The organism is Erwinia sp. BNK-24-b (assembly GCF_047456155.1).
GTDB lineage: Bacteria > Pseudomonadota > Gammaproteobacteria > Enterobacterales > Enterobacteriaceae > Erwinia > Erwinia phyllosphaerae.
In genome coordinates, this window is the sequence record NZ_CP179901.1 from 3324271 (window position 1) to 3379537 (window position 55267).

Sequence of the window (55267 nt, forward strand, 5' to 3'; positions counted from 1 at the left end):
CACTACCTTCGCCCATGCCGAAGATGTAAACATCAAAACCATGATCCCCGGCGTACCGGACATTGATGCCGAAGCCTATGTCCTGATCGACTACAACTCAGGCAAAGTGCTGGCTGAAAAAAACGCTGACGCGCGCCGCGATCCGGCCAGCCTGACTAAAATGATGACCAGCTATGTAATTGGTCAGGCGGTAAAAGCAGGCAAAATTCACCAGGACGACGTGGTCACCGTAGGTAAAGATGCCTGGGCTACCGGTAACCCGGTGTTTAAAGGTTCTTCGCTGATGTTTCTGAAACCGGGCGATCGCGTACCGGTTTCCCAGCTGACTCGCGGCATCGTGTTGCAGTCAGGTAACGACGCTTGCGTAGCGATGGCAGATTACGTCGCGGGCAGCCAGGACGCTTTTGTCGGCCTGATGAACAACTATGTTAAGGCGATTGGCCTGCAAAACACCCACTTCCAGACCGTACACGGCCTTGACGCGGACGGCCAGTATAGCTCGGCGCGCGATATGGCGCTGATTGGCCAGGCGCTGATCCGTGACGTGCCGGATGAATACGCCGTTTATAAAGAAAAAGATTTTACCTTTAACAACATTCGCCAGACCAACCGTAACGGTCTGCTGTGGGACACCAGCCTGCACGTTGACGGCATCAAAACCGGCCACACCGAATCGGCGGGCTATAACCTGGTCGCCTCGGCAACCGAAGGCCAGATGCGTTTGATCTCGGCAGTGATGGGCGGCCACACCTATAAAGGCCGTGAAACCGAAAGCAAAAAGCTGCTGACCTGGGGCTTCCGCTTCTTTGAAACCGTTGCGCCGTTGAAAGCAGGTAAAGAGTTTGCTTCTGAGCCGGTCTGGTTCGGCAACAGCGATCGCGTTCAGCTTGGCGTTCAGAAGGATGTTTACCTGACCATCCCTCGCGGCCGCATGAAAGATCTGAAAGCCAGCTATACGCTGAGCAATACCGAACTGCATGCACCGCTGGCGAAAAACCAGGTTGTCGGCACTATTAACTTCCAGCTGGATGGCAAAACCATCGAGCAGCATCCGCTGGTGGTGCTGAACGATATGCCGGAAGGCGGTTTCTTTGGCCGCATCGTTGACTACATCAAGCTGATGTTCCATCACTGGTTCGGCTAAGCCGCCAACGGGCGCTTGATTTCGGTCTTAATGCGCCCCATATTGAATTTATATCCAGGCTCCCGCTGCGGCGGGAGTCTTTGTTTTAGCTTTACCGGAGCCATTATGAAAACCAACCTTAAAGAACTGCTCGAATTTCCTACGCCTTTCACCTATAAAGTGATGGGTCTGGCACAGCCAGAGCTGGTTGATCAAGTAGTTGAAGTGGTTCAGCGTCATGCGCCGGGCGACTACTCTCCGGATGTCAAACCCAGCAGCAAAGGTAACTACCACTCGGTTTCTATCACCATTACGGCTACCCACATTGAGCAGGTGGAAACGCTGTATGAAGAGCTGGGCAAAATAGAAATCGTCCGTATGGTGCTGTAAAACTGACCGGAACAGCTATGCATCAGGATACCTTACTTATTCGCCAGCTGGGGCTACAGCCCTGGGGGCCCGTTTCTCAGGCCATGCACGACTTTACCAATCAGCGCGGTGAAGAGACGCCTGACGAAATCTGGCTGGTTGAACATCCGCCCGTCTTCACCCAGGGCCAGGCGGGTAAGGCGGAGCACTTGCTGATGCCTGGTGATATTCCGGTTATGCAGAGCGATCGCGGCGGCCAGGTTACCTACCACGGGCCTGGCCAGCAGGTAATGTATGTCCTGATTAATCTGAAGCGCCGCAAAATCGGCGTGCGCCAGCTGGTCACCGCGATTGAACAAACGGTTATCGATACGCTGGCCCATTTTAACGTTACCGCCGCAGCCAGAGCCGATGCGCCCGGCGTTTACGTGGACGGCAAAAAAATCTGCTCGCTTGGTTTGCGGATCCGCAACGGCAGCTCTTTTCACGGTCTGGCCCTCAATGTAAATATGGACCTCGCGCCTTTTTTACGTATCAATCCCTGTGGCTATGCCGGTCTTGAAATGACCCAGCTCAGCGCTTTTCATCCCGGCGTAACGCTGGCCGATGTGCAGCCGCTGCTGATAAAACACTTTACGCACCTGCTGGATATCACCTCGCTACACTGGCTTACGCCGCAGGCTCAACCTTAACTTTACAATTTCGTCACATTTTCTCCGTCGGCCCGGCTGAAACTCGCGGTGCAAGGTGATATAATTTTTTCGCTTTTATCAAAAAAAATTGATCACGCGGCTCTTTTGCGGCTGACTAGCGCACGCCAACCTGGAAATTGCAAGATTATGAGTAAACCGATTCAGATGGAACGCGGCGTAAAATACCGCGACGCAGATAAGATGGCGCTGATCCCGGTAAAAACCGTGGTCACCGAGCGTACCGAGATTTTACGTAAGCCGGAGTGGATGAAGATCAAGCTCCCTGCCGACTCCAGCCGCATTCAGGGTATCAAAGCCGCAATGCGTAAAAACGGTCTGCACTCCGTCTGTGAAGAGGCTTCCTGCCCTAACCTTGCAGAATGCTTTAACCACGGCACCGCCACTTTTATGATCCTCGGCGCTATCTGTACCCGCCGCTGCCCGTTCTGTGACGTGGCGCATGGCCGTCCCGTACAGCCTGACGCTAACGAGCCGGAAAAGCTGGCACAGACCATTGCCGATATGGGCCTGCGTTATGTGGTTATCACTTCTGTGGATCGCGATGATTTGCGTGACGGTGGCGCTCAGCATTTTGCGGACTGTATTACCGCCATCCGTGCAAAAAGCCCGACGATAAAAATCGAAACGCTGGTGCCGGACTTCCGTGGTCGTATGGATCGCGCGCTGGAAATCCTTAACGCCACGCCGCCGGACGTGTTTAACCACAACCTGGAAAACGTGCCGCGCGTCTATCGCCAGGTCCGTCCCGGCGCTAACTACGAGTGGTCGCTGAAGCTGCTGGAGCGTTTTAAAGAAGCGCATCCGGAAATCCCGACCAAATCTGGCCTGATGGTGGGCTTGGGCGAAACCAACGCTGAAATCGTTGAAGTCATGCGCGATCTGCGTCGTCACGGCGTGACCATGCTGACGCTGGGTCAGTATCTCCAGCCAAGCCGTCACCATTTACCGGTGCAGCGCTACGTAAGTCCGGCCGAATTTGACGAAATGAAAGAGGCGGCGATGGAAATGGGCTTTACCCACGCGGCCTGCGGCCCGTTCGTACGCTCTTCCTATCATGCGGATATGCAGGCAAAAGGCCTGGAAGTGAAATAAAAAATTACATTTCTGCAACAGATACAAAAAACGGATGACCAGGTCATCCGTTTTTTTATCGCTTCTCGCGGGAAATTACTCTTTGTGAGCAACCTGTTCAGCCGGTTTCTCTTCAGCGACAGGCGCTTTTTTCGCGGAGGTGTCGTCATCGCTCATCGCTTTTTTAAAGCCTTTGATAGCCGACCCTAAATCACCGCCCAGAGAGCGTAACTTGTTGGTTCCGAACAGCAATACAATCAGAGCACCAATGATCAGCAGTTTGGCAATACTGATACCTTCCATACACACCTTCTTTTTTAACCGGACCGTTAAAGGTCAATAACCATAAAGTGTATTAACGCGCAGATCGTTGGTCAATACAACCGCAACCTGTAACAGAGTAAGATCTGCACAGCGCTTCGCAGAATGATATCAGATAAACCGGCGCAGAAAAGCCTGAAATCGCGGATGCTGCGGATTAACCAGTACCTCTTCCGGTGGCCCCTGCTCTACCACCACGCCTCCGTCCATAAAAACGACCCGATCGGCCGCTTCGCGGGCAAAGCCAATTTCGTGAGTCACCACTATCATCGTCAAACCTTGTTCGGCAAGAGTTCGCATAGTTGCCAGTACTTCGCCAACCAATTCCGGATCGAGCGCGGAGGTGGGTTCGTCAAACAGCATCAGCTTTGGCCGGATAGCTAACGCCCTGGCGATAGCCACGCGCTGCTGCTGGCCGCCGGAAAGATGACGAGGCCAGGCATGCGCTTTATCACTCAAGCCCACCGTTGCCAGCAGCTCGGTGGCATACTCTACCGCGGCCGAACGCGACTGTTTGTGCACGCCCGTTGGCGCTTCAATAATATTTTGCAGTACGGTCAGATGGGGGTAGAGATTGAACTGTTGAAAAACCATGCCAATCTCCTGGCGCTGCCGGGCTATTTTCCGCGCCGAAAGGCGTTGTAGCCGTCCTTTTTTTAATTCGTAGCCAATTTGCCGATCGTTAACCATAATCGACCCGGCACTCATCTCTTCCAGGTGGTTGATACAGCGTAAAAAAGTTGATTTTCCCGAGCCGGAAGGCCCCAAAATTACCACAACCTCACCGGGCATGACGTCGAGATCGATGCCTTTTAAAACGCTGTTATCACCATAGCTTTTCTGCACGTTACGCGCCTGTACCAGCGGCTGGATCATAGCTCCTCCTTATGCAGCAAAAGGCGATTAACCAGCGGAACAGACGGCCAGCGGCGCCTGGCGGCGGAGGCGCTGCGACGAACGCCTCGTGAATAGTAACGCTCAATCGCAGACTGTCCGACGTTGAGCACGGAAGTGATTAACAGATACCAGATGACCGCAACCATCAGCATGGGGATCACTTCAAACGTACGGTTATAGATTGACTGGACAGAATAAAGTAAATCGCCCATTGCAATAACGCTCACCAGCGACGTCGCCTTGATCATGCTGATAAGCTGATTGCCGGTTGGCGGAATAATTGCGCGCATCGCCTGTGGAATAATAATGCGGCGCAACGCGCGGGCGCGGCTCATGCCAAAGGCCTGGGTTGTTTCAAACTGCCCACTGTCCACCGACTGTAAACCAGCCCGGATAATTTCCGCCATATAGGCGGCTTCGTTAAGCGCCAGGCCAGCAATCGCGGCGGTTAGCGGCGTAATCAGATCGTTAGTGTTCCAGCTGGCAACGATCGGCCCGCCAAAAGGGATGCTCAGCGTCACGTGGGGAAACAGGGTCGACATGTTGTACCAGAAGATAAGCTGTACCAGCAACGGCGTGCCGCGAAAGAACCAGATATACAGACGTGATAGACCGCTTAACAGCACGTTATCAGAGAGCCGGGCTACCGCTAACAGCAAACCCAGCAGCGTACCCAGGATCATGGAGACCACGGTCAGCCCAAGCGTGACCTGCAACCCCTTTAGCACCGATGCTTCGGTAAACCATTTGCCAACCACGCTCCACTCAAAGTTTGGGTTTTCCGCTATCAGCCAGCCGGCGTCGGCCGCTACGCACAACACGATTATCCAGCAAGCTATGCGGCCATAGCGCGGTTTCGGCCGGGCAAAAGCCACGTCGCGCTGCTCTGCTTCTCTGGCGGCAGCCGGTTTCATTTTGCTGCTCCTTGTGCCAGATTGACGCCCGGCACCTTAATCATATTGCCGTCCAGCTTCCACTTTTTCATGATGGCGGCATAGGTGCCGTTGTTAAACAATACTTTGTAGCCGTCCAGCACCACTTTTCCCAGCGCGGAATCTTTTGGCACGACCGTCCCCTGGAAAATATCGCCAAAGCCGTTTTTGTTGCCTTGTCCGGTTAGCTCCAGCTGGCCATGCGACTGCTCCACAAAATAGACCAGCGGTGCCTGAGAAGAGAAAAAAGCGTCCGAACGTTTTGAACGCACCGCCAGAATGGAAGAAGGCTGATCGGTAAACGACTGCACCGTTACCGCAGGCTTACCCGCCGTCACGCAGGCCCTGGACTGCTTGCGGATAACCTGCTCCGCCGATCCGGCCGCCATCACCGCAATGCGCTTGCCGCAGGTATCTTCCAGGCCGTTGATTTTTGCCGGATTGCCTTTCTGTACGGCGAATACCACAAACTCCTGCACGTAGTCGATAAAATCATTTTTTTGCTGGCGATCCGGATAGTCGCCAATCGGGCCGATTGCCAGCTGATAACGCCCGGATTTAATACCGGCCAGCACGCCGGAAAGCCCGCTGACGGTAGCATGCTCGATTTTTATGCCCAGCAGCTGCGCCAGCGCCTCGCCTAAATCGGCCGAGGCGCCGCTCATGGAGGCTGGCCCTTCCACGATTTCATAGGGCGGAAAAGAACCGTTATTAACAGAGATCATTTTGCCCGCCTGCTTAATATCGGCAGGCAAACGGTCGTGCAGCGCCGGATCCATTTTGACCGTGGGGATCGCGTCGGCAGCCTGCGCCAGCGCGGTGGTTAATCCCAACGCCAGAGCGATAGCGGTTACTGTTTTCATTAACTTTCTCGCTTAATTAAGTTCAGGACGGGCAAAACGGCGATTTTCAAGCACGGGCAACACGTGGCGCGCATGGTCGATCCGGGCAGGATCTAACTCCGCAAAAAGCAACATCGGCGCTTCGGCGGCTTTCGCTATGGCTACGCCCAGCGGGTCGACCGTCAGGCTACAGCCGATATTGCGCGGCCCGCACTCGCCAACGGCCACCACATAGCAGGTGTTTTCCAGCGCGCGAGCCGTGACCAGTACTTCCCAGTGCATCTCTTTCAGCGGCCCCTTGACCCATGCGGCTGGCAGAATCAGCACCTCGGCACCGTCCAGCGCCAGCCGGCGAGCCTGTTCAGGGAAACGCACGTCGTAACAGGTCATCAGTCCAACCTTCATGCCCGCCACTTCCACCAGCGGCGGTATTTCATTGCCGGCGTTGACGTTGCGGGATTCCTGCATAGCAAAGGCGTCGTAGAGATGCAGCTTGTCGTAGCGGGCGATGATTTCACCGTTGCGAATGGCGAGCAGCACATTCAGCGCTTTGCCGCTGTCGGTCGGCACGTGAATGGTCATCATGGTTGTCAGTGAGTTACCGCGGCTGGCGGCATAAATTAACGATAAAAAGGGGCCATCCAGCGGCTGTGCGGCTTTTAAGACCAGGTCCGGATCGGCAATATCGCGGGCCAGCACGCCTTCCGGCAGCACCAGAAGATCGGCCCCGCCAGCCTGTGCCTGCTTCATTAAGCGGATACAGGTCTGCGCGTTCTCTTGCCATTCGCGGCTGACCGCAAATTGTCCCGAAGCGACTTTCATCATAAACCTCCGTTGGCCGCGGCCGGAAATAACGCTTCCGGCGTAAGGCATTGAGCGGTAATTTTCTGTGCGAAAAGCTCGCTGGCAAAATCGCTAATCATTTTATGGTTAGCGCTCAGCCCGTTGCTGTTCCAGTCGGCAGGTAAATCTTGCGCGGTTCGTCGCAGCTCATCGAGCAGCCAGGGCGTGGTATCAGCATACTTTTCGCGTTTTTCGTGCCAGAGGCGAGCGGACTCGTCGATAACTCTGCTCAACTCGGCGGGAAGATGGGGATGCTGTCGGGCAACGTCAGGCTTAACGGCCAGGATATGATGGCCAGGGATATAGCCAACCCGGTTAAAATACGCCAGCTCCGCCTCGCGGAAATCGCTTTGCAGCTGGCGCAGGCCGGAGCCGTTGAAAAATCCCTGCGGCATAAAAGGCGTGAAGACCGCATCCAGCTCGCCAGCTTTGAGCAGGTCAATAAGCGGGTGTTCGCCTGGCGCAGCTTCAATACGGCCTGCACGGCCAAAACCGCCCAGCCGGTCAACGACAGGATGCGCGGCGGTTAACCGTCCGGCAAACCAGAAGGCATCCTCAACCTCTACTCCCGCTTCACGTAGCAGTGCCCGCGTCCAGGTATTGCCGGAATCCTGCCAGCCGGTTACGCCAATCCTTTTGCCTTTTAACCGATCGAGCGAAATCAATGGACTGTATTCTGTCGTGATGATGCAGCGCTGACGAAACCCCCGCATTAAAAAGTGCGGTAGCGCCAGCAGCGAGCAATCCCCTTTCGCCCTGAGCTGAGCATAGCGGCTAAAAGAAACTTCCGCAGCATCATAGCCGCTGTCGGCAAGATCGTTGACCAGGGTTTCCACACGGTGCACCTCCAGCGCAAACCCTTCCGGCCTGATGTCGCCAAGCGCCAGCGGCGTAAAATAGTCCCAGTCCCGTACCGCTAAGCGGATCGTCACCATTTCTCTTTTCCCGTCTTGGTAAAGCGGCCACGAAGGGCGCGCAAATAAACAACAGTTTTTGTCTGTTTTCGATACTAAGACGATAATATTAACTGTACAATAATTACTTTGTTACTGAACAAATGGATTTCTTATGGTCGACCTGACATGGTTTACCGCGCGTCTTACCGATGTGTCGGTAAAAGGTATTGCGGCGAAGATGGCAACACTGATTCATACCGGGGAAATTCCGGTGGGGACGCATTTACCCTCGGTCAGAGAGCTGGCCGAAGCGCTGGGCGTCAGTCCGGCCACCATTTCGGCTGCCTGGGGGCAGTTAAAACGACAGAAAGTAGTGACGGGAAAAGGCCGAAGCGGTATCCGCGTCTGCGGTAATTATCTGACGCCGCGCCCGGTACGTTTTGAGCAGATTGGCAATTATGGCGATGCTATCCGTGCCGATTTAGCAATGGCTTCCCCCGATCCCGCCTTGCTGCCGGATCTGCAAGCGGCAATGCTACAGGGTATTCAGTGCCCGTTACTGAACAGCTATCAGCGGGACGCGATCTCCCCTGCGCTGCTGGCCGCGGTCAAACCACGCTGGCCCTTTCAGGCCGAAGCCTGGCTGGCTACCGATGGCGGTTTCGATGCGATGAACGGAATTGTGCAAACGCTGTTCCGTCCCGGTGAGAAAGTCATTATTGAAGATCCTACCGCTACGCGTCTGCTTGATATGCTGGACAATGTCGAAGCTGAAATTATGCCGCTGGCCTGCGATGAACATGGCCCGTTACCCGGTGCGCTGGCGATGCTGCTCAGTAAGGGCGCAACGGCAATGATCTACCAGCCAACGACCCATTCGGCAACGGGACACAGCGTTAGCCAGGCCCGTAGCGAAGAGCTGGCAAAAGTACTGGCAGGCTCTTCCATACTGATCGTTGAAGATAACGGTATCGGCGACCTGTCTGCGCATCCTTGCTTCAGCCTGGGCCATTGGTTTCCGGAGCGTACGCTGCACGTGCATTCTTTTTCGAAAGCTTACGGGCCCGATCTGCGCCTGGCGGTACTTGCCGGTCCCCTTGACCTGGTTAAACGTATTCAATCATGGCGTAACTTTGGCGCGGGCTGGACCAGCCGTATTCTGCAACAGGCGGTGGCCTGGATGTTGCAGGATGACGCCACGCAACGACACATTCAGCACGCGCGTGAGGTTTACCGGCAGCGCCGCAGGCTATTGCTGAACGCGCTGGCAAAACGTGGCCTGACGCTGCCGGATCGCGATGGGCTAAGCCTCTGTTTGCCGGTCCAGTCAGAACAGTTCGCTATGATTACCCTGGCGGCAAGGGGCATCGCCGTGCTGCCGGGCGAGCGCTGTAGCCCTGGCAATAAGCAGTTTATTCGGGTCAGCACCTCAATGATGACGGCTGAAAAGGTAGAAAGCATTGCCGAGGCGCTGATGCTGGCAATCGGCGGTTCTCGTTAATAGCCGAGGCGCTGATGCTGGCAAGCACGGTATCCCGCTAATACTAATAGCCCAGACGCTGATGCGGGCAAGCAAGGTATCCCGTTAATAGCCGAGGCGCTGATGCTGGCAAGCGGCGGTTCCCGCTAATCGACCAGCGTTTTAATCAGATAGCGCGGAGATTCGCTATAGCCTTCACGAGCGTAGAAGGCGAGCGCTTTGGTGCGGTGTTCGTGGCAGTGCACTTCTACCCTGTCGCAGCCGCGATCTTTTGCCAGCTGCTCGGCATGCTTCAGGAGCTGTTGGCCGACGCCTTCGCTGCGCTTGCCGTCGGCAATGCAAAAATAGCTGAGACGAGCGAAATCACCGGCCAGCGCCAGCTGCGGGATAAAATGCAAGGAAAGGAAACCAAGCGCGCGACCGTCCCGCTCGGCTATCAGCAGATGCTCGGACCTGTCGTCCATCATCTGCGCCAGGCGCCGCTCGATAAAATCTTCTGTGTTGGCGTAGCCCAGTTCGGTTAGCAGGGCGCTCAGGACAAAACTATCTTGCATTGTTGCCAGTCGGATTTTCATTTTACCTCCAGAATTCAGCTCGGCGGGTCTGCGAAACGTTCTACCGTACAGGTTATATAGCCTGCGCGGCGCGATAAGCAACCCGGCGCTAAGGGGATATGTTACGGCCGTTTTTATCCGCTGGCGGCGATGCGGGCAAGGTGCCTGCATGTAATGAATGATTAATGTTTCTTTAATAATGTTTTGCCACACTCTTTACTCAAACACAGAGGGAGGCGACGAAATGCAGGCATTACCCCGTACGTTCGCGGAGGCAGCAGCCGTCATAGTTTCGCTGGTGGCAGCAGGTGCGTGGCTCGGCCAGTTCTTTTCTTTTTGACGTTGCAGCATAAAACGGGCAAAAAAAACCCGCCGTTCGGCGGGTTTTTAAAATTCTGTCTGATAACTTAAATGGCGGCAACGTTAGCAGCAGATGGGCCTTTGGCACCGTTGGTGATTTCGAACTCTACGCGCTGACCTTCAGCCAGAGTTTTGAAACCGTTGCTCTGGATGGCAGAGAAGTGTACGAACACGTCTTTGCTACCATCTTCAGGAGTAATGAAACCGAATCCTTTGGACTCATTAAACCACTTAACGCTACCTTTGATCTTAGACATCTATATTACCTTTACATGAAAAATGGACACTAAACTGTGTCGACAGTTAGTACAGCAATTGCTGAGGCTTTTGTCCAGTGGCCTTTTACGAAAAAGTGATAAATATCGCCTTTTTTGCAGATACATTATAATTCCGCATAATTTCCGCCGTTAAAACTGCCAGCGCAGCCAGGCAAAGTAGACGTTGCCATTGTTGTGCGTTCCCGGAATATAAGTCATCTGAAAGGTGGCTTTGCGGTAACCTATTGAGGCAAGAGGCAGAACTGCCGGAACAGGAATATATTTCCAGTTATCCCGAGCCGTTACCCCTGCCGTATAGCCCAGCCCCAGGCGGACGTCCTGATTGTTAAGCGGTCGCCATATTTTTTCCCAGCCGTAGCCGCCAAACGGCTCCCATTTGTTGAATGAGTCCTTAAACGCCATCAGGTAAAGGCCGTTCCAGTTCCCTTTTTCATCGTAACGCGAGATGCCGCCACCCGCGCCCCACGGGCGTTCATTATATTTATCGATATGTTGTTGGTCATAAGTCCAGCGGTTGTGCCAGGTAATGGCCGGTACATACAGATCGTAGCCCTGCGGTTGATCCCAGGTTGTAGCGACTTTACTGCTGAAGTCTTGCCAGGTTCCTGAAATGGCTGAACCTAATGTTTGCGCCTGTAGCGGAGTGGCAATGCTTAGTACGCCAGACAGGCTCAGCGTAAAGAGAGAGAGACGGGAAAGTTTCATGTTCAAGCTACCGATCGCGAAGGTGTTGTTAAAAAATCGCGTGGCTTTTTTTCAGTGAAGTAGCAAAGCCAGCCGCGTTGTTAAATTAACCGGCATTGTAATTATTTTGGGGGCGGCTTTCATAAATGCACATTGAACAGATTTTAGTCTTAGCTTTTTTACGACCGCTTTTTAAAACGCTTTCTTAACAGATAACCTGCCGATCTTTTCCGGCCAGATTTTCAGCAACCCGCGTTCGAAAGCACATCTTTAATTAATATGAATTGATCTACATCATTTATTTAGCGCTATTAATGATTATTTGAGCAAAAAACAAAATAAAAGCGTTAAAACAAAGGATGCTAATCGTGCGGCAATTGTAAAAAAGACTAAAGTGCGAGGTTATATCTTTTGAATCATGTTGTTATGGGTTAATATCAATCAGCGAAAATGATAAACAATCTTTATCGATCGCACGGCAATTTTTGGTAAGATTAATCCTGGTTAGCAATGACTGTTTTCTTAAGGAGCCGATGTGAGAATACGCTGCTGGAAGTGCGGACACACACAAATTATCTTTACCTTTAGCGGCGACCGTTTTGGTAATCATCACGGAGCAATTTGCGCGTATTGCCGGAAACCCGTCACCTTAAAAGATTGCCTGTTTCGTACGGTAGTCGCGGCTGACAAAATCGAAGAGAGAGAAATATTCCGCTCGCTTTCACCCACCGTTGAGAAACTTCCCTACGCGTCGGGAGCGACCAAACCTTCGGGCAAAAGGTGACAATACGGGCGTATTGCCACCCCATACAATCAGAAGAGCACTTTAAAGACACCAGTAAGCGTCAGCAGGCCGACAATAAAAATAATCGCAATAATCCAGAGAATAATCTTCATTCCATTTTCCTCAGCCGGTTAAAAAAAGTTCTACTATGTAGTGACTTGAGTATAGAAGAAGATTTTTAACTCTGCTTTTTTTCCCCTCGATCGCTCCGATTTGCCGTTTCGCTAAGCAATCTGCCTCCTTTTCAAATTCGACCAATGCTTATGCCGCCAGGCCCGCCATAGAAACAGGTTCTGCCTGCATTCAGCCGGTCGCCGCCTCGCTTTAATCCACTGCTTTGACTCACCTTTTTTTTACCGCTATTTAAAGCATTAAATATCAGTAAGTTATATGAAAATGTTCAGGAAAGATTTTTCGCGATAGCGATCACGTTTTGCATCTTCTTTACGGCGGTACCTTCGATAGACGGTGGGCCGCTGGCTAGACTGAGTGGAGCTATTTGCTATGGGCTCACCCCTCTCGTTAACAAGGAGATCTTATGAGCACTATCGACAGCAGCATGGGAAGGTACAGCCTGAAGGCCAACAACTCGGGCAACCATATCAGAGGTTCTATCGCTATCAACGATGAAGGCGGCTCGCCGCTCACTCTGCAGGAGTTTGACGAACATTATCTTGATGACGTCATTAATAACGTTATCTACCCCGTTACCGGCGGCAACCGCATTATCACCAACGCTTTCCGGGATGAGATGCTTAAGGCAGGTTTTAACCAGCCTCACTAAAAAACCCGGCCCAGCCGGTTTCCTCTTCAGGCTGTTGACGACTTTACAGTTTGTCGCCAACAGCCTGATAAAAATCTATCTTTGTACCTGCAGCGATAGCTACACCTGCGGCGATAACTGCAAAAAATCGCGCATTCTTTCGGCCTGTGCCGTAAAACGCTCAAACAGCGTGGTCAGCTGATGCGGCTCAAGCTCGGCAAACGGCTGTCTGGTCCAGAGCAGAACCTGCCGCTGTTCCGGTAGCGTGGCAGTAATAACAGGCGGATGCGCCAGTCCCAGCAAATTGCATTGCAGCAGCGTGTTCAGCGTTGCCGCACTGGCAAAGTCGCTTTCCCGCATCGGCAGCAGACAGCTTAAGGTCAGATGGTCGAACGGACTTTCTTCCCACTGCAACGTTATCCCCTCAAGCGTCATGATGTAACTTTCGCTCGCCTCAAGCTGCTCCACATCAATTCGCCATTGCCGCAGCAGCGGCGCAAGTAATTTTATCAGACGGTTTGCCGCCATTTTTTCTCCTTTAGCGTGCGAAATCTACCTGACGCCTCGATTGACGTTACGCAACAGCTCCGCCACCTCTTCTCGCGTTGCGCCGTCCTGACGTCTCCTGCGAGACTCGTAAACCGAGCGCTTCATCTCTGGCTTCAATTCTGTCGCATCCCCGCCGCGATCGGTCTGGTAGTAAACGTTGATATTTTTCGAGGCCTGATACTGCTGATAAAGCCCCCCGCCGTGGCGACGGGCAATCTGCTTTAGCGAACTGAGATCTTTATCGGCAATCGGCGTGCCCTGCTGCTGCATTTCACGCTGATACAGCGCGTTTATCTCTTCCCGACCGGCTTTTTCACCGTGTACCAGTCTCTCTCGCACCTCTGGATTAGCGGCCTGTGGCGCATACTCTTTAACGATGCGGTAGCGTTTAGAAAGATCGTAATTTTGCTCTTTGTCAGCCCGGCCATACAGCGGCCAGGCATCCGAATAGATCCGTTCGCCATTGATCCGTCTGTCGCCCACCATCACAAAAGCGTGATCGCCATCCAGCGCGCTGCAAACGGCAACCGGCTCGTTGATGCCGGCAGAGGCCAGCAGCAGTCCGTTTACCGCCGCCATTTCGCCACAGTTTCCGGCACGGAATCGCGCAGCGCGCCAGGGAAGATTCTCTTCCGAGCTCTCTTCAGCCCGTGACGCCACCGTACGCTTCACCGCTCCGCCATGTGTATGAATGATATCGTGGAGCTGATTAGCCGAGCCTTTATCCAGCGTTTTCCACGTATCCTCAATGGCCCGGTTAGCTTTTTTTAAAATCTGCTGCTGGCTTTCGGTTACGGTAAGAATACGGCCGTTGCGCGTTCCCTCCAGGCCAGGCTTGCCGGGCAGCATCACTTTTGATTCAGTGGCGTGCTGGCTGCGGCGACTGGAACCGGAAGGTGTGCCAAACAGATGAAAAGGCATAATAATCTCTCTGATAAAGAGCGGTGCCCCTGAGTGGCCTGACGGCGCAGGAAGTTCCGCAGGCGTATAACATTAAGCAGCCTGCACCAGGAGACGGTGAGATTGACGACGACCAGCTATCCTTTCTTGCCGGCGCATTTTGCTCTAAAAGAAAAAGGCGACACCGTGTCGCCCTCAACAAAATCTAACCATGTTAATAATTTGCAGCTCTACTTACTCTCGCCGCTTCCCTGCGAGCCACTCCCTCCGGAGATAGCCGACAGGATGGCGCCCAGCCCCAGCATCTGTAGCGCGCCGCCCAGTTTACCCGCCAGTCCGCTGCTGTCCTGACTCTGATCCTGCGATCCGTTGCCGCTCTGTCCGGAAGAAGATGAGGGATTACCCTGATCGGCAGAACTTGTTCCTTCAGAAGATTGACCAAGCATCTTTTTAATCATGTCCATCAGCTGGGTCATGATGTCGCTACTGCCTGAGGCATCCTGCGTGCCTGAAGAACCGTTGCCAGTACCGGAACCAGAACCGGATTTATCGCTGTTCGCACCGCTATTTTTCAGCAGTTCCATAATGGCATTCAACAGCTGTGTGATGCTGCTTTCGCTGCTGGTGGACTGACCGTTGCCGGTTTCGGTAAGCGCATCCTTACTGCCGAACTCTACGCCCGTGCCGTTTGAAGAAGAAGAGCCAAAATTCAATACGTTGCCCGCCGTCTTCGCATTGCTTTCACCGGAAAGCAGTTTAGCTGCACCTGTACCCGCATCCTCAGCGCCGCCCGCTGCTCCGCCGCCAAATGCGCCGCTTAACCCGCCGCCTATTTTCATGTCGCTTCCTCTGTTTAGTGAAATGACTATCGCAATTCAGCCCGTTTCGTGGGCTTCGTCTCAGTTTTGGGTGGGAGGCGACAAGAAGGTGTTCCATTTCATACTGATAAAATCTGAATCGGCGTAATTTAAATTACACATTCTTAACGTTTTGCAATCTAAATAATGCGCTTGTTTACATCACCTTACCGTTCCCGGCGCCGTTTTTTGTAGGGATTTCCCTACGTTGCCGCACGGATATCCCCACAGTAACTTCAGAGGAAACTGATAGCCTCTCAGGCTCAGGCTAGTAAATAGTAAATGAAAATTGAGTATCGCCCCTGAGCGGCCCGCTGCTGGCTTCACGTCATTTCTGCTTTTCATTGCAACAGGTTGCTAACTGAATTTGTAAAAATTCGTCTAAGGGAAGACAGGAGAGAATATGGTAACGGGTAGTGAGAAACAGCCAGGCAGTTTCCATCACGATAAGGTTACAGCCTTCCTTACTGAAACGGGATTATCCGAGACAATCAGAACAGATATTCACGCCAGTCTGCATCCCATGATCGATAATCTTGCGCCGTTAAAGGTAGATCTGCTGCTGGAAGGGGAAACCGGCACCGGTAAAGATACGCTGGCTCGCCGTATCTATCAGCTTTCTGGCGCAAAAGGCCCGCTGATAGCGGTCAACTGCGCGGCTATCCCGGAAAACCTGGCGGAAAGCGAACTGTTTGGGGTGATTGCCGGTGCCTATACCGGTGCCAGCCACTCCCGCGCCGGCTATATAGAGGCCTCCGACAAAGGCATTCTTTTCCTGGACGAAATCGACAGCATGCCACTGATTTTACAGGCCAAGCTGCTGCGGGTGCTGGAGACGCGCGCCATCCACCGCCTGGGATCTACCAGTCCTGTGCCGCTGGACTTACGTATTATCGCGGCCTCGCAAACGCCGCTGGCGGAGCTGGTTGCGGCTGGCAGTTTCCGGCGCGATCTCTATTTCCGTCTCTCAACCATCAAAATAGAGACGCCCACGGTGCGCTCCCATGCCGAGCTGATTATCCCGCTGTTCCGACGCTTTACCCAGGAAGCGGCAATGCGGCTGAAGCAGGCTATCCCGCCCCGCTCGCTGGCGCTGGATGAAGCGCTGCTGCTGCACAGCTGGCCTGGCAATATCCGCGAGCTGAAAGCCGCTGCCGAGCGCCATGTTCTGCATCTGCCGCCGCTTTGCGATATTACGCCAGCCGACGGTGAAGCCACGCTATTAAAAGACAGGTTACGTCGTATTGAACGCAGCCTGATAAAAGAGTGTTTACATCGTCATGGCCATAAAATTGATGACGTCGTACATGAATTAGGTATTCCACGACGCACGCTATATCACCGTATTAAATTGCTCAATATCGTTGCCTGAACCGACTCTAAAAATAAATTAAATTTCTTTGGAACCCTTTTTGCGTCACGCCCACTTAATAAATGATTACGCTGATGTTCAAACTTAAATTTAATGGGGAGTCACACTATGTCTTCAGTATCCAGCGGTATTGCAACTACAGCTTCAGCTGCCACGAAAGTAGAAAGCGCAACTGATGGTGCAAGCTTCATGTCACAGATGCAGGAAGTTCAGGGCCAGATGCAGCAGGATATGGTTGATAAAGCCAAGCTTGATGCGCAGAACAACAAAATGAACGGTATCGCGGACAGCGCCAGTAAAGCCGGTTCTGCTGCCGCTCAGGTAAAAATTCAGTACTAGTCAGCCTGTCGGCGCGGGCCTCCTGTCCCGGTCCGCGCCGCGCGCTCTTCTTGTTTTCCTGCGCGAGTTAATGCTTATGAAAATAACCTCATCCCAAGCCGATTTAATTCAGACCCCGCAAATTAATAACGCAGCACAGCCAGAACAAAGCGACGTAGACTTTTTTTCTGCCCAGCTAAAAGAGCCGCAGGTTGAAAAAGTTTCTGCGCCAACGGAAGTCACGCATTTTCTTTCCGGACTGGCTGACTCCTTAAATAATAACGAACAGCAAAGAAGAACGGCCTATCAGGATTTACAGAAAGCCTCCCGCTCTTCTAATTTATTAGAATTCAGCCAGGCGAATGCCGCCCTGTCTAACTATTACATTGAAAATTTAATGAATGCCAAAATCGTCGCTAAGGGCGTACAGAGCATCGATAAACTGACCAACTTACAATAAGCCGCTATGAAAATTCTGCTGAACTGGCTAATGCTGTTTTCGCTGCTGCTCTGTCTTGCAGGCTGCGGCGACAAAACCGTGCTCTATAGCGGGCTGGCGGAAAACGACGCTAACGATATCATCGCGGAACTGAACCAACACCAGATTGCGGCACAAAAACTCATAGAAAAAGCGGGTATCTCCGTCTCCGTCGATGCGGAAAATATCGAGCGCAGCGTCAAAATACTCGATTCCGCCGGACTGCCGCGCAAGGCCCGCACCAATCTTGGTGAGGTGTTCCAGAAAAGCGGCGTGATCTCCAGCCCAATGGAAGAGCGTGCCCGCTATATTTACGCCCTCTCGCAGGAAGTGGAGTCAACGCTGGCGCAGATTGACGGCGTTGTTGTGGCTCGCGTGCACGTGGTGCTGCCGGAAAGACTGGCACCCGGCGAACCTGTCCAGCCTGCGTCCGCCTCGGTGTTTATTAAATATCATAACAGTCTCGATCCGGACAGTATCGAACCACGCATCCGGCAGATGGTCTCCACCAGCATTCCTGGCCTGGCAGGAAAAAGCGATAAAGACTTAGCCATCGTTTTTGTTCCCGCGCAGACCTATGAAGACCGCGTGGAGGTAGTGCAAATGGGGCCTTTCCAGCTCTCGCCTGACGAATATTCCACGGTGAAATGGGTATTCGCGCTGTTTGCTATTATTTTGCTGCTCGCTTTTGGCCTGCTGCTCTTCAAACCCGGCAGAAAGAAAGAGAAGCCTGCCAGTGCTGCGGCGGCGACGGGTAAATAATGACGCAGGAACAGGCCCTTGACTGGCTGCACTGGTGGCAACAGGGCTGGTGGCAGCAGGCGCATGGAAGCTGGCAGTCCGCCTTTTTTTCTTTGCCGCCCGACAGCCAACAGATGCTGGCGTGGCAGCATCCGCAGGCCGTGGCCGCCGGTTTCGCCGTGCCTTATACGCTACCGCCAGAGCCGGAAGCGCGCATCCTGGCGCTGGCCTCTTTCAGCGACGACCGCTGGCAGCGCCTGCTGGCTTTGCTGGCAGCCTGTTGCGCCCCACAGCTTACCCTGCCCGAACTGACGGCAGCCGACCTTATCTGGTGCCGCCGTCTGGCAAAAGCGTTGCGCTGCGAAAGCTGGCTAAGCGCCGCCTGTTTTCAGCCCTGGACGACGGGCGGCCTGCTGCTGCTGCGCTGTCTGCATCCACAAAGCTGGCCTCGCTTGCGCCTGCGTTTTCCGCCGGAGTGGGTAAAGCAGCTGGAAGAATATCCTTTATTAACCCTGCCGCCATCCAGACTCGCCGCGCTGTACGATGCCGCGATCTGGCAGAGCCAGCAGTCAGAGAAGATGCCGTATGTGGATTGAGAAAAAACTGGCGGTACTGGACGATCCCCATTTCCTGGCCGGGCCGCTGTTGACCAAAGAAGATCTGGCATTGCATCAGCAGGCGCTGACCGTGCTACAGGCGGCCGAACAGCAAGCACAGCGAAAGCTGGCAGAGGCTGAACAGCAGGCACAGGCCATGCTGGCCGAAGCGCAAACCCGCTGCGACGCGGCAATCGCGCAGCAGCAGCAGGCTTTTCTTCTGCAGGCTGACGAGCTTTTTGCCGACTGGCAGCGGCAGCAGGAACAATGGCAGCTGGCGCTTATCCCCAAAGCGGAAGCGCTGCTTGTGCAGGCGATGAGCCAGCTGCTGGCAGAACAGCCCGCCAGCCTGCAACTTGCCGCGATGCTGCAACAGCTGCTGAAAGCACAGGGCCGCCAGGCCGCCGCCACGCTTTACTGCGCGCCAGAAAGCATGGCGCAAGTCGCCAGCTGGCTGACGCAGCACCCGCAGCTGGACTGGCAGCTTATCAGTGACGCCTCGCTGGCCAGCGACAGCCTGCGTCTGGCAACCGAAAACGGTGAGCTCAGTCTTGACTGGCCACAGCTTTGCGCCGCGCTCATCCCGTCTTAGTGTCCCTTCCCTCTTGCCTGGCCTAATAATATTTTTTTCATTCCGGAACCTGCCCCCCGCTTTCGCCACTTAACGACAAACCCTCACAGGAGACTGAAACGATGAGCTATGACGATTCGATCCAGCGTCGCCTGACCAGTCAGGTGGTTCACGCGCAGAAAGATATGTACCAGTTTGCCCAGGAAAGCCAGGACCAGCCGTTTAACGTTAGCGATATGTATGCCTTCCAGAACGAAATGCTCGACCTTTCTAACGCCAACTGGGCCAGCTCGCAATATACCCAGTACAAGCACGGCATTCGTAAAGCGATTATTGACGCCATTAATTAAGGTCGCTGACCACCCATAATAAGGAGAGAAACGTGCCTGGGCCGTCTGCTTTTTTACCCTTTCGCCCCCTGCTGCTGGCGCTGGCGCTGGGTTTTTGCACTGCACACAGCTATGCCAGCACGCCGGAAGAGTGGCGTGATGGTGCCTATGCCTATTCTGCAGACAATACGCCGCTCAGCGTTATCCTGCAGGATTTTGCCAGCAGTCACGGTGTCGATGCCAACGTCACGGGCCTGCCCGACACTTTCGTTACCGCCCGCCTGCGTGCGGATAACGCCGAGGCTTTTCTGAATCGGCTGGCGCTGGAACATCGTTTTCAGTGGTTCGTTTACAACAACACGCTTTACGTCAGTCCTCAGTCACAGCAGACCTCGCGCCGACTGAAAATCAGTCCCGACGCCGCGCCCGATATCAAACAGGCGCTACAGGGCGTTGGCCTGCTGGAGCCACGCTTCGGCTGGGGCGAGCTGCCTGATGATGGCGTCGTGCTGGTTACCGGGCCGCCAAAATATGTCGATCTGATTGCACAGTTCAGCAAAAAATCGGAGCCGGAGACCAGCGAAGACAAACAGATGATGGCGTTTCCGCTCAAATATGCCGACGTGGCCGATCGCACCATTAAATATCGCGATCAAACGCTGGTCGTGCCGGGCGTCGCCACCATGCTGAACGAGCTGCTGGGACAAAACAGCAACGGCTCGGCTAACGGCACCACCACCACGCAGAACGGCCGTGGCGGCAGCGACAGTCCTTATCAGGCGATGCAGAGCGAAAGCCGCAGCATTATGCAGCAGATGATTGGCCGTAATACTCGCCTCGGGCGCAGCAATGAGCAGCAGCCGGGGCAAACCTTACAGGGTAAAGTCTCTGCCGACGTGCGTAATAACACTCTGCTGGTACGTGATAACAAAAAGCTGCGCGCCGAATATCAGGAACTGGTGAAAATGATCGACGTGCCGCAGAAGCTGATTGAAATCGATGCGGTTATCGTTGATATCGATCGCAACGAGCTGGCGCGTCTGTCCACTAACTGGTCAGGACAGTTTGGCAACGTTACCGCTGGCGCCTCAATGCTTGGCGGCGCCAGCACGCTTTTCGTCACCGACTTTAACCGCTTCTTTGCCGATATTCAGGCGCTGGAAGGCGAAGGGACGGCTTCGATTATCGCCAACCCTTCCGTCCTGACGCTGGAAAACCAGCCGGCGGTCATCGACTTCAGCAACACCGCTTTTATTACCGCAATTGGGGAGCGCGTGGCGGATATTCGCGAAGTGACAGCGGGTACCAGCCTGCGCGTCACGCCGCGATCTATCGGCGACAATCCCGATAAAGCGGCCGTACAGCTGGTGGTGGATGTTGAAGACGGTAAGCTGGACAAAAATGAAGACGGCAGCGCCCAGGGTACGGAAAACGGCGTGATCAGTACCCAGGCGCTGGTGCAGGAAAAGCGCTCGCTGGTCATGGGCGGTTTTCATACTAAACAGAGCGGCGATGATGAACAACGCGTGCCGATCCTTGGCAAAATCCCGCTGCTGGGTAAGCTGTTTACGTCTAACAACCACACCACCTCCCAGCGCGAGCGTCTGTTTATCATTACCCCGCATTTGATTGGCGATCAGGTCGATCCGTCACGCTATGTCGACGCGGAAAACAGCGCTCAGGTCAACGACACGTTACGCGATATTAACCGCCGCCATCAGTCTGGCGATATGAAACGCAACATCGAAAGCGCAATGCAGGATCTGGCCGAAAGCCGCCAGCCCGGCGGTTTACAGTCCAGCCAGTCCGGCCTTTCCCTCAGTTCGCTTTGCAACATTCCGCTGACTTTCCGCACCAGCACGCGTCAGCAGTGGTATGGCAACAGCGAGATGCAGATTTCCATTGGCGTTATCACCAATACCAGCGGTAAAGAGGCGCGCTTTGATGAGTCTTCCTGCCGTGGCGACAGAACGCTGGCCGTTTCCGCCTGGCCGCATACGCGTTTACAGCCTGGCGAATCTACGGAAGTGTATGTGGCTTACGATACGCAAGCGCCTGCAAGGCCTGGACGCGTATCGCTACTGCAAACCAGCTCGTTAACAACGCCGGTAACAAATAACGGCCGTTCGCGTTTGCTGTCGCCTTAAGGAGGAGACAATGAAAAAATCGCTGTTTATTTTGCTGTTGAGCATGTTGCTGACGGCATGCGCAAAACCGAAGTTCGCTGGCTGTAACGATGTCGCCTGTCGGCCGGTATCAAACGACCAGGCGATAACCATCTGGTGGCAGCCGGATATGCGTAATGGCCCCTTCGACTACTCCCAGGCTGCGGTTAACCAGTAAATATTTCTGGAGAGAGGCCGCAGGACGGCAACGCCACGCTTTGCTTATCGATTCATTCAGCGTAAACATCAGGTCATGCCGCCGGAAGCGAAAAAATCCGGCGGTAATTTGACGCAGGTGTTTTTTTACGCAACTTTATTTTGACCAGAAAGACTGGCGGCCGTAGACTATTTTTTGCACGTTAACAGCCGAGTTTGACTAACTTTCTGGGGGAGTAATGAACAAAATGAACCTTTATGAAGCAAAAACCCACCTGTCGAAAGTGGTGGCCCACGTGGCGGAAAGCGGTGAATCCTGTCTGATTACCCGCCACGGCAGGCCAATGGTAAAAATTGTGCCGCTGAGCGCGCCGGAAAAATCACTCCGCCTTGGTTTTATGCAGGGTCAAATCACGGCCCCGGACAACTTTAACCAGCTGAGCCAGGACACTATTGCCGATCTGTTTAAGGGAGAATAACCATGTCGGTTCGCAAGGAAGCTTTATCCCTGGTGCCTTCAGCCGCCTATCTGCTGGATACGCACGCGCTGATTTGGGTCGCGGGACAGCCAGAAAAACTCAACGCCAAGGTCGTTGATATCCTGACCAATGACGGCAACCGTTTTTACTTTTCACCGGCCAGCCTGCAGGAGATAGCCATCAAGGCGGCGCTGCACAGAGCGGATTTCCGTGTTGATGTTCGCGCGCTGGCGGAGGGGCTGACGACGGCGGGCTACCTGGAGCTTCCCGTCAGTACCCGACACGTTTGCGGCCTGGTCGATCTGCCCGCCATGCATAAAGATCCTTTCGATCGGCTGCTGGTAGCACAGGCGAAAGCCGAAGCGCTGCACTTTATTACCAATGATGAACAGATCCTTAGCCGCTGCGCTGGCTGGCTGAGTCTTGTTCCCTGCGGGTAAAAAGCGGGCGCGGCGGCGCTTGTTTACTGCCGTAAGCCGCTGCGTCTGCACACTTTAAAGGTCCGGCGCTATTATTGTTTTCACTGCCGTAAGCCGCCGCGAAGCCGTAATCTGTGCGCTTTATCATCCGGCGCTACTCCTCAATCTCCAGCACCCTGTCCAGCTGCTGGTCTTCCAGCTCTTTCAGCAGCCGATAAACCTGCGCAACCGCCTTCAGCGTCTCGCGGGGAATATAGTCGCCCTCTTCAACCGTTCTGAACAGCGTGCGGGTCAGCCAGACAAAGCGGATAACGGGCATCTGGCGGTTTTTTGCCTCTTCGATAATGTCCTGCGCTTCGAAGCCTTCGGCTTTAAACAGCAGGCGCGGCAGCGGCGTTTCTCCCGCGCGATAGTAAAGCCCTACGGCAAAATGCGTGGGGTTAACCAGCACCATATCCGCCTCTTCTACCACCACTTCTCTTTTCGGTTTGGGCGCTTCGTTCAGGATCTGATGCGACATCGACTTGCGATGCCCTTTCATGTGCGGATCGCCCTCGCTCTGCTTAAATTCATTGCGGATATCTTCATGGCTCATGCGCTGCTGCTTCAGGAAAAAGTATTTTTGCAGGCCAAAATCGACCGAGCTTAACACCAGCAGCAGCGCCAGCGTTTCCCGCACTATCTTCATAAACAGCGCCAGCACCGCCTGCCAGAAACCGTTAAGATCTTCGCCATAGGCCAGCTGCGCCAGCGGTCCCAAGTCAGGTTTGATCGCCAGATAAAACACCGCGCCGATGGCTATCGCCTTCAGCACGCTGGTTATCAGCGTGGTCAGCTGCTTAGCGGAAAACATGTTCTTTAAATGCCCGACCGGATTGATGGCGTCGAACTTAGGGGCCAGCGCCTCCGTGGCAAACAGCGGTCCAAACTGGATCCAGCCGCCAATAACGCGCAGCAGAAAAATTAACGCGCAGACGATGCCGCAGAAATAGCAAAGCACCATCAGGCCATCCATGACGACTTCCTGCATCGCATGACCGAAAGGATCGTTAAGGCGGCCAAGCGGCAGCATTACCATCGCCTCCAGCCGCTGCATCCCGCCGTCGACCAGGGCAAAAATCGTTTCCATCACGCCAATGCAGATCAGCAGTTTAGGAATATCCGGCGTCTGGCCAACCTGCCCCTTTTTTCGCGACTCCTTGAGCTTTTGGGGCGTGGCGTTTTCGGTTTTTTCGGCCACTAGCGCGCTCCTTTACCCAATATATCCGCCAGCTGCGGCAGCAAATCTTTCAGATCGAACAGGCGTTCGCCCGCCACGTAGTTGAGGATCGGCAGATAAAGCACAAAAAACAGCATACCCAGCAGACACTTCGCCGGCATGGCCAGCACGGTTGCCTGTAGCTGCGGACTGTAGATGCTGAGAATGCCGACGCTAAAATCCACCAGCAGTAACAGCGCCACCAGCGGCCCGGCGTAGAGAACCATATGCATAAAGATGCCGCCAAGCAGCTGTAAATAAGCGTGAAAGCCCGCTTCACTCGGCAGCGGCAGCCACTGCATCGGCGGCCACAGGCGGTAGCTGTCCCAGATAATCTGCGTGATGGTCGACAGCCCCAGTCCGACCACCAGCAGCAGAATGATGGATTGCTGCATCAGAAAACCCAGCGGCGTAGCGTCCGGCCCCAGCTGGGGATTAAGCTGGCCGCCCATCAGCGCGCCACGCTGGTTATCAAACAGCGCGCCGACCGATTCAAACAGCCAGAACGGCATTGCCAGCAGCAGGCCGATAACAACGCCGATAATCACCTCTTTCAGCGCCAGCGCCGCCAGCAGAAACAGCGAGGGATCGTCCACGGCCAGCTGCTGCTGGATCATTGGCGCAGGAAACAGCGCCAGCGCCAGCACGATGCCGGAACGCAGGCCGCCCTTGATGGCGTTAAAAGAGAATACCGGCGAAAGCAGCAGGCAGGGGAAAATGCGCGCCATGGCCAGCGTCAACGCCAGGATAAAGTGATAGCCATCAAAAAGGACGCTGTTCCACATATCAGTATTTCACGTTGGGCATCATGGCAAAGGCGCTCTGCGCCAGTTCGGTCAGCTCGACGCCAATCCAGCGGCCGGTCAGCGCCAGCGCCACGCCTACCGCCACCAGCTTGATAGCAAAAGGTAGCGTCTGATCCTGCAGCTGCATCACGGCCTGCAACAGTGAAACGATAACGCCCACGATCACCGCCACAATCAGCGGCGGCGCGGAGAGGATCACCACCAGCAGCATCGCCTGGCGAAAAAGCGTCAGGATATCCATTTCTTCCTCACAGATAGCTGTAAAACAGGCCGTCGAGCAGGCGCGTCCAGCCGCTGACCAGCACAAACAGCAGGATTTTTAGCGGCAGCGAAATGGTCATGGGTGACACCATTTGCATGCCCAGCGCCAGCAGCACGTTAGAAACAATCAGGTCCACCACGATAAAAGGGATAAAAATCAGAAAGCCGATTTTGAAACCGTTTTGCAGCTCCGACAGCACAAAGGAGGGAATTAGCAAAAGCGGACTGTCGTGCGCGATGCTGTCGGCCATCTCTTTCGGCCACATACGCTGCGCGTTTTCCTGCAGATGGATAAGAATATCGGGGTCGGTGTTCTTCACCATAAAGCGCTTAAGCGGCTCAACGCCGTTGCTGACGGTGTAGTCAAGGCGCTCGGCTGACTGGGTATCAATGGGCACCGCTTTAACCCGCTGGCTTATTTCATTGAATACCGGAGCCATCACAAACAGCGAAGCGGCCAGCGCAATGCCGTAAATGGCCATATTAGGCGGCACCTGCTGTACGCCCATCGCGTTGCGGGTCAGCATCAGCACCATCGATATTTTCAAAAAACAGGTACAGACGATCATTAAAATCGGCACCAGCGACAGCGCCCCAAGAAACAGGGCCAGCGTCATTGGATTAAGCGATAGCGAGTCCATAGGGCTAGCGCGCCAGCGGGTTTTTGCCGCCCGGCAGCATCTGGGTGATTTGTAGGCCAAGACGGCCTTCCACATCAACCAGCTCACCTTTTGCCAGCGGATAGTCGCCGTGGCAGAGAAGCGCCTCGCCTGGCGTAACGTGATCGATCATCACCATCGCGCCTGGCGCAAGGTTAGCCAGCTCGCCCAGCGTCAGCCGTAGCTGTCCACAACGTACCGATAGCGCCAGCGGCAGCGGAGAGAAATCCGTGGCTTCCGACATCGGCTCGCAGTCCCAGTGAGGATCGGGAGAGATCGGCTGCTCAAAATCGTCAGGGGGCAAAGTCACGTCATAGTTCTCCATCTCGCTAAGATAAAAATGTGCCAGCGTGCCGGGCTGCGTCTCTATCTGACCCTGCAATACGCGGCCAGCACAGCGGATCCTTCCCCGGCCATCCGGCGTAAAAAAAAGCGTTTGCGGCAAAACCACATCGCCGCGTTCCGGCATCTTCGTCAGCGTCACTTCACCTACCACAACGGGCAGCGTAAGCGCGATCTCTGACGGCAACGGCATCGCATTCTGCTGCCAGCCCGCGTTGCCAAGCAGCTGCGCCAGGCTGGTCGCAGAGAGCGCCAGCAGGCTTTGCGCGCGCCTGGCTCCCCACTCCAGCGTCATCGTTAACAGCAGTTCATCAGCGATGTCGTTGTCTTCTGTTACGGTTATGTGGCCGAACAGCGCAAGAAGTTCGCCAGAAAGTTGTTGATGCCATAAAGGCCAGTACCAGGGCTGCTCTGTTAGCGCGTCCGAGGGCGTAAAAGTGGGACAGGCAGACATCAGTGAGAGCACGGATTGTGCATCCGAAAACGCCAGCGTTCCGGCCGCGCACTGCCAGTGGCTCATCTCGCCGCGCGGGTGTTCGGTTAACGCCAGCCGCAGCACGCCCGCTTCGCCGGCAAGCTGGTAAGGATAGAAACAGCCTGCGCCGATCTGCTGGCGTAGCCGTGCCGCCAGCCTGCTGCTTTTTTTTAGCCTTAGCGCACTCATACCTGCTGCTCCGTGGCACGGCGCTCAAAGCGTAGCCGCACCCGACAGGCCATACGCTGGCGCAGCGACAGCCGACAGCGCTCCTGGTGAGGCAGCAGCGCCTGCCACGCGGACGGCTGTAAATGTAAAGCGATATCCCAGCCGCCTGCGGGCAAAGCGGCAAAGCGCGCATCAACCTGTCCGAGCTTCGGCAGGATCAGCGTTAGCATCATTTCGCCCGGTGGACGATCGGCCGTTGCCGCCAGCAAATCTGTCTCAATCTCCTGCCACATCGCCATCGCTGGCGGTGCGCCGGTCGCACTACTCTCTTCCAGCTGAGAAAACCCCTGCTGCTGCGAGCCGGAGTCGTTAAAAACGGGGCGCAGCAGAGGCTGGTCATCTTCATTTAACAGCTCGCTGAACAGCGCGTCCTCTTCACGCGGCGGTTTTCTCGGCGCGCTGCGCGGGGCGGCGTTCTGGCCAGCGCTGGCGGAAGCAGGCGGGGACTCTTTACGCTGCGCATTGCGGGCCTGCCCCTGCCGCTGCGTTTCACGTCGATGCTGCGCAAGTTGGGTATCGCGCTGCTGCTGGGCCAGGCGTGCTGCCGCCTGCTGCCGTGCGGGAAGGCTAATCATTCATCATCTCCTGCTGTAACAAATACGACAGTTTTTCTACTTCGCGCTGCCGCTGCCGCGTCTCCTGCTGCGCTTCTTCCACGCGCGTTTGCTGCTCCAGATGCTCCTGCTTAAGCGCGTGCAGCCTGAGCTGCTGCTGCTGCACATCCTTCAGCGCCCGCTGCTCTTTTTGCACCGCTCTTTCCAGCCGATAGCTGGCCTGGCGCACGCCGCAATTGTCCTGAGCAAAAGCCGTTTTGAGTTGTTGATAGCCCTGCTGCTGCGCAGAGAGTTGCACAAGACCTTCATCCGTTTGCTGTTCAAGCTGGCGCAGCGCCTGCTCCTGCTCGCGCTGCTGGCGTTCGCTACGGTTAAGGCGCTGGCGGCGAATGGGTAAAAGCAGATTTAAAGTACGCTTCAGTTCTTGTGACGCGGGGTCGGCCGCGGGTTCGGGTTCGGGATTAGCGTGACGGCGCATAGCGGCTTACCTCGGACAGCTGAAAACAGGTTTGCTCAAAAAGGGATGGCGCGCGCATCGACTGCTGCAAATAACCGTTAATGGCATCCTGTGCCTCTACGGCTGCATCCGTCAGGCTATCGTTGCCCGGCTGATATTCACCCAGCCGGATCAGCATCTCTACCTGCTGCCAGGCGGCCATCAGCTGGCGCACGGCCGTGGCTTCGCTAATCTGCTGGCGTGCCACCACGTTGCTCATGGTACGGCTAAGGCTGGCAAGGATATCGATGGCCGGATAGTGGCCGCGCTCCGCCAGCTTGCGGGTTAACACAATATGTCCGTCAATCAGTGAACGCACTTCGTCGGCCACCGGATCGTTCATCGAATCTTGCTCAATCAGGACCGAATAAAGTGCGGTGATAGCGCCGGTGGTGGTTTGTCCGGCTCGTTCCAGCAGCGTCGGCAGCAAGGTATAAACGGAAGGCGGCAAGCCACCGCGTCCCGGCGGTTCGCCGAGTGCAAGGCCGATTTCGCGCTGCGCACGAGCAAAACGGGTCAGGGAATCCAGGATCAGCAGCACGCTTTTGCCCCGATCGCGGAAAGCCTCAGCAATGGCGGTAGCGGTAAAAGCCGCGCGGGCGCGCTCCATGCTGCTGCGGTCCGAGGTCGCACAAAGCAATACGGTCCGGCTACGCAGCTCGCTATCCAGCTCGTGATCGAGAAATTCCCGCAGCTCGCGGCCGCGTTCGCCAATCAACCCAAACACAATCACATCGCAAGGTGTATTGCGCGCCAGCTCGGCAAGCAGCGTGGTTTTACCGCAGCCTGCGCCAGCGAAAATCCCGACGCGCTGTCCGACGCCGAGCGTCAGCAGGCCGTCAATCGCGCGCATGCCGGTTGGTAAAGGCGTATCGATTCGTGGTCGGGCCGTTGGCGGCGGCGCATCGCCCAGCACCGGCTTGACGTTTTCCGTTTCGCCCGGCAAAGCAAAAGCGCCAACGCTGCCCTCTATCAGCCGGCCGAAGCCGTCCAGTACGCTGCCCAACAGCTGGTCGCAAACGCGAATGCTGTGCGGCAGAAAAAGCGGCGTTACGCGTGCGCCCTGGGCGATGCCGTCGAGCTGGCCCAGCGCCGACAGCAGCGTATGCTGCGGATTGAATCCCACGACTTCCGCCAGCACCAGCGTGTTGTTTTTGCCTTCAATCTGGCAGAGATCGCCAATGCGCGCGTCCGGCAGGCTGCTCTCCAGCAGAATGCCGCTGATACCGGTGATGCGGCCATAGATCTTAACGGGCGCAAAGCGCGCCAGCCGCTGTTGATGCTGCGTAAACCAGGCGTCGAGCTGCTGTTCAGGCTTCACCAGTTCACCTTGATATGTTCACGTCCGGCAAACTCGATTTCCGTCGAGGTGATAGCCACCAGCCGCAGATCGCCAACCTGATCGCCAATAAACAGGCGCTCGCCGCCGTCGGTCACCACGTTGGCCCGTTTACCGGTAGTAATCTGGACGATACGAAACGGCAGTTTTGCGCGGCGTTCATGCGTATGGTTTACCAGCTGCGGCAACACGTTGTACTGCGCCTGAAAACGCACCAGCATACGCTCAAGAATCTGCAACCGCTCCTTGCTCAGCTCGCCGTTAAGGATCAGCTGGCCTTTATCCATATCGATTTTTACCCCCGGCGTCAGGCCGCGATCGCGCAGCATCGCCAGCAGCGGTGGCCGCACCTCCTGTAAGGTTTCCAGTATTTTGCGGCTGGAAGGCGTGGTAGAGGTTTGCGCCACCGTGGGCTGTAATATCCAGCTGATAATGGTGAAGCTAAGCAACAACATCAGGCTTATTGATAACACCTGAACGCCGCGAGAGAAAAAACGCGAAGGTGCGGCGGATGCCGGAGCTGGTACCGCGGGCGCAACGTTAACGGACACGGGTTGCGGCGCGGTTTGCATCTCTTCCCACGGCTGTTCCGCCTGCGCCAGCGATAGCCAGACGTCGCCCAGCGCAAAGGGAACATCCGGTAATAGCGGATCGATCTGCTCCAGCGGCTCGCCTTCCGCCAGGCGAATGCGGCCTTCCATCGCCTGTAGCTGCCAGCGCTCATCAACAAAGCAGAGCGTGGCATGATGGGATGCCACGCCGCTGTCGGTCAGCTGTAAATCGACGTCATCATGCAGCCCCAGCGTCCAGCGACCGCCGTTAACCGGCAGCGCCGCTCCCTGATGGCGGCCCGTAAGTACGCGTAGCTCAAACATAATCCGCTCCTCAGGCATCGAAAGAGTCAATGTTCTCATCCAGTTCGAGGCGACCCACCACGTTAATGGCCAGGTTGGTTTGCAGTTCAGCAAACGACAGCACCGGCACCTGGTGGAACTCATCCTGTACCAGACCTCGCAGCGGACTGCGTAAGTCCTGCGCCACCAAAAGCACCGCGAATGCTGGCTTATCCGGCGCAAAAGCGTTACGCAGCTGCGCAAGGATGGCCATGGTCTGCTCCTGCGTCAGTGCGAAAAACACTTCGTTTTGCGTCTGGCGCAGCGCGTCACGTAGCTGCTCTTCCATTTCTGGCGTCAATAGCCAGACGTGCAGCCCATCATCCCGCGTGTACTGATAACAAATGTGTTCTTTCAGCGAGATACGAACCAGGTCGGTCAGCAGGCTGATATCGCGCTCGTGCTGGCCGTGTTCAATCAGCGCTTCGGCAATCGCCCGCACCGAGCGCAGCGGAATACGCTCTGCCACCAGGTTTTGCAAAACGTTAGAGAAGCGTGCAATCGGCATGACCCGCTGTAGCTCCTGCGCCAGTTCGGGCTGCTCGCTCTCCAGCCAGCCCATCAGCGCGCGCGTCTCCTGCAGGCCAATAAAATTAGGCGCGCTAGCGTGGATGGCGTTTTCCATCCGCTTCATCAGCAGGTCGTGAAAATTCCAGCGCGGCAGCGTTTCATCCTGCAGGCGCGGATGATCGGCGGGCAACCAGAGTAAATCCCCTTCTCTTCTGGCGTCGCTTCCCGCCTGTACGCCTTCCTGCTCCGCCAGCGCTTCCTGGCCATAGCGGCTGACGGCCAGCGTGGTCACGCCAAAGGTGCCGATAACGCGAGGGATCTCATATACCGAATAGCGAAACTCGTCCGCGGGAAGCTGCTCCTGAAATTCGATATCAAAAGCGGGCAGCGTAAAGCCGTAGTTATAGACAATACTGTTGCGCAACCGGCGGATGGCCTGCACCAGTTCCAGCGTCTCCGCCGTGCCGCGAGCGCCAGCCGGAAACTGCAACAGATAAGGGCGCGTGGGATTGAACTGACGTAAATCTTCCGTCCCGTTCAGCTCTGGCGGAATCACTTCGTTTTCCATCTGCGGCTGGCTGGCGACCAGCTCGCGGCGCGCGCGCCAGACCTGAAAGCTTCCCGAAGCCAGCGTCAACAAGGCCAGCACGATAAAAACGCCGGTCGGCATCCCCGGCAGTAGCGCAAAACCGAACATGCCCAGCGAGGAGAAAACCCAGGCTTTAGGCTGGCTGGTAAGCTGTTCGGCTATCTCGCGGCCAATGTTGTTATCCATGCTGTCGCCGTCGGAAGAAACGCGGGTAATGATCATCCCGGCGGTCAGGGAGATCAGCAGAGCCGGGATCTGGGCGATCAGGCCGTCACCGATAGTCAGAACGGAATAGGTATGCATCGCATCGCCTGCCGGCATGCCCAGCTGCATCACGCCGATGCTGAAGCCGCCAATCAGGTTGATAAACAGGATAACCAGCCCGGCGATGGCGTCGCCTTTTACAAACTTCATGGCGCCGTCCATTGCGCCGAACAGCTGGCTCTCTTTCGCCAGATCGACACGTCGACGTTTGGCGGTGTTAACATCAATCATGCCAGCGCGCAGATCGCTGTCGATGGACATCTGTTTGCCCGGCATCGCGTCCAGCGTAAAGCGCGCGGCCACTTCCGCCACCCTTTCCGACCCTTTGGTGATGACCAGAAAGTTAACCACCGTCAGGATCAAAAACATCACCATCCCGACGGCCAGGTTGCCGCCCACCACGAACGTACCAAAAGCAGCAACGATATGACCTGCATCCTGCTGTACCAGGATCTGGCGCGTGGTAGAGATTGAGAGCGCCAGCCGAAACATGGTGGTCAGCAGCAACACCGCCGGAAAGCTGGAAAAGGCCAGCGGCTTGGGCAGATACATCGCCAGCACCACCAGCAGAGAAGAAAGGCAGATATTAACCGCAATCAGCGCATCGATTAGCCCCAGCGGCAGCGGGATAATCAGCATAAAGACAATCGCCAGCGCAAACATTGCGCCAATGATTTCCGAGCGCTGCATCGCCGCCAGCGCTATGCGGTTCAGTATCAGAAACAGGTTGTTCATACCTTCCCCCGCTAGCTTCGCGCCAGCCGGCCTTCGTTATTAATCAGCCGGGTAATGGCGCCGCGCAGCAGCGTCGCCGCTTCCGCCCGATTTTTCTTTTCACGCCACAGCATCAGCGGCATTTCGTTAACCAGCGGCAGCAGGCCGTTCAGAAAACGCATCTGCGCCTGTGGCCGATCGCCCGCGAACTCTTTACCAATCTCCCCGATGTCGTGCGGTTGCAGGCCCGTTTCCGCGACGTGCAGCAGGCGACGCGCCATATCCAGACCGCTAAGGGAAGAAAGCGGTATCTTTTCGCCGCTGCGCAGGCGGTTTAACAGCTTATCGCTATGGGCAATCAGCTGCGTCAGCTGTCCCGCCTCGCTCAGACCAAGATGAATTTTGTGCAGCGAGCGGGAAGAGAGCGAAGGCGTTAACGAGGCGATATCTTCCGCCAGCGCACGCTGCAGAGTGCGCAACCCCGGTAAAAACTGCTCGCGGCCAAAGCGTTCCAGCAGGCTGTCGAGGATTACCGCCGCCGACTGGTGCTGGACAATGCCATGATAATAGAGATGGCGCATCGACTGCTTTTCTGCCGGATCGGTGGTAAAGCTGGCAATCGCCGCTGCCGTGTTCAGCCCTGCACGCACCTTATCGCCAAAGCGTTCGTCCAGCTTGCTCAGCGCGTCGCTGGCGGCCGTCGCGGTGTCGAGATCGCCCGTGCGGTCGGCCTCACGCAGCGTCATGCGCAACAGCAGATCGCAACGTGCCGGATCGTTATCCGCCGCTTCCACCAGCTGGTCTGCTTCTGCGCCGCTATGCTGACTGAGAATGCCTTTTAATGCGCTTAGCCTGGCTTCCAGCTTCTCCTGCTGCTGGCCATCAAGCAGCTGGTAAAGTTCGCCCAGGCGTTCAATTCTCTCTACCGCGCTACGGTTGCTGCGCAGATGCTGGGTATTGATTTGCCGTCGGTTAAGCCCTTTGCTTTTTTTCTCCATCTTTTCGCCGAACATCATGCCGATTTCTTCCAGCGAGTCGCTCAACGACTCGGCCGCCGACTGGGTATTCACCGGTTTTGCCCGCACATCCGCACCTGCCGTGCCCGGGCCATCCTGTTTTAACAGGGTTTTAGTCAGCGCCTGCTGGTACTGAAGAGAAGACTGGATTTTAATCATCCCGGCCTCAGAGGTTGATTTCGCGATATCGTTACGTGGCGGCAAAATGGAATAAGTTCCCGGTAAAAAAGATGAAAGAAAAGAAAATAACCGTGCTGTCCACCTGAAACTTTAAACCTGCGTGACTAGTGTCAAAACTTGCACATGCTTTTTTAATTCGACGCATAAATTTGTCTCAGATAATTCTGAGCTGAAATAAAAAAGCGCCAGATTGCCCGGTTTTACAGTCTTTTTCTTACCTGGCACAACCATTGCTATATGCCCTGTATCCAGACAATTCAGGAGCATTAAAATGTTAACTTCTTCCTCTGCCGAAATTTCTTTATCTGCACCCGCCCCGGTCGCCGTTTTATGGCAGGAAATTCTTTGCCAGCAAAACCGTAAATTGCACAACTTTATTCGCAAACGCGTTTCTAACCGTGAAGATGTAGAAGATATTGCCCAGATGACCTGCGTGGAAGTCCTGCGCAACAGCCATAAATTTTTAGGCGCGTCTCGTCCTGAGACCTGGCTCTTTGGCATTGCTGCTAACCTGATCCGTAACTACTACAAGACGCATCAGAACCGTTTTCTGTTTGACAGCATTAACGAAGAGAACGTGCTGGAGCTGGTTCAGGAGTGCGATCCGAGCGATATTATCGCGAACGATCAGCTGCTTGGCGTGATGGCCGCCTCAATCGATCGGCTACCGGAAGAGACGCGCCGTATGCTGACCATTCTGGTGGAGCGTAACGGCAGCTATCAGGATGTGGCTACCTCACTCAATATTCCGTTAGGAACGGTAAAATCACGGCTTTCCCGCGTGCGCGAAACGCTAAAAAGTACAATAAGCTAATGAAAACCTCTTTTTTTCGCTATTCGGTCTCGGTTTTATTTTTCAAATCGCTCATTTTCAGAGCAGCCTTAAGGCCAATTGATGAAATATTTGCTGTACTTGTCACGTAACGAGTAAAGTTCATAGACTGTTCGACAGGATGTAATAATTTTATCTTATTCTTTATTTTTCACTAATCAGAGAGAGAGATGCTTTCATCTGAAATATTTAGCTTAAATGTCAGTAAAGAACCCTGGGATGGTCGCGCTATTTTGCCGGACTTTGCGCTTGACCGAGTGAACGACGCGATTTATTTGGTGCGTCAGAATGCGCAGCTGGCTTATATCAATAATAAAGCCTGTGAAATGCTCGATTATAAATATCAGGCGCTAATCCGATTAAGCTATTCCGATATTGAAGGCGAACTCCAGGATCCGGACGTGGCGGCGCTCTGGTGGAAACTGAGCCTGCGCCCGGAGGGTATTCGTTTTACCTCGCAACACCGCATGCGCAGCGGCGAGATCATTCCGGTTGAGGTTAACTCCAGCGCCTGGGAGCATGAAGGCGAAATGCTGGTTCTCTGCGTGGTTCGTGACGTGCGCGAGCTGAAACAGCGTACGGAGCGCTATTTACAGCAGGAGCAGCAGTTCCGTTCGCTGGTAGAAAATTCGCCGGATCTGATCGCCCGCTTCGATATCCATCTGCGCTGCCTTTATGCCAATCCGCTGGTGCTGGAACTGATTGGCTGTAGCGAAGACCAGGCGCGCGGCTGGCGGCTGACCGATACGATTCCTTTTGATGAAGTGGGCATGCGCCTGTTTCGGCTGGTTTCCAACACGCTGGCGAGCGGTGAGAAAAGTGAATCCGAACTTGAGGCCCACTATGGTGAGCGCTCTATGGTGCTGCACGTTCGCTGCGTGCCGGAATTTAATCTGCAAGGGGAAGTGGTCACCATCCTGGCGGTAGGACGTGATATCAGTCGCCTGCGGGAAGTCGAAAACGAAGTTCGTGCCGCGCATCATCAGCTGCGCCTGCTGGCCAGCAACCAGCAGGAACGTACCGAGCAGGAGCGTAAGCATATCGCGCGTGAAATCCATGATGAACTGGGCCAGCACCTGACCAGTTTACGAGCCGGGCTTTCCGTCATCGGCATGCAGGCAGAGGTGCCGGAACGGGTCACCAGCCAGGTTGACTATCTGATGACGCTGATCGACAGCACTATTCAGGTGGTCCGCGATGTCTCCACGCGGCTGCGGCCAAATATGTTAAATATGGGGCTGGTTCCCGCGCTGGAATGGCTGCGCGACGAGTTTGTGAAAAACGGCGGCTGTAGCTGTATGCTGATCGTGCCGGAAGGCAAGCCGATTGCCTTGTGCGACCAGGTCGTTACCGCCGTTTTCCGCGTGGTGCAGGAGTCGCTGACCAATATCTCTCGCCATGCGCACGCCAGTAAAGTCTCCATTATCGTTCAGTCCAACCGCGATGCGCTGGTGATTCAGGTGCGCGATAACGGCCGGGGTTTCCAGATGCACAACGTGCGTCACGACGCTTTTGGGCTGCTGGGGATCAAAGAACGGGTGGATATGCTGCGCGGCCAGGTGACCATTACCAGCCGTCCCGGTGAAGGGACGCAGCTGGAGCTGACTATTCCTCTTGCTGTAAAACAGTAAGCATTTTACCTACAGCAGCCGGGAAAACAGGATGAACGAAGTAATAAGGCTAGTGATCGCTGACGACCACGCGCTAATGCGCGAAGGGCTAAAACAGATTTTTGCGCTGGATGACGGCATTGCCGTGGTGGGCGAAGCGGGCGACGGCAGCCAGGTGCTGGAGCGGCTGCGCCTGGGCGGTCTCGATCTGCTTCTGCTGGATATCTCCATGCCCGGCATCAGCGGTGAAGATCTGATTAACCGTATCCATTCCCAGTATGAAAGCCTGCCGATTCTGGTGCTGAGCATGTTTAACGAACCGCAGATTGCCCGACGCGTGCTCAACTGCGGCGCGCTGGGCTATATCACCAAAGATAAAAATCCGGACGTGCTGCTCACGGCGATCCGCAGCGTGGCGCGCGGCTCACGCTATATCGATCATGATTTAGCACAGGAGATTGTGTTTGCCGAATACCAGAATGGCAACCGCGCGCTGCATGAGACCCTGACCACGCGCGAGCGCCAGATCCTGCTGATGCTGGCGCATGGCGAAACCATCAATGCCATTGCTGGCGCGCTGGCGATCAGTAATAAAACCGTCAGCACTTACAAGTCGCGCATGATGGAAAAAATGCAGTTTGGTAGCAATGCAGATATCGTCAGGTATGCGATCAGCCACCGCCTGGTACAGTAGTCGCTTCGGGCGCTGCTGTTGCCGGCGGCGCCTCATCAACTTTTACCGGTTCTTCCGGCTGCCAGGCGCGATGGTGGCGCTTGCTGACTAAAAATATCGGCGTAGCGATAAACAGCAACAGGCTACCCGCCATACCACACACCAGCAAACTGATGCCGCCGGGCCAGCCCGCGCCGGAGGTTAAGCCTGCGATCACCAGCGAAAGGATAAAGAAGAACGACAGCGTCAGGCTGACCGGCCAGATATTGGTGATATCCATATCGCTGAGCGCCATTTTCACCGGCTTCACCGCGCGTTTCTCCGCCTCTTTTTCTGCCCGCATACGCTCTTTTACCGCTTCCAGATCCAGGCCCGGCGCGATGAAATCCCCTAACTGCTGCGGATGGTGCAGTTCGTCAAATACGCGTGCAATCGGTGGAAACGTAAGCGGCCAGCTTCCGCTGTGAACGCCGTAGGTACTTAACGCGGGCAGCGTAATACGCGGCAGCTGCACAGGCTGCAAATATCGATTGTTATACACCACCCAGCTCTGACGCGTTTGCCCACGCATCACGTGATAAAGACGAAAGCGATCCGCTGGCGGATAGTGCAGATGGCTGACGCGCGCCAGCATCGAAGGGATATGATGATAGCGGCAGTAGTTCACTCTCCCCTGCCCTTGTGCAGCCAGCAGCACGCCCAACGCAGGCAGAAAATACCAGGAAGTTCCCTCTGCGGCGGTCGGGCCGTTCAGGTGCTCAAGAAATTTTGCCTCGCTGCTGCCGTGCAGATGTTCTGGCCACCAGCTCCAGCTACGGCTAATTACCCGCTCGGTAGGAACGCGGAAGATCCCCATCGGTTCTGTTTCAGTGGGCAACATGGCAAAGGGAAAAACTTTGCTAAAAAAGGTCAGCGCGTCGTCCGGGCCATCCCATTCGCCGCCCGTATCCATTCCGTGCAGATTATTAGTCAGTTCGGCCCAGCCGTTTTTGCCCAGCAGATCTATTTGATATTTGGTATCCGCCAGCCGTTTGCCCAGCCGGAGAATAGTCGACGGAATATCCGCCAGCGGCAGCTCGGGTACCGCAATAGTTGTTTCTGTTTGTTCTTCCATACTGCAATAATCCCCAAAGGCGAATGCCCGCGCTCCCGTTAAATAAAATAGAAAACCGTAGCAAGGCTGAAAATAACAGATAGCGGCTTACGCCGGACAAGGCCGACGCGCCTGAAATTTGGCTTAAGTTTAAAAAATCAGTTAATTCAAGGTATTATACGTAGAAATCGTTTTAGCTGGCAACCACTGTAATAGCTCGTTTCGAGCCGCCAGGCGGCAGTTTTTATAAAACGTTATTCGTTCTGAAAATACGCTTTAAAAAGAAAAGGTAAGCGTAGACGAGTGCAACGCAAAAAAGTGGGCAGAAAAATAAAAACAAAAATACAGAATAATATTTTCTGTTAAGTGAAATTCCCGTAAAAGAAAAGACTTTTTTCACAGACCTTACCGTGCGAAAGAGAGAGTTAAAACTCCGCCGCAATTATCGGCTTTTTGAAATGACTTAGCTGATTGACCCAGGCTGCCTTACACCACTCCCACAGCCCCCCTTACAGCGACTCAACCGCCCGGCCAGCAGCAAGGGCTGAGCGGATAAGCGGACCGTTTTCGCGCATGGACGCGCGAAACGAGCTTACAGGGACGTATTCACTGCGTGTCCGTGTTTCGCTCAACCCTTGCTGCCTTACACCACTCCCACAGCAACCCTTACAGCGACTCAATCGCCCGGCCAGCAGCAAGGGCTGAGCGGATAAGCGGACCGTTTTCGCGCATGGACGCGCGAAACGAGCTTACAGGGACGTATTCACTGCGTGTCCGTGTTCCGCTCAACCCTTGCTGCCTTACACCGATCCCACAGCAATTCTTACGGCGACTCAACCGCTCGACCCTTGCTGCCTCACGCTGGTCTCGCAGTAAAGCTACGCTTCTGGCACCTGAGCACCTGAGCACCTGAGCACCTGAGCAACTCAACTCCGCCTCAAATCACCATCTGCAACAGCAGGCATCCCGCCAGGCCACACAACGCAATAATCGTTTCCAGCACTGACCAGGAACGCAACGTCTCGCCAATAGTCAGATTAAAATACTCTTTAAACAGCCAGAACCCCGGATCGTTAACGTGCGAAAAGATTACGCTTCCTGAGCCAACAGCAATCACCATTAGCTCAGGACTGACGCCGGTGGTCGCAATAATCGGGGCCACGATGCCGCCAGCGGTAATAGCCGCTACGGTCGCCGAACCCAGCGCCAGACGCAGCGCGGCCGCGATCGACCAGGCCATAAAAATAGGCGAGACCGCACTGCCTTCCATCAGGCTGGCGATATATTTATCCACGCCGCTGTCTACCAGCACCTGCTTGAAAGCGCCGCCGCCGCCAATAATTAACAGCATCATGGCAATGATTTTAATCGCGTCGCCCAGCGTGGCCGTTACCTGCTCCATCGTCCGGCCACGATTCAGACCAAAAGTAAAAATGGCAATCAGCACCGCAATCAGGGTCGCCATAATCGGATCGCCGAAGAATTCCGCATAGGACAGTAACGCGTGGCCTTTCGGCAATGCCATCTCCGCCACCGCGCGCACTGCCATCAGCACTACCGGTACCAGCGATGTCCAGACGCTGACCGCAAACGTCGGCATCTCCGCTTCGGTAAAGGTTTTAGGATTGTACAAACCTTGCGGGACAGGCTTATCGATGCTCTTCAGAAAACGAGCCAGAACCGGCCCGGCCAGAATCACCGTCGGGATCCCTAACAGCGTACCAAACAACAGCGTTTTGCCCATATCCGCATGAAACAACGTTGCGATAGCCGTCGGCCCCGGATGCGGCGGCAAAAAACCGTGCGTCACGGAAAGCGAAGCCGCCATCGGCACGCCGACAAACAGCAGCGGCACGCGCGCCGCCGCCGCAATTGACAGCACCAGCGGCAGCATCAATACAAATCCTACCTCGTAAAACAGCGCAAAGCCTACGGTAAACCCCGTCAGCACCACCGCCCACTGAATGCGCTCCTTGCCAAATTTCTCAATCAGCGTGGTCGCAATGCGCTGCGCTCCGCCGCAGTCGGCCAGCAGCTTACCCAGCATCGCGCCAAAGCCCATGATCAGCGCCAGGCTACCCAGCGTGCCGCCAACCCCCGCTTTAATCGACGTGATAACCTTGTTCACCGGCATACCCTGCATCACCCCTACCGCCAGCGCGACCAGAATAAGAGCGATAAAACCATTTAGCTTAAAACGGATCATGAGTAGCAACAGTAGCGCTACGCCGATAACGACAAACAGGATAGGCATGATTTTCTCTCCGGCTGCCTGTTGGCGGCCCTTGTTATAATGCCGCCCAAACGGTCAAGGCGGATGCAGAGGCGCAAATACGGCATTTGCTGTCGGGATGTTAACGGTAACATCCCGCAACTAAAACAGGCCAGGAGAGGGGAATTTACATTTTGAGATGAAGGTCAAACTTTTGTTACGGCTTAAAGCAGTAACGATAAAGAGCACGCTTTATTTCCACAGCAGCAATCTAATGCCTGCCGCACCAAAGAACAGCGCAAAGGTGCCCTCAATAAGACGACGGAGTCGGAGATATACCTTTCCGGCAGCAGCCGTTGAAAACAGCAGTGCATAGCTGCCAAATACCAGCATGCCCAATAAAGCACAGCCGCCAACAATAAGCGGCAGCACTATTGCGCTCGCGCCAGGGTGCATACCTAAAGAGATAATCGCCAGCCAGACCAGAATCGCTTTTGGGTTAGCCAGGTGCAGTAACAGACCCCGGCGATACAGCAAAGCAAGCGACGTTGTTGTGCCGCTACTGGCTATTTTATTTTCGCCTTTTTTCCCGGCGCTGCGGGCTGCCTTGTAGGCCATCCACAACAGATAACAGCCGCCAACAATCTTGATCGCCACCAGCGCCTGCGCCCAGGCCAGCAACAGCGTTGAAAGCCCGCACGCCACCAGAATGGCCCAGAACACTGACCCCGTTATCACGCCTGCGGCCAGCGCCAGCGCGGGCAGACGACCTTGCCGCATAGCCACGCCCATGATAGCCATGTTGCTCGGCCCCGGGCTGGCTGTTCCCAGCAGATAAGCCAGATACACAGGCAGTAATGTTAACAGCAGCGACATGGTGCACCCTTATTGTGGTCAACGGTCACTCACAAAGTAACCCGGTCGATATTGATATGGGACAAAAAATTTAGCTTAAGTAAAACGCAAATGTAACAAAATGATTCTGTATGCATCAGGATACGTTTTTATGGTTTAACATTTACAATGTCTGACACAGGAAAAGGTTGCTAACCGTGACTACATCGCGTTGATAACAACCACTAATGCAATCTTTAATCCCACAATATCCAAATGGCAACATTACAATAACATTACTGGCAGAAGGGACGTTAATCCGCCTTTTAATTTCCAATTTGTGCGCTTATTCGCACGATTGATATTCTGTTAAGTTACAGGCCAGGGCGCTATTATAAATAAAAAGATTAGTTAACTTTTTTATTTATCCGTTGCCCTACGGCCGCACAAAAGTAATGAAAACGCTTCCACCGGTTGAAAAGCACATTAATTTTACATAAATGCAGCAAGAGGTAATTATCATTTAACAGTAATCACAATTAATTTAACGCAACGGTGAAACAATTCATCGCAAAGATCTATGCTGTTATCTCTGAGATCCCGATTACTGTTGCTACTCCTTCTCCCGATTTGGTCTCAGGATCAAACTTCGTTGAAATACCCGCATCACAAGGGCTGCATTGCAAAATGTATGTAGAGCCGTTGTTAACGTGCGGTAAATAAAAAAGAAAAGGCAGTTTATGTTAGATCGAGGTAAGCAATGTTTGGATTAGATGCGTTCCACCTGGCGAGGATACAGTTCGCGTTTACCGTCTCCTTCCATATTATCTTCCCGGCTATTACCATCGGGCTTGCCAGTTTTCTGGCAGTGCTGGAAGGTTTATGGCTGAAAACCAAAAACGAGGACTATCGCGACCTCTACCATTTCTGGTCGAAAATCTTCGCCGTTAACTTTGGTATGGGCGTCGTGTCCGGCCTGGTGATGGCATACCAGTTCGGCACCAACTGGAGCGGCTTCTCGCAGTTTGCGGGCAGCATCACCGGTCCGCTGCTGACTTATGAAGTGCTTACCGCATTCTTCCTCGAAGCTGGCTTCTTGGGCGTGATGCTGTTTGGCTGGAACCGCGTGGGACCTGGCCTGCACTTCTTTGCGACCTGTATGGTTGCCCTGGGCACCATCATCTCGACGTTCTGGATCCTCGCGTCTAACAGCTGGATGCAAACGCCGCAGGGCTACGCTATTCAGAATGGCCTGGTGGTTCCGGTTGACTGGTTCAAGATTGTCTTTAACCCCTCGTTCCCGTTCCGATTGCTGCACATGTCTACCGCGGCTTTCCTGGCGAGCGCCTTCTTTGTTGGCTCGTCTGCTGCATGGCACCTGCTGCGCAAAAACGACACGCCTGCAATCCGCAAAATGCTTTCAATGGCACTGTGGATGGCGCTGATCGTTTCGCCAATCCAGGCGGTACTGGGCGATGCTCACGGTCTGAATACGCTTGAGCACCAGCCAGCGAAAATTGCGGCTATCGAAGGCCACTGGGAAAACCCACCGGGTGAACCAACGCCGCTGATCCTGTTCGGTATTCCGGATATGGAGCAGGAAAGAACCAAATACGCGCTGGAAATCCCTTACCTGGGCAGCCTGATCCTGACGCACAGCCTGCATAAACAGGTTCCGGCGCTGAAGACCTTCCCGAAAGAAGATCGTCCTGACTCGCTGATTGTGTTCTGGTCGTTCCGCGTCATGGCGGGCCTGGGCATGCTGATGATCCTGCTGGGCGTGGTTAGCCTGTGGCTGCGTTATCGCAACCGCCTGTACACCTCTCGTCCGTTCCTGTGGTTTGCGTTGCTGATGGGCCCGTCTGGCCTGATCGCGCTGCTGGCCGGCTGGTTCACTACCGAAATTGGCCGTCAGCCGTGGGTGGTTTATGGTCTGCTGCGCACGAAGGATGCGGTATCGGCGCATGGCGACATGCACATGAGCATCAGCCTGATCGCCTTTATCGTGGTCTATACGTCAGTATTCGGCGTGGGCTATACCTACCTGTTTAACCTGATTAAGAAAGGGCCAAAACAGGGCGAAGGCGACGATCACCATGAGCCTGAAGGCGGCCCTGGCACACGTCATACCCAGGCGCGTCCGCTGTCTGCCGTGAAAGAAAAGTTAAGCGCGGAAGAGGATAAATAACGTGGGCATTGATACTTCTATTATCTGGTTCACCATCATCGTGTTCTCGACGCTGATGTACATTGTGATGGATGGTTTTGACCTGGGTATCGGCATTCTGTTTCCTTTTAACAAGGATGCCGGTGAGCGCGATCTGATGGTTAACACCGTCGCGCCGGTCTGGGACGGTAACGAAACCTGGCTGGTGCTGGGCGGCGCGGCGCTGTATGGCGCCTTCCCGCTGGCCTATGCGGTGATTCTGGACGCGCTGTCCGTTCCGCTGACCCTGATGCTGATCGGTCTGATTTTCCGTGGCGTCGCCTTTGAGTTCCGCTTCAAGGCGACCGAAGAGCACCGTGCGTTCTGGGATAAATCTTTTATCGTTGGTTCGTTCCTGGCGACGTTCAGCCAGGGCGTGGCGCTGGGTACCTTCATCAACGGCTTTGAAGTGACGAACCGTGCCTATAGCGGCCCTGAGCTGCTGTGGCTGACGCCGTTCTCTCTGTTCTGTGGTCTGGGTCTGGTTGTGGCGTACGCGCTGCTGGGCAGCACCTGGCTGATCATGAAAACCGAGAACGAGCTGCATCGCAAGATGACGGCCATCACTAAACCACTGCTGCTGGTGCTGCTGGCTATTATCGCCATCGTCAGCGTCTGGACGCCGCTGGAGCACGCGGACATCATGCATCGCTGGTTTACGCTGCCTAACCTGTTCTGGTTCCTGCCGGTGCCGGTGCTGGTGCTGCTGGCTTCTATGGCGCTGCTGCGCGCGTTGAAGCGTCATGCGCACTACTCACCGTTCCTGCTGACGCTGGCGCTGGTTTTCCTGGGCTTTACCGGTCTGGGCATCAGCGTGTGGCCGAACATTATTCCACCGCATATCACTATCTGGATGGCGGCTTCACCACCGCAGAGCCAGGGCTTTATGCTGGTTGGCGGACTGTTGATTATTCCGGTGATCCTGGCTTACACCTTCTGGAGCTACTACGTGTTCCGCGGAAAAATCAATCCAAACGAGCACTATCACTGATTCATTGTCTGGTTCTCTCCTGCCCCACTGGCAGGAGAGAAAGTTAGCTGGAGGAAAGTATGGTTGAAACACAACAGACACTTAAACTGCCGGTGTGGAAACGCATCCTGTGGATGGTTCTCATCTATGCCGGTAGCGTCATGGCGCTGGGCGTTGTCGCAACGCTGTTCCGCTTTATGATGACCGCTGCGGGTATGAAGTCACACTGATACTCCAGCCAGCCTTGCCTTCTCTTTTGGGCGCGCTTCTTTACAAGGGTCGACTATTGTCGGCCCTTTTCTTTACATCATTCATAATTTTACACATAAACGCAGCGGCAACGCCTTTTTGATGGTCTATGCTTTTACTTCATCCATGAGGAAATCATGTCACTAAGAAGGAGGCACTATGAGTCTGTTAGATAAAGCCAACGATAAAGCCGAAGAAGCGCTGGGCAAAGGCCAGGAGCAGTTTGGTAAAGCCGCTGAGTCTCCGGAGCATGAGTTCAAGGGCAAGGTACGCCAGGGTGCCGCGAAAGCCTCTTATGCTGTCGATGACGCGCTTGACTGCGTAAAAACCAAAACCCAGGACGCGCCGTTCGTTTCACTGGCCATTGCTGCCGGTATCGGCTTCCTGGCGGCGAAAATCTTCGGTGGTCGCCGTTAAGAAACGCTCTGCAACAGGATCTGCTTTTCCTGTCGCGCGCTGCTGCGAGTATCTCGTAGCCTGAGGGCCGGTCTTCCGGCCCTTTTCTTTTGCCTGCTGTACGCTCATTTTCTTTCCTCTTCCCCTTTTAGCCCCTCTCTAAACCGTGATCCAGCTATAAAAATTGAACTTTTTAGCAAAATTGAAACTTATTCAGCACTATTTATAACAATATGCTTTCAGTTTAGTGGTTTCATTCCGGCTAATCGTCCTTCCCGCTTTAAGTCAGCGCTTCTGACCGCTTTGCAAGAGTCGCACAGGAGATAATGCTGACAGTAGCGTGGTGGCCGTAACCTGGCCGTCTTCACAGGGCCAGCGCTATCACTAAAACAAGGTCTCCTACTATGAAAAGCAAATTACCGACAACCACGCTAAAAAGAACTGTGGCGTTCTGTGGTTTTGGCTTACTGCTGGCTTCTCACCAGGCGCTGGCGGACTATACGCCGCTGAGCATCGACTCGCCGTATGCCTTTGGCGACTGGGGCGGCAACCGAACCCAGCTGGAGCAGGAAGGTATACAGTTTCAGGTGAACTACACCATGGAATCCGCCAGCAATTTTTCCGGCGGCTATAACCAGTCAAGCAGCGCACGCTATACCGATCAGTGGGGCTTTGGCACCACGCTGGATCTGGAAAAACTGCTGAACTGGACCGATACCCAGTTTCAGGCCACCATCACCAGCCGTAACGGCCAGGATTTAACGCAATATATTAACGATCCGCGTTCCGGCGGACTCTCTTCCGTGCAGGAAGTCTGGGGACGCGGGCAGACCTGGCGCCTGACCCAGTTCTGGCTGAATAAGGGCTTCTTCGATCATGCGGTAGAAGTGAAGGCGGGTCGCGTGACCGTGGGCGAGGATTTTGACAGCTGGCCAAGCAAGTTCCAGAACCTGGCGTTTGGCGGTGGCCAGGCGGGTAACTGGCGCGGCGATCGCTGGTATAACTGGCCTGTTTCCCAGTGGGGCGGCCGCGTGAAGTTTAATTTCACGCCGGAGGTGTTCCTGCAGGTTGGTTTCTATAACCAGACCGCCTCTAACTACGACACCGGCAACGGCTTCCGTCTGGATGGCAGCCCGACGCTGGGCAACCTGGTCCCGGTTGAACTGGGCTGGGAACCGCAAATTGGCCCGGACAAGCTGGCCGGTAACTACCGCGTGGGTATGTACTACTCGTCGGTGAAAGGCAATAACTACAGCTCCTACAGCAACGGCCAGTACGGCGAAGATAACCACTCTTACGGCGGCTATCTGCTGTTACAGCAGCAGCTGATGGCGATGAATGGCGACAACAAACGCGGTCTGGGCATCGTGGCTCAGGGGGTAATGAACGATCATAAAACCTCTAAAACCGATAACTACCAGTCGCTGGCGCTGGTCTGGACTGGTCCATTCGATGCTCGTCCTGAAGATGAGATCGGCGTTGGCGCGGCACGTATTCACGTCAACAGCGATTACAGCAAGATGCTGCGTCAGACCAATCAGGAAAACGGCGTAAACAGCTATGATAATCCAACCTATCTGCCTATCCAGAGCGGTTCGGAATATGACTATGAGATCTACTATAACGCTCACGTCACTAACTGGATGAACCTGCGTCCAAACCTGCAATACGTTTCTTCACCAGGTGCGGTAAGCGAAGTGAAAGATGCGTTTGTGGGCGGCATTACCGCGACCATCAACTTCTGATCCGGTCGATAAACCAATGGCGAACATTATCGTTCGCCATTTTTCGTTTTACGCCGCTTCTATTCCATCGACTTCAGCTGCGCGCGGGGCGTAAAGAAGCGTCGGTAAGCCAGATAGCCCGCCACGATAGTCGCCACGCTGGCCGTGCCCAGCAGCATAAAAGTCACCATAATCTGGTATTTAATCGCTTTTACCGGATCGATACCGGCAAAAATCAAACCCGACATCATTCCCGGCAGGCTGACCAGACCGACAGTTTTGGCGGCGTCAACGCCAGGGATCATCGCGGAACGGATGCTGTCGCGGATAATGCTGGCGGAAGCCATTTTGACCGAAGCGCCCAGGCTAAGCATTTCCTGTACTTTTTGCTGATTGTCGCTGAAGCGCTGGTTCAGATTGTTGTAGCACAACCCTACCGCCACCATGGCGTTGCCCGCAATCATGCCGGAAACAGGAATTACCTGCATCGGCATAAATTCAATCGAGCCGCTCATGACTAAAATGACCAGCGTTAAGGTCGTACTTAGCGTAATAGCGATAAACGACAGCACAAACGCGTTGTCGATATTGCGGCTGCGCTTGCGGGCGTTTAAGGCTGCATTAACGCAGATAAACAGCACCATCAATACCGTCAGCGCGGCGTTCTGTAAGTCAAAGATATATTTCAGGACATAGCCGACAATAACCAGCTGCACAATGGCGCGCGACACGCTCCAGATAATATCTTTTTCCAGCCCCAGCTTCTCTTTGCGGCTCACGAACAGCGCCACCAGAACCAGAATCAGCGCCAGCCCCAGCGACTCAGTGGTAATATTATGCTGATTCATCGGCATCTCTCCTTGCTGGCGGTCGAAGGCTGATAACGCGCTGCGCCTCTCCGATTTCCCGCGCGTCGTGACTAATCCAGATCGCCGCCGTCCCCTTTTCTTTTACCAGTCCGGCAATGAGCTGATTGATGATCTGCTTATTTTCTTCATCCAGCGCGCTGGTAATTTCATCCAGCAGTAAAATATCCGGCAGGAATTGCAGGTTACGCAGCAGCGCTATCCGCTGCTTTTCTCCGCCGGAAAGCTGGCCGATCTTCTTTTGCAGTATGTCTGACGGCAAATTGACCTGGCGCAATCCGCTCTTTAACGCCGCAGCCTCTACTTTTTTTCGGCGAATTTGCCAGGGTAATGCCAGGTTGTCATACACCGTTTCGCCAAACAAAACCGGCGTCTGGAAGCAGTAAGAAACCTGCTGTCGATAGCTTTCCGGCTTTAGCTCGCTTATCGCCCTGCCCTGAAAGAAAAGCGTTCCGCCGTCAGGCTCCAGCAGCGAGGCGATAATTTTTAATAAGGTGCTTTTGCCGCTGCCGGATGGCCCGGTCAGCCAGACAAACTCACCTGCATCGAGCGTAAAGGAAACGGGTGCCAGCAAGGTTACGCCCTGCTGGCTGTAAGTAACACCCTGCACGTTAAGCAGGGGGAACGTTTCTGACATTTTCGTTAATCCAAAAAAATTGCGGCGATCATAACGCGAAAAGGCGACAAGTTGTCGCCTTTCAAGCTGCTTATAAACCTACACAGTCCATACATTTCGGCATTTTTGCATTTTTGCATTTTTGCATTTTTGCATTTTTGCAGTACCACTACAGCCTTCTGGCAGCGGAGGCTAACCGGATAAGCGGACCGTTTACCCGAACCTTATTGCTGCTTCGAAGCGTAACTCAGCACTACCGGGTCGTCAGGAAGCTTAGTAAAGCGGGTAACGATCTGATGAAAATCGGCCTCGGGATTAAGCGTCGCAAAGCGGGCTGGATAAAGATCTTTGGCCAGTATCTCCATCCCGATAATATTGTAGGGATGGTTATAAAAATGATGATAAATACCGTATGCCCTGCCTTCTTTCACCGGCGTGATTTGCTGCAGGCCAGTACGGTTAATCAGTTTATTAAAGGTAACGGCGACGTCGTTAAGGGAAACGTTATAACCGAACGGCAGTACGTTATTATTCGGACGTTTAGAACCCGACATAATATAAACGTCCGGCTTCATGGCGATAATTTTTTCCAGCGCGACAAAACCTGACGACCCCGGCAGCAGGCTGGAGCCAATGTTTTTGCCGCCAACCGCCTCTACCAGCCCGCCCCAGCCGTTGTGGCCGTGAGTAAAGCAGCAGCTGTCCGAGTTACCCGCAATAGGTTCAATAAATACCGTCGGCTTCTGTTTTACCTGAGCAATCTGCTGCTGGATAGCATCCCAGCGCTGGTGATAAAAATCGGTATACTCTTTCGCACGGGCTTCCTGATTAAGCACCTTGCCCAGCAGGGTAACGCTGTTAGCCGTGTTTTGTGCCGGATGAAGTTCATAATCAACAAACACCACCGGAATATGCAGCCGCTGCATCGTATCCAGCACGCCGGTCTGCTTTAGCGCGGCTTTGGCACGCAGCTGAGCGATCATCAAATCCGGCTTTTCAGCGATAACGCTTTCCAGGTTAACCTGCCCCTGGTCATTAAAACCCATATCCAGGATCTTCGTTGCTTCCGGCCAGGCTTTCTTCAGCAGATCCCAGGTCTGCGGATCCTGCTTTTTCGGCAAATTATTCCAGGCTACCACGCGACGGAAAGGCTCTTCACGATCCAGCAGCGCTAAGGCTAAAACATCGCGGCCATCCTGCAAAATGACATGCTGCGGCTCCTTATCCAGCGTGACTTTCTGATTATCCATATCGGTAATCTGCAAGGGATAGGTGGTGGCCGCACAGCCAGCAGAAATGACCAGCGAGCTGACCAACATCCAGGAACGAATTGTCACGTAGCGTCTCCATAAGAACAATATCGATAATTATTAACAAATATACCGCTAAAACGAACGATTATCATTCTTTTTGTGCTGGCAACCGGACGAAAGTGTTTGAATGTAAAAGAGTATTTTATAAAGCAGGATTCAGGCAGGCGGCGCGGCGCTCCGCAACCAGCCCTGCCCGTTTTAAATACGCTGATTACTGCCCGCTGCGTGGCTTTTTCGCTGGCCAGCAAATAAACAGCAGCCCGCTAAAGATAAGCACTACCCCTGCCAGTTTCCCCCAGCGGAAAGGCTCATCAAGCGCCGGTAAAAAAAGCGCCGCGGCCCACACCAGGACATAGCTCAGGCTCAGCAGCGGATAGGCTTTGCTGAGCGCGACCCGTTGCAGCGCCAGCAGCCAGCAGAGCATTGACAGCGCATAGGCCGCCAGCCCGCCAGCCAGCCCGATGACGGCAGGAGAAAACGTTAAGAGTGCCGGGAAAAAAGCCGCCGGATCGCTGGCGGCAGGCAGGTTAATCATCGACCAGCGCATCAGCAGCTGCGCCCCGCTTACCAGTAAAACGCTACACAGCGCCAGTAAAATTCCCATCAGGCCCAGGCCCCCATCACCGCTACGCCCGCTACAATCAGGCCGATACCCAGCCAGTGCCGCACAGAAACGGGCTCTTTCCATAGCCAGCGGGCCGCCAGCGCAATAAAGATAAAATTCAGGCTCAGCATGGGGTAAGCTACGCCGACCGGCACCTGTTGCAATATTCGCAGCCAGACCAGCATCGCGCAGCCCAGCAGCAGCACGCTTAGCCCCAGCCAGAACAGCAAATGCCATTTCCCTTTCAGTAAGCCATGATGCGCCGCCTGCTTTTGGCAAAGCTGTCCGGCGCAGCTCAGCAGGCTGGCGAAAACGATCAGCAGAATATTCATGGCTGCTGCGAGTATTGACAGACGATCAGGCGTCCCTTGCGGTAAACGGCATCCGCCTGCGGCACATCAGCATCCGGGTTCTGGTTATCCCGCTGCACTATCATCACCAGCGACACGCTACCCTGTCTCCTGTGCTGCTGTAGCCAGGCGGCAAGCTGTCCGGCAGGAATAAACTTATGGCTGGCATCCGGATAGCTGAGGCCATACTGCACTTCGCCCGGCTGGGAATAGAGAATGATATCGCTACGCCGTAGCTCCCATGCCAGCGTAGAGGCCATGCCCGGTGTGTTCGCCAGGATAAAGTGGCTCGGGGCAAGCTCGCTTTTCATCTGGCGAACGAACTCCTGCGGCAGCTTGCCTTCTCTGACATGCTCCGGAATGGCCTGCCCTATGACCAGCGCCAGCGCCAGCGGACAACAGGCCGCCAGCAGCCAGCGTCGTTCGGGCGTTTTTAACGTTAGCAGGCCGCATAATCCCCACAGCAAAAACGCGCCCGCAGCCAGCACTACTCTGAATAGTTCATGATGGCCATAGACGGGATGTTTCGCCAGGCCCCAGGGCGCCAGGAAAATCAGTATCGTGACGGTGCAGAGCGCGCCGAACAACAGGTTGATCCAGCCGTTAACTTTTAACGCCTTTCCTTTGGCTGCCACTACGGCCAGCGCCTGTTGCGCCATTAAGGCGGCCAGCGGCGCAAAGCAAGGCAGGATATAGGTGGGCAGTTTACCTTTAGCGATGCTGAAAAACAGCAGCGGCATTATTGTCCAGCTCAGCAGATAAAAAGCGCCCGGCGTTTCACGCCGTTGCTGCCAGCCGCTGCGTAGCGCGCCGGGCAAGAGTCCCAGCCACGGAAGGCACCCTAACACCAGTACCGGCAGGTAATACCAGAAAGGCGCCTTATGCTGCGCGTTGTCTTCCGCAAAGCGCTGAATATGTTCAACCCAAAAAAAGTAGTGCCAGAAATCAGCTTCACGTTGCGCAATAGCAATGGCCCAGGGCGCACTGATCAGCGCTGCGCCAACGATAGCCAGCGGCCCAAACAGCAACAGCTCTTTGAAACGCTTTTGCATAATGGCAAACGGCAAAATAGCGATAACCGGCACCGCCAGCGCCAGGAAGCCTTTGGTCATAAAGCCCATGCCGCACGCCAGCCCCAGCAGCAGCCAGGCCAACACTTTTTTTGCCGTGCCAGGCGCGTTTATCGCCAGCCAGTAACAGCACATAGCCGCCACCAGCCACAGTGTGATCATTGGATCGAGCACCGCATAGCTGCCGACGCCATAAACCAGCAGGCTGCTAAGAAAGATGATGCCCGCCAGCAGCGCAGTGGCGCGCCGCTGCCAGATGCTGAGCGTGAGCCAGTAAACCAGCAGGGCGGAAAGCGTAATGGAAAAAACGGAGCCAAAGCGGACGGCAAAATTAGTGTGGCCAAAAATCAGCTGACTAATATTGTTAATCCAGTAACCGGCAATAGGTTTTTCAAAATAGCGAAGATCGAAAAAATGCGGCACAACCCAGTTACCGTTGACCAGCATTTCACGGCTGATTTCGGCATAACGGGTCTCATCGGGTTGCCAGAGCGGGCGAAACTCCAGCGGCACCAGGTAATACAGAGCAAACAGCAGCACCAGGAGAAGACCATTTCTCATTTTCATTGCTCCATTACTCCCCTACTCCATTAATTGTTCACATCCAAGCCATCCTTCACGACCAGCAAGGCTGCGCCGCACGATTTTTCCTGTCGGTAGATGGCTAATATTTTCAGGCAGCAATTCGCTTAGCGGGCAAAAGCAAATGCCCTCACGCTCGGCCAGCGTCAACAGCTGGTCAAACATGTCGCTCATGACAATGCCTTCTACTTCGGCATGAATAGTGTAAACCGGCGTGCCCTTATCCTCTTTTATCTTCCTGATAATAAAGTCGTTGAACGCTTCCTTGCTGACGGAAGAGCCAACTACTTCATCCCATGTGGGCAACGTGACCGGAATCTGTACCGTTCCCGTACCGCCATTTTCCAGCAGCGGCAAAAACGGTCTGCTGCCGCGGCAGTCGCTGTTATAGCTGAAGTGAAAAGGTTCCTTAGCGTCGACCACGCGCTGGTCGGCCCGCCAGCCCGCTACGGCTGAACAGGTGACGGGCTGGTCGATAAGGGTACTTAAGGCGTCCTTGCCCAGGGCAATCTGCCGTGACAGCTCGTCAGGCGACCAGACGCCTGCCCAGGTTTGCCAGGCAAAATGATCCCAGGCATGTAGCCCGACCTCGTGCTCTTCCGCCGTTTTTTTCAGAATATCGCGCTGGCCCTTGCCAATGATGCGGCCAGGCCAGGCGGTACCTGCCAGCAGAATGTCCCAGCCATACAGCGAGGCGGCGTTGGAGCGCAGCATTTTCCACAAGAACTTTGGCTTTAACAGACGCCATAAATGGCGTCCCATATTGTCCGGGCCAACGCTGAAGAAAAAACTGCCGCGGGTACGATGCCGCTTAAGGATTTCCAGTAGTCGGGGCACGCCATCACGCGTGCCACGCCACGTATCAACATCAATACGAAGCCCGACTTTTATCATTGAGCTTTTTCCACGTCTTCAACGGTGCGTAAGAAGAAGTCCAGCGTCGCGTCGATGGTTTTTTCCATTTTCACTTCCGGCGTCCAGTTCAGCAGGCGGCGAGCGTTACGAATGGCTGGCTTACGGTGTTCAACGTCCTGGTAGCCTTTACCATAATAGGTGCTGCTTTCAACCTCGCGGAAACCGGCAAACGGCGGGAAGCTGTCGCGCAGCGGATGACGATCGAAACTGGCCAGCAGCTGCTCTGCCAGCTCTTTAATGCTCGCTTCGTTGTCCGGATTACCGATATTGATGATCTGGCCGTCGCAGTTATTGTTTTTGTTTTCAATAATGCGGAACAGCGCTTCTACACCATCGCGGATGTCGGTAAAGCAGCGCTTCTGGCGGCCACCGTCGATCAGCTTAATCGGCGAGCCTTCTACCAGGTTGAGAATAAGCTGCGTGATGGCGCGGGAACTGCCGATACGTGCGGCGTTCAGGTTGTCCAGACGCGGCCCCATCCAGTTAAACGGTCTGAATAAGGTAAAGCGCAGGCCTTCTTTGTCGCCATAGGCCCAGATCACGCGGTCCAGCAGCTGTTTAGAAACGGAGTAGATCCAGCGCTGTTTGTTGATCGGCCCGACCACCAGGTTAGAGTGATCTTCATCGAAGTTGGCATCGGTACACATACCGTAAACTTCAGAAGTGGAAGGGAAAATAATGCGCTTTTTGTATTTTACGCAGTCGCGGATAATCTTCAGGTTTTCTTCAAAATCCAGCTCGAAAACGCGCAGCGGGTTGCGCGTATATTCAATCGGCGTGGCGATAGCGACCAGCGGCAGAATGACGTCGCATTTTTTAATGTGATATTCAATCCACTCTGAATGGATGCTGATATCGCCTTCGACAAACTGAAAACGCGGGCGGCCGATAAAGCGGCTAATCGCGTCCGAACCGATATCCAGACCGTAGACTTCGAAGTTATCGTCCTGCAGCAGACGCTCTGTCAGATGATTACCGATAAACCCGTTAACGCCAAGGATCAGCACGCGGGTACGGCGCTTAATAACGGAGGCAGGCTGATTGCTTAGCAGCGCGCCATTCACCAGCCCAAGCGTTTGCGCCAGCTGTGAGCCCTGCATGTAAACGCCATTCTCACTCTGGCCGGTGACCACTTCCAGCGCATCCTGGCCGCAGGCGATAATCAGCGGGTTGGCGGACAGCACGGTACCCGCTTTTGCCGCAGGCAGATCGCGTCTGACCTTACCTTTCCAGATAATAAATTTAGCCGAGCCAATATAGCCAAAAGCACCCGGCCACGGATCGGTGACGGCGCGAACCAGGTTATTGATAGTTTCCGCTGGCTTCGTCCAGTCGATACGGCCATCATCCGGCGTTCGGCGGCCCACGCGGGTAGCCTGACTTTCATCCTGAGGACGTTCGGCAACCTTCCCTTCTTTTAGCGCTGGTAGCGTCTCGCCCAGTAGCTGTTCGGCCGCAGCGTTAAGCTTGCGGTGCAGCGTCAGCGCATTATCTTCCTCGGCGATAGCAACGGTGTGCTGGGCCAGAATAGCACCTGCATCAGCGCGCGCCGTCATACGGTGCAGCGTGACGCCCGTTTCGGTTTCGCCATTTACCAGCGCCCAGTTCAGCGGCGCGCGGCCACGGTATTTGGGCAGCAGCGAGCCGTGCAGATTGAAGGCACCGGCGCTGGCGCAGTTCAGGATCTCTTCACACAGCAGGTTGCGGTAGTAGAAAGAGAAAATAACGTCCGGATTCATCGCCTTAATACGATCGATCCAGAGCGGATGATTGACTTCCTCAGGGGCAAAAACAGGAATACCCTGCTCCGCCGCCGTACGCGCTACCGAGGCAAAAAAGTGGTTTTCTGTTGCTGCATCCGCATGCGTAAAAATGGCTTCAATTTCATAACCCGCTTTCACCAGAGCATTAATGCCAATACAACCCATGTCGTGGTAAGCAAAAACTACTGCTTTCATTTTTTGTCGTCCTCAGAAGAGCCAGTGAAAGATGAATTAATAACGCGTTGAATAAAGTAGCGGGGGCGAGCACGGACATCGTTATAGATACGGCCGATGTATTCACCCAACAGTCCCATGCCCACAAACTGCGCGCCGATAAAAATAAACAGCACGGCAAACAGCATAAAGACGCCGTCGGCGGCCCACGCCGGGCCAAAAAACAGGCGTAACAGAATCAATAACAGCGAAAATGCGAACCCGGCCAGCGCAATCAGGCTGCCAACGACGCTAAGCATGCGCAGCGGCGTTGTAGTCAGACAGGTCACCAGGTCATACATCAGGTTGATCAGGCGCATCAGGCTATATTTGGAATCGCCAAATTCGCGCTCCGCATGCAGTACCGGGATCTCAATGGCCCGCCGGGCAAACGTATTGGCAAGGATAGGAATAAACGTGCTGCGCTCGTGACAGTGCAGCATCGCTTCAATGATATGGCGGCGGTAGGCACGCAGCATACAGCCATAATCGCCCATCGCTTTGCCGGTCGCGCGCTGGATAAGATGATTGATCATCCGCGACGCCTTTTTTCGGAACCAGCTATCCTGGCGGTTCTGCCTGACGGTGCCCACCACGTCATAGCCCTCTTCCGCTTTTTCAACCAGACGCGGGATCTCTTCAGGCGGGTTCTGTAAATCGGCGTCCAGCGTGATAATCAGATCGCCGCTGACGTGGCTAAAGCCAGCCATAATCGCCGAGTGCTGGCCGTAGTTACGGTTAAGCAGCACGGC

At 54.7% G+C, this 55267-nt stretch carries 60 protein-coding genes (2 of these 60 running past the window's edge); 25 read left to right on the forward strand and 35 right to left on the reverse strand.

The genetic code is table 11. The annotated features are described in order from the left end of the window. The 4 genes from dacA to lipA all read left to right on the forward strand — a co-directional run. Positions 1 to 1144, forward strand: the 3' portion of a protein-coding gene (dacA, locus tag ACMGGR_RS15185) for a D-alanyl-D-alanine carboxypeptidase DacA (protein ID WP_246761466.1). 68 nt of this gene lie to the left of the window's left edge; the window shows 1144 of its 1212 coding nt (coding positions 69–1212); the start codon falls outside the window, past its left edge; it ends in the stop codon at positions 1142 to 1144. Positions 1145 to 1249: 105 nt separating this feature from the next. After that, positions 1250 to 1513 carry a DUF493 family protein YbeD gene (gene ybeD / locus ACMGGR_RS15190; RefSeq protein ID WP_158783723.1) on the forward strand — a complete coding sequence of 88 codons (264 nt, stop codon included), beginning with the start codon at positions 1250 to 1252 and terminating at the stop codon, positions 1511 to 1513. 17 nt (positions 1514 to 1530) lie between these two features. After that, positions 1531 to 2184, forward strand: a complete 654-nt coding sequence (gene lipB, locus ACMGGR_RS15195) for a lipoyl(octanoyl) transferase LipB (RefSeq protein ID WP_414147246.1) — start codon at positions 1531 to 1533, stop codon at positions 2182 to 2184. 147 nt (positions 2185 to 2331) lie between these two features. Continuing rightward, on the forward strand, positions 2332 to 3297 hold the full coding sequence (gene lipA, locus ACMGGR_RS15200; protein WP_246761464.1) for a lipoyl synthase: 966 nt from the start codon (positions 2332 to 2334) through the stop codon (positions 3295 to 3297). 75 nt (positions 3298 to 3372) lie between these two features. On the opposite strand, the gene tatE is transcribed toward lipA, so the two are convergent. The 6 genes from tatE to ACMGGR_RS15230 all read right to left on the reverse strand — a co-directional run bounded on the left by tatE (position 3373) and on the right by ACMGGR_RS15230 (position 8046). Beyond that, a complete protein-coding gene (tatE, locus tag ACMGGR_RS15205) occupies positions 3373 to 3579 on the reverse strand; it encodes a twin-arginine translocase subunit TatE (protein WP_147196202.1) in 207 nt (68 codons plus the stop codon). Positions 3580 to 3708: 129 nt separating this feature from the next. Further along, positions 3709 to 4473 (reverse strand): amino acid ABC transporter ATP-binding protein, encoded by a 765-nt coding sequence (locus tag ACMGGR_RS15210; RefSeq protein ID WP_246761463.1) that lies wholly within the window; start codon positions 4471 to 4473, stop codon positions 3709 to 3711. Further along, a complete protein-coding gene (locus ACMGGR_RS15215; RefSeq protein WP_414147247.1) occupies positions 4470 to 5408 on the reverse strand; it encodes an amino acid ABC transporter permease in 939 nt (312 codons plus the stop codon). Before ACMGGR_RS15215 ends, ACMGGR_RS15210 begins: the two co-directional genes overlap by 4 nt. Continuing rightward, positions 5405 to 6289 carry an ABC transporter substrate-binding protein gene (locus ACMGGR_RS15220; RefSeq protein WP_246761461.1) on the reverse strand — a complete coding sequence of 295 codons (885 nt, stop codon included), beginning with the start codon at positions 6287 to 6289 and terminating at the stop codon, positions 5405 to 5407. Before ACMGGR_RS15220 ends, ACMGGR_RS15215 begins: the two co-directional genes overlap by 4 nt. Before the next feature lie 12 nt (positions 6290 to 6301). Beyond that, complete coding sequence (locus tag ACMGGR_RS15225; protein WP_414148977.1) at positions 6302 to 7090, reverse strand: deaminated glutathione amidase; 789 nt, start codon at positions 7088 to 7090, stop codon at positions 6302 to 6304. Further along, the gene (locus ACMGGR_RS15230) at positions 7090 to 8046 is read right to left on the reverse strand and encodes a nitrate ABC transporter substrate-binding protein (RefSeq protein WP_414147248.1); all 957 of its coding nucleotides are present in this window, start codon (positions 8044 to 8046) and stop codon (positions 7090 to 7092) included. The genes ACMGGR_RS15225 and ACMGGR_RS15230 overlap by 1 nt, the downstream gene beginning before the upstream one ends. A 133-nt stretch (positions 8047 to 8179) precedes the next feature. Between ACMGGR_RS15230 and ACMGGR_RS15235 the strand changes: the two genes are divergently transcribed. Next, positions 8180 to 9508, forward strand: a complete 1329-nt coding sequence (locus ACMGGR_RS15235) for a PLP-dependent aminotransferase family protein (protein WP_414147249.1) — start codon at positions 8180 to 8182, stop codon at positions 9506 to 9508. Positions 9509 to 9633: 125 nt separating this feature from the next. On the opposite strand, the gene ACMGGR_RS15240 is transcribed toward ACMGGR_RS15235, so the two are convergent. From ACMGGR_RS15240 to pagP, 3 genes are all read right to left on the reverse strand, one after another. Beyond that, positions 9634 to 10062, reverse strand: a complete 429-nt coding sequence (locus ACMGGR_RS15240; protein ID WP_246761458.1) for a GNAT family N-acetyltransferase — start codon at positions 10060 to 10062, stop codon at positions 9634 to 9636. Positions 10063 to 10448: 386 nt separating this feature from the next. Then, entirely contained in the window at positions 10449 to 10658 is a 210-nt protein-coding gene (cspE, locus tag ACMGGR_RS15245; protein ID WP_004156612.1) for a transcription antiterminator/RNA stability regulator CspE, read from the reverse strand. Between the two features lie 150 nt (positions 10659 to 10808). Next, positions 10809 to 11384: a lipid IV(A) palmitoyltransferase PagP gene (pagP, locus tag ACMGGR_RS15250; protein WP_246761457.1), complete on the reverse strand. Its 576-nt coding sequence runs from the start codon at positions 11382 to 11384 to the stop codon at positions 10809 to 10811. 1301 nt (positions 11385 to 12685) lie between these two features. On the opposite strand from pagP, the gene ACMGGR_RS15255 reads away from it, so the two are divergent. Further along, entirely contained in the window at positions 12686 to 12931 is a 246-nt protein-coding gene (locus ACMGGR_RS15255) for a hypothetical protein (RefSeq protein WP_246761456.1), read from the forward strand. A 99-nt stretch (positions 12932 to 13030) separates the two neighbouring features. Here ACMGGR_RS15255 and ACMGGR_RS15260 read toward each other — a convergent pair whose 3' ends face one another. The 3 genes from ACMGGR_RS15260 to ACMGGR_RS15270 form a co-directional block, all read right to left on the reverse strand. Next, positions 13031 to 13438, reverse strand: a complete 408-nt coding sequence (locus ACMGGR_RS15260) for a CesT family type III secretion system chaperone (RefSeq protein WP_246761455.1) — start codon at positions 13436 to 13438, stop codon at positions 13031 to 13033. 24 nt (positions 13439 to 13462) lie between these two features. Beyond that, positions 13463 to 14380, reverse strand: a complete 918-nt coding sequence (locus ACMGGR_RS15265) for a hypothetical protein (protein ID WP_414147250.1) — start codon at positions 14378 to 14380, stop codon at positions 13463 to 13465. A gap of 209 nt (positions 14381 to 14589) precedes the next feature. Next, a complete protein-coding gene (locus ACMGGR_RS15270; protein ID WP_414147251.1) occupies positions 14590 to 15198 on the reverse strand; it encodes a hypothetical protein in 609 nt (202 codons plus the stop codon). Positions 15199 to 15619: 421 nt separating this feature from the next. Here ACMGGR_RS15270 and ACMGGR_RS15275 point away from each other — a divergent pair, with 421 nt between their 5' ends. The 11 genes from ACMGGR_RS15275 to ACMGGR_RS15325 all read left to right on the forward strand — a co-directional run bounded on the left by ACMGGR_RS15275 (position 15620) and on the right by ACMGGR_RS15325 (position 22861). After that, complete coding sequence (locus tag ACMGGR_RS15275; protein WP_246761452.1) at positions 15620 to 16588, forward strand: sigma 54-interacting transcriptional regulator; 969 nt, start codon at positions 15620 to 15622, stop codon at positions 16586 to 16588. Between the two features lie 189 nt (positions 16589 to 16777). After that, entirely contained in the window at positions 16778 to 16927 is a 150-nt protein-coding gene (locus ACMGGR_RS15280; RefSeq protein ID WP_246761451.1) for a hypothetical protein, read from the forward strand. Between the two features lie 76 nt (positions 16928 to 17003). Continuing rightward, positions 17004 to 17366, forward strand: coding sequence for an EscI/YscI/HrpB family type III secretion system inner rod protein (locus ACMGGR_RS15285; protein WP_414147252.1), 363 nt, complete (start codon positions 17004 to 17006; stop codon positions 17364 to 17366). A 6-nt stretch (positions 17367 to 17372) separates the two neighbouring features. Continuing rightward, complete coding sequence (gene sctJ / locus ACMGGR_RS15290) at positions 17373 to 18146, forward strand: type III secretion system inner membrane ring lipoprotein SctJ (protein WP_246761449.1); 774 nt, start codon at positions 17373 to 17375, stop codon at positions 18144 to 18146. After that, entirely contained in the window at positions 18146 to 18721 is a 576-nt protein-coding gene (locus tag ACMGGR_RS15295; RefSeq protein ID WP_414147253.1) for a type III secretion protein HrpD, read from the forward strand. Before sctJ ends, ACMGGR_RS15295 begins: the two co-directional genes overlap by 1 nt. Next, positions 18711 to 19313, forward strand: coding sequence for a type III secretion system stator protein SctL (sctL, locus tag ACMGGR_RS15300; protein ID WP_414147254.1), 603 nt, complete (start codon positions 18711 to 18713; stop codon positions 19311 to 19313). Before ACMGGR_RS15295 ends, sctL begins: the two co-directional genes overlap by 11 nt. A gap of 101 nt (positions 19314 to 19414) precedes the next feature. Beyond that, a complete protein-coding gene (locus ACMGGR_RS15305) occupies positions 19415 to 19642 on the forward strand; it encodes a type III secretion protein HrpF (protein ID WP_246761446.1) in 228 nt (75 codons plus the stop codon). A gap of 32 nt (positions 19643 to 19674) precedes the next feature. After that, positions 19675 to 21768, forward strand: coding sequence for a type III secretion system outer membrane ring subunit SctC (sctC, locus tag ACMGGR_RS15310; protein WP_246761445.1), 2094 nt, complete (start codon positions 19675 to 19677; stop codon positions 21766 to 21768). Positions 21769 to 21778: 10 nt separating this feature from the next. Continuing rightward, complete coding sequence (hrpT, locus tag ACMGGR_RS15315; RefSeq protein ID WP_246761444.1) at positions 21779 to 21964, forward strand: HrpT family type III secretion system protein; 186 nt, start codon at positions 21779 to 21781, stop codon at positions 21962 to 21964. A gap of 217 nt (positions 21965 to 22181) precedes the next feature. Further along, positions 22182 to 22421 (forward strand): type II toxin-antitoxin system Phd/YefM family antitoxin, encoded by a 240-nt coding sequence (locus ACMGGR_RS15320; RefSeq protein ID WP_246761443.1) that lies wholly within the window; start codon positions 22182 to 22184, stop codon positions 22419 to 22421. Positions 22422 to 22423: 2 nt separating this feature from the next. Beyond that, a complete protein-coding gene (locus ACMGGR_RS15325) occupies positions 22424 to 22861 on the forward strand; it encodes a type II toxin-antitoxin system VapC family toxin (RefSeq protein ID WP_414147255.1) in 438 nt (145 codons plus the stop codon). 133 nt (positions 22862 to 22994) lie between these two features. On the opposite strand, the gene sctU is transcribed toward ACMGGR_RS15325, so the two are convergent. From sctU to sctW, 11 genes are read right to left on the reverse strand one after another with little or no spacing between them, the layout of a single operon-like run. Next, entirely contained in the window at positions 22995 to 24080 is a 1086-nt protein-coding gene (gene sctU / locus ACMGGR_RS15330; protein WP_414147256.1) for a type III secretion system export apparatus subunit SctU, read from the reverse strand. Then, positions 24080 to 24883, reverse strand: a complete 804-nt coding sequence (sctT, locus tag ACMGGR_RS15335) for a type III secretion system export apparatus subunit SctT (protein WP_246761440.1) — start codon at positions 24881 to 24883, stop codon at positions 24080 to 24082. Before sctT ends, sctU begins: the two co-directional genes overlap by 1 nt. Position 24884: 1 nt before the next feature. Then, on the reverse strand, positions 24885 to 25145 hold the full coding sequence (gene sctS / locus ACMGGR_RS15340; protein ID WP_246761439.1) for a type III secretion system export apparatus subunit SctS: 261 nt from the start codon (positions 25143 to 25145) through the stop codon (positions 24885 to 24887). Positions 25146 to 25152: 7 nt separating this feature from the next. Beyond that, positions 25153 to 25806, reverse strand: coding sequence for a type III secretion system export apparatus subunit SctR (gene sctR / locus ACMGGR_RS15345; protein WP_246761438.1), 654 nt, complete (start codon positions 25804 to 25806; stop codon positions 25153 to 25155). Positions 25807 to 25810: 4 nt separating this feature from the next. After that, a complete protein-coding gene (locus ACMGGR_RS15350; RefSeq protein WP_246761437.1) occupies positions 25811 to 26830 on the reverse strand; it encodes a FliM/FliN family flagellar motor switch protein in 1020 nt (339 codons plus the stop codon). Continuing rightward, positions 26827 to 27444: a type III secretion system HrpP C-terminal domain-containing protein gene (locus tag ACMGGR_RS15355; protein ID WP_414147257.1), complete on the reverse strand. Its 618-nt coding sequence runs from the start codon at positions 27442 to 27444 to the stop codon at positions 26827 to 26829. The genes ACMGGR_RS15350 and ACMGGR_RS15355 overlap by 4 nt, the downstream gene beginning before the upstream one ends. Continuing rightward, on the reverse strand, positions 27437 to 27901 hold the full coding sequence (locus ACMGGR_RS15360) for a type III secretion protein (RefSeq protein ID WP_414147258.1): 465 nt from the start codon (positions 27899 to 27901) through the stop codon (positions 27437 to 27439). The genes ACMGGR_RS15355 and ACMGGR_RS15360 overlap by 8 nt, the downstream gene beginning before the upstream one ends. Beyond that, the gene (gene sctN / locus ACMGGR_RS15365) at positions 27885 to 29240 is read right to left on the reverse strand and encodes a type III secretion system ATPase SctN (protein ID WP_414147259.1); all 1356 of its coding nucleotides are present in this window, start codon (positions 29238 to 29240) and stop codon (positions 27885 to 27887) included. The genes ACMGGR_RS15360 and sctN overlap by 17 nt, the downstream gene beginning before the upstream one ends. After that, positions 29237 to 30133: an FHA domain-containing protein gene (locus ACMGGR_RS15370; RefSeq protein WP_414147260.1), complete on the reverse strand. Its 897-nt coding sequence runs from the start codon at positions 30131 to 30133 to the stop codon at positions 29237 to 29239. The genes sctN and ACMGGR_RS15370 overlap by 4 nt, the downstream gene beginning before the upstream one ends. Before the next feature lie 10 nt (positions 30134 to 30143). Continuing rightward, the gene (gene sctV / locus ACMGGR_RS15375; protein ID WP_246761433.1) at positions 30144 to 32249 is read right to left on the reverse strand and encodes a type III secretion system export apparatus subunit SctV; all 2106 of its coding nucleotides are present in this window, start codon (positions 32247 to 32249) and stop codon (positions 30144 to 30146) included. 11 nt (positions 32250 to 32260) lie between these two features. Continuing rightward, entirely contained in the window at positions 32261 to 33448 is a 1188-nt protein-coding gene (gene sctW, locus ACMGGR_RS15380) for a type III secretion system gatekeeper subunit SctW (RefSeq protein ID WP_414147261.1), read from the reverse strand. 247 nt (positions 33449 to 33695) lie between these two features. On the opposite strand from sctW, the gene ACMGGR_RS15385 reads away from it, so the two are divergent. From ACMGGR_RS15385 to ACMGGR_RS15395, 3 genes are all read left to right on the forward strand, one after another. Further along, the gene (locus ACMGGR_RS15385; protein ID WP_246761431.1) at positions 33696 to 34238 is read left to right on the forward strand and encodes an RNA polymerase sigma factor; all 543 of its coding nucleotides are present in this window, start codon (positions 33696 to 33698) and stop codon (positions 34236 to 34238) included. 188 nt (positions 34239 to 34426) lie between these two features. Continuing rightward, complete coding sequence (locus ACMGGR_RS15390) at positions 34427 to 35887, forward strand: PAS domain S-box protein (RefSeq protein ID WP_414147262.1); 1461 nt, start codon at positions 34427 to 34429, stop codon at positions 35885 to 35887. 31 nt (positions 35888 to 35918) lie between these two features. Then, positions 35919 to 36560: a response regulator gene (locus ACMGGR_RS15395; protein ID WP_414147263.1), complete on the forward strand. Its 642-nt coding sequence runs from the start codon at positions 35919 to 35921 to the stop codon at positions 36558 to 36560. Here the strand turns inward: ACMGGR_RS15395 and ACMGGR_RS15400 are convergent. The 3 genes from ACMGGR_RS15400 to ACMGGR_RS15410 form a co-directional block, all read right to left on the reverse strand. Next, on the reverse strand, positions 36538 to 37653 hold the full coding sequence (locus ACMGGR_RS15400) for a hypothetical protein (RefSeq protein WP_414147264.1): 1116 nt from the start codon (positions 37651 to 37653) through the stop codon (positions 36538 to 36540). The genes ACMGGR_RS15395 and ACMGGR_RS15400 overlap by 23 nt on opposite strands. A gap of 916 nt (positions 37654 to 38569) precedes the next feature. Then, positions 38570 to 39886 carry a gluconate transporter gene (gntT, locus tag ACMGGR_RS15405; RefSeq protein WP_414147265.1) on the reverse strand — a complete coding sequence of 439 codons (1317 nt, stop codon included), beginning with the start codon at positions 39884 to 39886 and terminating at the stop codon, positions 38570 to 38572. A gap of 210 nt (positions 39887 to 40096) precedes the next feature. After that, positions 40097 to 40720: a LysE family translocator gene (locus ACMGGR_RS15410; protein WP_414147266.1), complete on the reverse strand. Its 624-nt coding sequence runs from the start codon at positions 40718 to 40720 to the stop codon at positions 40097 to 40099. 718 nt (positions 40721 to 41438) lie between these two features. Here ACMGGR_RS15410 and ACMGGR_RS15415 point away from each other — a divergent pair. The 5 genes from ACMGGR_RS15415 (at position 41439) to ACMGGR_RS15435 (ending at position 46244) form a co-directional block, all read left to right on the forward strand. After that, positions 41439 to 42866, forward strand: a complete 1428-nt coding sequence (locus ACMGGR_RS15415) for a cytochrome ubiquinol oxidase subunit I (protein WP_246761425.1) — start codon at positions 41439 to 41441, stop codon at positions 42864 to 42866. Between the two features lies 1 nt (position 42867). Then, positions 42868 to 43875 carry a cytochrome d ubiquinol oxidase subunit II gene (gene cydB, locus ACMGGR_RS15420; protein ID WP_246761424.1) on the forward strand — a complete coding sequence of 336 codons (1008 nt, stop codon included), beginning with the start codon at positions 42868 to 42870 and terminating at the stop codon, positions 43873 to 43875. Between the two features lie 59 nt (positions 43876 to 43934). Continuing rightward, positions 43935 to 44084: a DUF2474 domain-containing protein gene (locus ACMGGR_RS15425; protein ID WP_246761423.1), complete on the forward strand. Its 150-nt coding sequence runs from the start codon at positions 43935 to 43937 to the stop codon at positions 44082 to 44084. 178 nt (positions 44085 to 44262) lie between these two features. Beyond that, positions 44263 to 44520, forward strand: coding sequence for a CsbD family protein (locus tag ACMGGR_RS15430; protein WP_246761422.1), 258 nt, complete (start codon positions 44263 to 44265; stop codon positions 44518 to 44520). 383 nt (positions 44521 to 44903) lie between these two features. Continuing rightward, the gene (locus ACMGGR_RS15435) at positions 44904 to 46244 is read left to right on the forward strand and encodes a carbohydrate porin (RefSeq protein WP_246761421.1); all 1341 of its coding nucleotides are present in this window, start codon (positions 44904 to 44906) and stop codon (positions 46242 to 46244) included. Positions 46245 to 46303: 59 nt separating this feature from the next. On the opposite strand, the gene fetB is transcribed toward ACMGGR_RS15435, so the two are convergent. The 9 genes from fetB to arnC form a co-directional block, all read right to left on the reverse strand. Next, complete coding sequence (fetB, locus tag ACMGGR_RS15440; protein WP_414147267.1) at positions 46304 to 47071, reverse strand: iron efflux ABC transporter permease subunit FetB; 768 nt, start codon at positions 47069 to 47071, stop codon at positions 46304 to 46306. Next, positions 47058 to 47726, reverse strand: a complete 669-nt coding sequence (gene fetA, locus ACMGGR_RS15445) for an iron efflux ABC transporter ATP-binding subunit FetA (protein ID WP_414147268.1) — start codon at positions 47724 to 47726, stop codon at positions 47058 to 47060. The genes fetB and fetA overlap by 14 nt, the downstream gene beginning before the upstream one ends. A gap of 203 nt (positions 47727 to 47929) precedes the next feature. After that, a complete protein-coding gene (locus ACMGGR_RS15450; RefSeq protein ID WP_414148978.1) occupies positions 47930 to 49024 on the reverse strand; it encodes an ABC transporter substrate-binding protein in 1095 nt (364 codons plus the stop codon). Positions 49025 to 49229: 205 nt separating this feature from the next. After that, positions 49230 to 49622, reverse strand: coding sequence for a 4-amino-4-deoxy-L-arabinose-phosphoundecaprenol flippase subunit ArnF (arnF, locus tag ACMGGR_RS15455; RefSeq protein ID WP_414147269.1), 393 nt, complete (start codon positions 49620 to 49622; stop codon positions 49230 to 49232). Beyond that, complete coding sequence (gene arnE / locus ACMGGR_RS15460; protein ID WP_246761417.1) at positions 49622 to 49954, reverse strand: 4-amino-4-deoxy-L-arabinose-phosphoundecaprenol flippase subunit ArnE; 333 nt, start codon at positions 49952 to 49954, stop codon at positions 49622 to 49624. The genes arnF and arnE overlap by 1 nt, the downstream gene beginning before the upstream one ends. After that, positions 49951 to 51603, reverse strand: a complete 1653-nt coding sequence (gene arnT, locus ACMGGR_RS15465) for a lipid IV(A) 4-amino-4-deoxy-L-arabinosyltransferase (protein ID WP_414147270.1) — start codon at positions 51601 to 51603, stop codon at positions 49951 to 49953. Before arnT ends, arnE begins: the two co-directional genes overlap by 4 nt. Before the next feature lie 21 nt (positions 51604 to 51624). Continuing rightward, positions 51625 to 52518: a 4-deoxy-4-formamido-L-arabinose-phosphoundecaprenol deformylase gene (gene arnD, locus ACMGGR_RS15470; protein WP_414147271.1), complete on the reverse strand. Its 894-nt coding sequence runs from the start codon at positions 52516 to 52518 to the stop codon at positions 51625 to 51627. Then, positions 52515 to 54497, reverse strand: a complete 1983-nt coding sequence (gene arnA / locus ACMGGR_RS15475) for a bifunctional UDP-4-amino-4-deoxy-L-arabinose formyltransferase/UDP-glucuronic acid oxidase ArnA (RefSeq protein ID WP_414147272.1) — start codon at positions 54495 to 54497, stop codon at positions 52515 to 52517. Before arnA ends, arnD begins: the two co-directional genes overlap by 4 nt. Then, on the reverse strand, positions 54494 to 55267 hold the 3' portion of the coding sequence (gene arnC, locus ACMGGR_RS15480) for an undecaprenyl-phosphate 4-deoxy-4-formamido-L-arabinose transferase (protein ID WP_246761413.1). The gene runs 207 nt beyond the window's last position; 774 of the gene's 981 nt are visible here — the last part of the coding sequence; its start codon lies off the right edge, out of view — the gene reads right to left on this strand; the stop codon is at positions 54494 to 54496. The genes arnA and arnC overlap by 4 nt, the downstream gene beginning before the upstream one ends.

Excerpts from the sequence above, each read along its gene's own strand:
- lipA (WP_246761464.1), top strand. The coding sequence starts at position 2,332 with ATGAGTAAACCGATTCAGATGGAACGCGGCGTAAAATACCGCGACGCA.
- ACMGGR_RS15255 (WP_246761456.1), top strand. The coding sequence starts at position 12,686 with ATGAGCACTATCGACAGCAGCATGGGAAGGTACAGCCTGAAGGCCAAC.
- ACMGGR_RS15275 (WP_246761452.1), top strand. The coding sequence starts at position 15,620 with ATGGTAACGGGTAGTGAGAAACAGCCAGGCAGTTTCCATCACGATAAG.
- ACMGGR_RS15320 (WP_246761443.1), top strand. The coding sequence starts at position 22,182 with ATGAACAAAATGAACCTTTATGAAGCAAAAACCCACCTGTCGAAAGTG.
- ACMGGR_RS15395 (WP_414147263.1), top strand. The coding sequence starts at position 35,919 with ATGAACGAAGTAATAAGGCTAGTGATCGCTGACGACCACGCGCTAATG.
- fetB (WP_414147267.1), bottom strand. The coding sequence starts at position 47,071 with ATGAATCAGCATAATATTACCACTGAGTCGCTGGGGCTGGCGCTGATT.
- arnA (WP_414147272.1), bottom strand. The coding sequence starts at position 54,497 with ATGAAAGCAGTAGTTTTTGCTTACCACGACATGGGTTGTATTGGCATT.
- sctL (WP_414147254.1), top strand. The coding sequence starts at position 18,711 with ATGTGGATTGAGAAAAAACTGGCGGTACTGGACGATCCCCATTTCCTG.
- lipB (WP_414147246.1), top strand. The coding sequence starts at position 1,531 with ATGCATCAGGATACCTTACTTATTCGCCAGCTGGGGCTACAGCCCTGG.
- ACMGGR_RS15385 (WP_246761431.1), top strand. The coding sequence starts at position 33,696 with ATGTTAACTTCTTCCTCTGCCGAAATTTCTTTATCTGCACCCGCCCCG.
- ACMGGR_RS15435 (WP_246761421.1), top strand. The coding sequence starts at position 44,904 with ATGAAAAGCAAATTACCGACAACCACGCTAAAAAGAACTGTGGCGTTC.
- ACMGGR_RS15415 (WP_246761425.1), top strand. The coding sequence starts at position 41,439 with ATGTTTGGATTAGATGCGTTCCACCTGGCGAGGATACAGTTCGCGTTT.
- ACMGGR_RS15265 (WP_414147250.1), bottom strand. The coding sequence starts at position 14,380 with ATGCCTTTTCATCTGTTTGGCACACCTTCCGGTTCCAGTCGCCGCAGC.
- ACMGGR_RS15425 (WP_246761423.1), top strand. The coding sequence starts at position 43,935 with ATGGTTGAAACACAACAGACACTTAAACTGCCGGTGTGGAAACGCATC.
- arnE (WP_246761417.1), bottom strand. The coding sequence starts at position 49,954 with ATGAATATTCTGCTGATCGTTTTCGCCAGCCTGCTGAGCTGCGCCGGA.
- cspE (WP_004156612.1), bottom strand. The coding sequence starts at position 10,658 with ATGTCTAAGATCAAAGGTAGCGTTAAGTGGTTTAATGAGTCCAAAGGA.
- ACMGGR_RS15390 (WP_414147262.1), top strand. The coding sequence starts at position 34,427 with ATGCTTTCATCTGAAATATTTAGCTTAAATGTCAGTAAAGAACCCTGG.
- sctV (WP_246761433.1), bottom strand. The coding sequence starts at position 32,249 with ATGAACAACCTGTTTCTGATACTGAACCGCATAGCGCTGGCGGCGATG.
- ACMGGR_RS15230 (WP_414147248.1), bottom strand. The coding sequence starts at position 8,046 with ATGGTGACGATCCGCTTAGCGGTACGGGACTGGGACTATTTTACGCCG.
- arnF (WP_414147269.1), bottom strand. The coding sequence starts at position 49,622 with ATGGGAATTTTACTGGCGCTGTGTAGCGTTTTACTGGTAAGCGGGGCG.
- hrpT (WP_246761444.1), top strand. The coding sequence starts at position 21,779 with ATGAAAAAATCGCTGTTTATTTTGCTGTTGAGCATGTTGCTGACGGCA.
- ACMGGR_RS15355 (WP_414147257.1), bottom strand. The coding sequence starts at position 27,444 with ATGATTAGCCTTCCCGCACGGCAGCAGGCGGCAGCACGCCTGGCCCAG.
- ACMGGR_RS15270 (WP_414147251.1), bottom strand. The coding sequence starts at position 15,198 with ATGAAAATAGGCGGCGGGTTAAGCGGCGCATTTGGCGGCGGAGCAGCG.
- ACMGGR_RS15215 (WP_414147247.1), bottom strand. The coding sequence starts at position 5,408 with ATGAAACCGGCTGCCGCCAGAGAAGCAGAGCAGCGCGACGTGGCTTTT.
- sctR (WP_246761438.1), bottom strand. The coding sequence starts at position 25,806 with ATGGACTCGCTATCGCTTAATCCAATGACGCTGGCCCTGTTTCTTGGG.
- sctS (WP_246761439.1), bottom strand. The coding sequence starts at position 25,145 with ATGGATATCCTGACGCTTTTTCGCCAGGCGATGCTGCTGGTGGTGATC.
- ACMGGR_RS15225 (WP_414148977.1), bottom strand. The coding sequence starts at position 7,090 with ATGAAAGTCGCTTCGGGACAATTTGCGGTCAGCCGCGAATGGCAAGAG.
- ACMGGR_RS15360 (WP_414147258.1), bottom strand. The coding sequence starts at position 27,901 with ATGCGCCGTCACGCTAATCCCGAACCCGAACCCGCGGCCGACCCCGCG.
- tatE (WP_147196202.1), bottom strand. The coding sequence starts at position 3,579 with ATGGAAGGTATCAGTATTGCCAAACTGCTGATCATTGGTGCTCTGATT.
- ACMGGR_RS15410 (WP_414147266.1), bottom strand. The coding sequence starts at position 40,720 with ATGTCGCTGCTGTTAACATTACTGCCTGTGTATCTGGCTTATCTGCTG.
- sctT (WP_246761440.1), bottom strand. The coding sequence starts at position 24,883 with ATGTGGAACAGCGTCCTTTTTGATGGCTATCACTTTATCCTGGCGTTG.
- pagP (WP_246761457.1), bottom strand. The coding sequence starts at position 11,384 with ATGAAACTTTCCCGTCTCTCTCTCTTTACGCTGAGCCTGTCTGGCGTA.
- ACMGGR_RS15295 (WP_414147253.1), top strand. The coding sequence starts at position 18,146 with ATGACGCAGGAACAGGCCCTTGACTGGCTGCACTGGTGGCAACAGGGC.
- ACMGGR_RS15285 (WP_414147252.1), top strand. The coding sequence starts at position 17,004 with ATGAAAATAACCTCATCCCAAGCCGATTTAATTCAGACCCCGCAAATT.
- ACMGGR_RS15450 (WP_414148978.1), bottom strand. The coding sequence starts at position 49,024 with ATGTTGGTCAGCTCGCTGGTCATTTCTGCTGGCTGTGCGGCCACCACC.
- ACMGGR_RS15370 (WP_414147260.1), bottom strand. The coding sequence starts at position 30,133 with ATGTTTGAGCTACGCGTACTTACGGGCCGCCATCAGGGAGCGGCGCTG.
- ACMGGR_RS15220 (WP_246761461.1), bottom strand. The coding sequence starts at position 6,289 with ATGAAAACAGTAACCGCTATCGCTCTGGCGTTGGGATTAACCACCGCG.
- gntT (WP_414147265.1), bottom strand. The coding sequence starts at position 39,886 with ATGCCTATCCTGTTTGTCGTTATCGGCGTAGCGCTACTGTTGCTACTC.
- ACMGGR_RS15430 (WP_246761422.1), top strand. The coding sequence starts at position 44,263 with ATGAGTCTGTTAGATAAAGCCAACGATAAAGCCGAAGAAGCGCTGGGC.
- ACMGGR_RS15350 (WP_246761437.1), bottom strand. The coding sequence starts at position 26,830 with ATGAGTGCGCTAAGGCTAAAAAAAAGCAGCAGGCTGGCGGCACGGCTA.
- ACMGGR_RS15235 (WP_414147249.1), top strand. The coding sequence starts at position 8,180 with ATGGTCGACCTGACATGGTTTACCGCGCGTCTTACCGATGTGTCGGTA.
- fetA (WP_414147268.1), bottom strand. The coding sequence starts at position 47,726 with ATGTCAGAAACGTTCCCCCTGCTTAACGTGCAGGGTGTTACTTACAGC.
- ACMGGR_RS15260 (WP_246761455.1), bottom strand. The coding sequence starts at position 13,438 with ATGGCGGCAAACCGTCTGATAAAATTACTTGCGCCGCTGCTGCGGCAA.
- ACMGGR_RS15240 (WP_246761458.1), bottom strand. The coding sequence starts at position 10,062 with ATGAAAATCCGACTGGCAACAATGCAAGATAGTTTTGTCCTGAGCGCC.
- sctJ (WP_246761449.1), top strand. The coding sequence starts at position 17,373 with ATGAAAATTCTGCTGAACTGGCTAATGCTGTTTTCGCTGCTGCTCTGT.
- ACMGGR_RS15210 (WP_246761463.1), bottom strand. The coding sequence starts at position 4,473 with ATGATCCAGCCGCTGGTACAGGCGCGTAACGTGCAGAAAAGCTATGGT.
- ACMGGR_RS15325 (WP_414147255.1), top strand. The coding sequence starts at position 22,424 with ATGTCGGTTCGCAAGGAAGCTTTATCCCTGGTGCCTTCAGCCGCCTAT.
- arnD (WP_414147271.1), bottom strand. The coding sequence starts at position 52,518 with ATGATAAAAGTCGGGCTTCGTATTGATGTTGATACGTGGCGTGGCACG.
- ACMGGR_RS15305 (WP_246761446.1), top strand. The coding sequence starts at position 19,415 with ATGAGCTATGACGATTCGATCCAGCGTCGCCTGACCAGTCAGGTGGTT.
- ACMGGR_RS15280 (WP_246761451.1), top strand. The coding sequence starts at position 16,778 with ATGTCACAGATGCAGGAAGTTCAGGGCCAGATGCAGCAGGATATGGTT.
- ybeD (WP_158783723.1), top strand. The coding sequence starts at position 1,250 with ATGAAAACCAACCTTAAAGAACTGCTCGAATTTCCTACGCCTTTCACC.
- arnT (WP_414147270.1), bottom strand. The coding sequence starts at position 51,603 with ATGAGAAATGGTCTTCTCCTGGTGCTGCTGTTTGCTCTGTATTACCTG.
- ACMGGR_RS15400 (WP_414147264.1), bottom strand. The coding sequence starts at position 37,653 with ATGGAAGAACAAACAGAAACAACTATTGCGGTACCCGAGCTGCCGCTG.